The following is a 56,315-nucleotide window of genomic DNA, read 5'->3' as shown; positions in this document are numbered from 1 at the left end:
CCATTGAACAGGAGCAATCGTGGACTTCGGATTCTCGCCCCGGGCGAGTGAACTCCAAGACCGCATAAGGTCGTTCATGGAGCAGCACGTCCTCCCCGCGGAAGCGGTGTACGACCGGCAGCTGGCCGAAGCGGACGACCCGCACGCGCTGCCGCCGGTGATGGCCGGGCTGAAGGAGAAGGCCCGCGCCGAGGGCCTGTGGAACCTCTTCATGGCACACGGCGACTGGGGCGCGGGGCTCACCAACCTCGAATACGCGCCGCTCATGGAACTGGCCGGGCGCTCCATCATCGGCCCCGAGGTGTTCAACTGCTCGGCGCCCGACACCGGCAACATGGAACTCCTCGCGCTGTACGGATCCCCCGAGCAGCAGGAGCGCTGGCTGCGCCCCCTGCTTGACGCGGAGATCCGCTCGTGCTTCGCCATGACCGAGCCAGAGGTCGCCAGCTCCGACGCCCGCAACATCCGCACCCGCATCACCCGCGACGGCGGCCAATACGTCGTCAACGGCCGCAAGTGGTACACCTCCGGGATCCTCGACCCCGACTGCAAGCTGATCATCCTGATGGGCAAGACGGACCCGGACGCGCCCAGCTACCGGCAGCAGAGCATGCTGCTCATCCCCCGGGACACCCCGGGCGTCACCATCCTGCGCGATCTGCCCATGTTCGGCTACACCGACCGGCTCGGACACGGCGATGTGCTCTTCGAGGACGTCCGCGTACCGGTCGCGAACATCCTCGGCGGCGAGGGCGAGGGCTTCGCACTCGCCCAGGGACGGCTGGGACCCGGGCGAATGCACTACGCGATGCGCGCCGTGGGGTTCGCCGAGCGCGCCCTCCAGTTGATGTGCGAGCGCGTCACCACACGCACCGCCTTCGGCGGGCCCCTCGCCGACCGGGGCGTGGTCCGGGAGTGGATCGCCCGCAGCCGCATCGAGATCGAGCAGCTGCGTCTCCTCGTCTTCAAGTCGGCCTGGCTGATGGACACCGTCGGCAACGCCGCCGCCCGCATGGAGGTGGCCGCCATCAAGGTCGCGGCGCTGGAGGTGGCCCACAAGGTGGTCGACCGCGCGGTGCAGGCTCACGGCGCGGCGGGCGTCAGCGACGACACCGTACTGGCCCGGCTGTACGCCATCACCCGGGCGCTGCGCATCGCCGACGGCCCCGACGAAGTGCACTTGCGGACCGTGGCGCGCCAGGAACTCGCTCCATACAAGAAGAAGACCGACCGGACGACGGGGGCAGCGTGAGCGCCAACAGCCTCGACGGCAAAGTGGCCGTCATCACCGGCGGATCCCGCGGCATCGGCCTCGGCATCGCCACCGCCTACCGGGCGGCCGGAGCACACGTGGTGATCGCGGCCCGCAAAGCGGCCGGACTCGCCGGGGCGCGCGAGGAGCTGCTGCGTGTCAAGGGCGACGGCGAGATCCACACCGTGGTGGCCAACGCCGGTGAACCGGAGCAGGCCGAGCGTTGCGTCGAGGAGACCATGTCCCGCTTCGGCCGCCTCGACGTGCTCGTCAACAACGCGGCCACCAACCCGTACCACGGCGATCTGCTCGATCTGGACCTGCCGCGTGCGGAGAAGACGGTCCGCGTCAACCAGTACGGCATGATCGCCTGGACCCGGTACGCCTGGCGGGCATGGATGGCCGAGCACGGGGGAGCGGTGGTCAACATCTCCTCCGTCGGCGGGCTCGTCGTCGATCCGCACATCGGCTACTACAACGCGACCAAGGCCGCCATGCTGCACATGACCCGGCAGCTCGCCTACGAACTCGGGCCCCGCGCCCGCGTCAACGCCATCGCCCCCGGGCTGATCAAGACCGAGCTGGCGCGGGCGGTGTGGGAGGTCCGCGAGCCGATCCTCACCGCCAAACTGCCGCTGCGGCGCCTCGGCACAGTGGAGGACGTGGCCCAGGCCGCGCTGTTCCTGGCCTCCGACGCCTCCTCCTGGATGACCGGCCAGACCCTGGTGCTCGACGGCGGCGCGACCGCCCTGCCGATCGGGGTGGACGCATGAGCGCGCCGCGCCCCCCAGCCGGGCTGTTCTCGCTCCAGGGCAGGACGGCCCTGGTCACCGGCGCCTCCGCCGGGCTCGGCGCACGCTTTGCCGCCGTCCTCGCGCAGGCGGGCGCGACCGTGTTCGCCGCCGCCCGGCGCCTGGACCGGCTGAAGGAACTCGCCGATTCCGACGCACGCATCCACCCCGTCGCCTGCGACGTCTCACGGGACGCCGACCGTACGCGGCTCGTCGAGACCGCGCGCGCCGCCACCGGACGCGTCGACATCCTGGTCAACAACGCGGCCACGCCCGGCGAGACCCGCGCTGAGGACGAATCCCCGGACGCCTTCGCCGACGTCCTCGGCGTCAACCTCACCGCGCCCTTTCACCTGGCACGGCTCGTGGCGGAGTCACCCACGGGCGAGGGCGCTCCGGGCCGCAGCATCATCAACGTCTCCTCCATCCTCGGCCTGGTCACCGCCACGCCGCTCGGCGGCGCGAGCTACTCCGCGTCCAAGGCCGGGCTGATCGGGCTCACCCGGGAGCTGGCCGGACAGTGGGGCCCGCGCGGAACCCGCGTCAACGCGCTCGCCCCCGGCTGGTTCCGCACCGAGATGACGGCCGACCTCTTCGGCGACGAGCGCTCCGCCCGCTGGGTCGAACGCAACACCCTGCTGCGGCGCGGCGGCGACGGCCATGAACTCGACGGCGCGCTGCTGTTCCTCGCCTCGGACGCCTCCTCGTACTGCACCGGGCAGATCCTGACCGTCGACGGCGGATGGACCGCGCGATGAGGGTCGGCCTCGATATCGATGACGGTCTGGCCCAGCTCACCCTGCGCCGTGGCGAGGCGGGCAATGCCATCGACCTGGACATGGCGCGGGCACTGCTGGACGCGGCACGGACCTGCGCGGCGGAGGGCGTACGGGCCGTCCTGCTGACGGGGGAGGGGAAGTCCTTCTGCGTCGGCGGCGACCTCAGGGAGTTCTCCCGGCTCTCCGGCGCGGCGCTGGAGCAGCACCTCACCGCGGTGACCGACGCGCTCCACGACGCGCTGCGCACCCTCGCGGCGGGCGATGCGCCCGTGGTGGCCGCCGTACAGGGAGCCGTCGCGGGCGCGGGGCTCGGCCTGGCCGCGTCCGCCGATGTGACCCTCGCCGCCGACACCGCCTCCTTCACCGCCGCGTACACGGGCATCGGCTACTCACCGGACGCCGGGGTCAGCTGGTTCCTGCCCCGTCTCGTCGGCCCCAAGCGGGCCCTGGACCTGCTGCTGACCAATCGCCGCGTCCTGGCTGCGGAAGCCGCGGACATCGGGCTGGTGAGCCGGGTCGTCGCCCCCGACCGGCTGGCCGCGGAGGCCGTGCACACGGCCGGTGCGCTGCGCCGCGGACCGACCGCCGCCTTCGGCGCCACCCGCCGTCTCGTCGCCGCCGGACTCACCGACGGCCTCGGCCCGCACCTGGACCGGGAGGCCCGTGCGATCGCCGCCGCGGCCGCTTCCGAAACGGGCCGGGAGGGCGTCGCCGCCTTCCTGGGCAAACGGCCGCCCGACTTCCCGCCCCCCGCCCCCGGCGGCTGACCTTCTCCGGTGTCAATTGGCAACTGAGTTCAGCTTGGGGCTACTCTCGGGTACCGACGAGGTGGACGGCGGCCAGGAGAAGGGGTCATGGCGACTAGGGCTGAACCGGAAGCGGGACCGAGGTCCAAGCGCGCCGCCATTCTGGCGGCCGCCGTCGACTGCTTCGGGGAGACGGGTTTCGAGGCCACCAAGTGGTCGACAGTGGCGGAGCGGGTCGGCATCGGGCAGACGGCGCTGTACCACTACTTCGAGTCCAAGACCCACTGTCTGCTCACCATCATGCGGCTGGAGCTCCAGCGGTCCCACGACAAGTTCACGGAGGCGACCGCGGACGTCACGGACCCGGTCGAGGCGCTCCGGGCGGCCGTGCGGGCGGCGTACGACGTCTCCGACCACGAGATCCTCCAGATGCGCATCCTCCACAACCACATGGATCTGCTCTCCGGCCCGCGCAAGTCCAAGCGGGAGGAGGCCGAGCGCGTCGAGGCCCGTCAGCTGGTTCAGCTCGTCGAGCGGGACTGGATGAACCTGCTGGTCAAGGGCATGTCCCAGGGTGTGTTCCCGCTGCGGGACGCACAGCTGCTGGGCGCGGGTGTGCTCGGCCTGATCGTCAGCGTCTGGCGCTGGTACCGGCCGTCGGGCCCGACGCCGCTGGCGGAGATCAGTGACCTGATCGAGGGCGCCTGCGTACGGATGGTCGCCACCTGACGCGCTGAGCGGCCCGGTCGTTCCTGCCCCCGGCGGATCTTCCGCCGGGGGCTTCGCCGTGCCCGCGCCGACGCGGTGCCGAACCCGTGCCGAGGGCGCAGGATGGTCGCGTACGAGCTCTTGTCAGCCGTGTTTCGGCGGGCTTACGATTCAAACTGAATTGAACTTGGCTCAAGTTGATCAGGCTCAATGGATCAGGCTCAGGTTGATCAGATCTCTCGATGAGCGCCCGCTGACGGAAAGGGCCCCTCGTGGTGTTGCGCACATATCTGGCCGGTATGGACAGTCCGCATCCGGAACGGACGCTCGACCTGCTGGAACCCGATTTCCAGTTCCTCATCGCCCTGCCGGACAAGGAGATCACCGGCACCTCCAGGGAAGACTTCGCCGCGTACATCGCCGGCCGCAACCCCGTGGACCGGACCCATGAGGTCCTGCGCCACAGCCGGGACGGCGACCTGGAGACCGTATACGGAGTGGTGACCGAGGGCGGGCGGTACATCGGCTCCTTCCACTCGGGCGCGATGATCTCACCCGGCGGACTCATCGCCCGCTACCAGGCCTTCTTCACCACCTCCTTCCAGCTGGTCGACTGGGTCCCGGCATGACGGACACCCCGGACGCGGCCCCCTTCCTCACCGCGTGGTTCGCGATACTCGACGGGGACGAACCGTCCAGGATCCTCGACCTGATCAGCGACGACTTCTCGCTGTCGATCCTGTTCTCCACCGGCGAGGGCAACGCCACCGACTTCGCCGGAGGCCGCGCCGCCCTGGTCGGCTACCTCGAACAACGCGAGAAGGGCACCCGCACCCACCACCGGCTGGCGGCCACCACGCTCGGCCGGGACGAATTCTTCCTGGGCGAGGTGCGGCGTGCGGGCGTCCCCGAGGCGAGCTTCGTCGCCGCCGGGCGGGTGAACCGCGACGGGCGGCTTCAGCGCCTGCTGATCGGGCGCTCGTCCGAGATCCGTTTCACCTGACCACCCGTCCGACCCACCGACCCTGTGCGGAGGACCGTCATGTACAACCTCGTCCTGCTGGCCGCCCGGCCCCCGGAATGGACGCACGAGCAGTTCATCACCTGGTGGCGCGGCGACCACGCCGAGCTGACCCGCCGACTGCCCGGACTGCGCAGCTGGCGGCACACCGAGATCGACGCCGCCCTGGAGCGGCGCTCCGAGGGCTGGGACGGCATCTCCGTCCTCGGTTTCGATTCCCCCGAGGACCTGAAGAAGGCCCTCGCGAGCCCCGCGTGGGCCGATGCCGTCGCCCAGGTGGGCGACATGAAGGGCCGCCGCATCGCGGTCATGGGGCACGAGGCGGAGATGTTCACCGCCTGAAGACACGGCCTGGTCAGGCGGAGTTCGGCACGCGCAGTGAGGACACAATGCGACAGGTAGTGCGGGAGTTCCAACGGCAGGCGGCCGAGGCCGACTTCGTCGCCGTCGTCGACGACACGGGCAGCCATACGGCCCGCCAGCTCCTCGACGAGGCCGAGCGGCTGGCCGGAGCGCTGTCCGCGGGCACGGCCGACGGAGCCGTCGGCACCGTCCTGATCCAGGCGGACAACTCATGGCGCACGGTCGCCGCCACCCTCGCCGTAGGGCTGAGCGGTGGGGACGGCGGGGTCGTCGCGCTGGTCAACCGGCACACCACACGGGCCGAATTCGCCACGGCCTGGGAGGACATCCGCCCGGACGCCGTCGTGGCCGAGCCCTCGGCGATCGGCGAGTGGGAGGTGCCCGAGCGGCTGCCGGGCCCGGCGCGGACCGTGCTCGACGGCTGGACGTGCCGGTCCGCACCCGGCGAACGCGAGGTGTCCCGGTGGTCGGGCGGCGTCCTGATCGGGCTGACCTCCGGATCGACCGGGCGGCCCAAAGGCGTCGTACAGTCCGAGCGGGCCCTGCGCTACGCCGCCTCGACCACGATCGCCGTCAACCGCCTGTCGCCCGGCGACCCCGTCGCCGCGATCGTCCCGCTGTCGTCGACGGCCGCGTACTGCTTCGGCGTCTACCTCTCCCTCCTGCTGCGCGGGCCGCTCGTCATGACGGGGAAGTGGGACCGCGCTCTCGCGCTGCGGCGGATGGCCGACACCGGTGTCCGCTGGACGATGTGCGTACCGACCATGGCACTGCAGATGGGCGAAGAGGCGGCCGGATCCGGTGTTCTCCGGGGCGTCCGGTCGATCACCGTCGGCGGCGGGCCCATGGACCGAGGGGCCCTCGCCCGGGCCGAACAGTCCCTGGGCACAACGATCCTGCGGGTCTTCGGGATGTCCGAATGCCTCGGCCACACATCACCCGGCCCCGACGACCCCGAGGAGATCCGGCTCGGCAGGGACGGCCGCCCCTTCCCGGGTACGGACGTGCGCGCGCTCACCCCCGACGGCCGGGTGGCGGGCCCCGGTGTGACCGGCCGGGCGCAGGTACGCGGCCCCTCCCTCTTCCTCGGCTATGCCGGTGCCGGGAGGGCCGTCCCCCCGGCGCTCACGGAGGACGGCTATCTGCCCACTGGCGATCTGCTGGTCACCCACGAGGACGGCACCGTCACCATCATGGGGCGTGAGAAGGACATCATCATCCGGGGCGGCCGCAACATCGACATCGCCGAGATCGAGCGCGCTGTCGCCGGACACCCGCGCGTGGCCCGGGCGTGTGTGGCGCCGGTCCCCGACGACCTCCTCGGCGAACGCGTGGCGCTGCTCGTCGTCACCACGGACGGGCGGCCCGTCGACCTGGCCGAGATGACCGGCCATCTGGAGAGCATCGGACTGTCCAAGACCAAGTGGCCCGAATACGTGTACGGTACCGATGAGTTGCCCCGGACGAGGGTCGGCAAGCTCGACCGGCGCGGGGCCCGGGACCTGGCCGTCCGACTGCACGGACAAGGAGGAACATGACAGCGCGGTTCGACCAGGGCCCGTGGGCGGCGGCCGGAGTCCAGACCATACGGCCCGGGGTGCATCGCGTGCCCCTGCCGCTTCCCAACGACGGCCTGCATGCCGTGAACGTCTACCTCCTGGAGGACCTGGACGACGACGGCGGCATCGTCATGATCGACGGCGGCTGGGCGATCCCCGAGGCGCGCAAGACGCTCGAGGAGGCGCTGGCCGTCATCGGCCGCGATCCCGGGGACATCAGCCACATCCTGGTCACCCACATCCACCGTGACCACTACACCCACGCCGTGGAGCTGCGCCGACTGCTGGGCTCACGCGTCTACCTCGGTGCGGGGGAACGCCCGGGTCTTGAGATGCTCGACCGGCTGCGCAGCGACCGGCCCGCCGGATCGCTGCACACGCTGCGCGCGGCGGGAGCCGGGGAACTGGCCGACCGTATCGAGGCGATGGACCACGGCGGCTACGACCCGAGCGTGTGGGAAGCCCCCGACCGCTGGCTCGGCGCCGAAACCCTCCGCTTCGGCGACCGCGAACTGCGGGTCGTCCCCACTCCCGGACACACCAAGGGCCATGTGGTCTTCCTGGACGAGCAGCGCGGGCTGCTGTTCTCCGGGGACCACGTCCTGCCGCACATCACCCCCTCCATCGGCTTCGAACTGGCCGAACCGGGAGGCCGTCCGCTCGCCGACTACCTGGACTCGCTGCGGCTGATGACCCGCTACGCCGACGCCCGCCTGCTGCCCGCGCACGGTCCGGTCACCGACAGCGTCCACACCCGGGTCGCCGAACTGCTCACCCACCACGACGACCGGCTGGCCGCGAGTCTGGCCGCGCTGGGCGAGCACACCCTCGACGCCCACGCGGTGGCACGGGGGCTCACCTGGACGCGCCGGGCCGTGCCGTTCGGGAGTCTGAGCGCCTTCAACCAGATGCTCGCGGTCAACGAGACCGCCGCCCACCTGGACGTCCTCGCGCTGCGCGGTCAGGTGGCCGTGGCGTTCAGCGGCGGGGTGAACCAGTACACCCGCGTGCGATGATGAGCCCCGCTCAGTGGGTGCGCAGGCCCGCCTTCACCTTGTCGAAGACGGGACGGTAGCGGTCCCATCGCTCGTCGGGCGCCGAGAGGTAGACGTCGTACTCCTTGCCGCCCTCGTGCCCGAAGCCGAGGTCGATGGCGCGGTACGTGCGCACCCTGCCCGCGAACGTGCACTCCCAGATCGCCGCGGGCTGACCCCGGAAGGTGGTGCGGTCCAGCCGCAGCCGCCGGTACACCCCGTAGTTCTTCTTCGTGTTCGCCTCGATGTCCTTGAAGTGCGCCACCGGCGTCGGACCGGCGGGGTCCACCGTGCCGATCGTGATCTCGACCAGCTTGGAGGGGTCGATGTAGGTGACTCCCTCGCTGGTCCGTTTGTTCAGCTTCCACCCGTTCGGCACGGGGAAGGAGGCGCCGATGCCCTTCTCCTCGACCAAGTGGTAACCCTGGGGGACGGCCGGGAAGGTGGTGGCGGGAGGCTTGGGGTTCGCCGTGCCGCCGTTCGATCCACCGCCGTCCGGCCAGATGTAGGCGGCACCGGCGACGGCCGCGGTCGTGACCAGCGCCGCCACTGCGCTCCACACCACGCGGGGGCGACGCTTGCGCGGGGCGGCGCCGCCGCGCTCGGGCGCGGTCACGGTCCCGGACGGCGGTGGGGCGGTGGCCGGGGCGTGGCCCGCCGACGTGTCCGCGGTGTCGGTGGGCCGCGGCGCCGCCACCGCGGTGCCAGTGGGCCGCGGCGCCGTCAGCTCCTCCGCCGCGATGGCCTTCAGCTGCAGCTCCGTCTCCTCCGCCGACGGCCGCTCGTCGGGGTCCTTGGCCAGCAGCGCCTCGATCAGCGGCCCCAGTGGCCCGGCGTGCCGGAGGGGCGGCAGCGGGTCGGCGGCGTTGGCGTACGCCGTCTCGATCGCGGTGTCCCGCCGGAACGGGGGCTGTCCCTCCACCGCCTGGTAGAGCGTCGCGCCCAGCGCCCAGAGGTCCGAGAACGGGCCGGGTTTGCGGCCCCTGACGCGCTCCGGCGCCATGTACTCGATCGACCCGATCATCTCGCCGGTCCGGGTCAGCGTCGACGTTCCGGCGGTCACCGCGATGCCGAAGTCGGTGAGCACGATCCTGCCGTCGGCGCCGAGCAGCACATTGCCGGGCTTGACGTCCCGGTGCAGCACCCCGGCCGCGTGCGCGGCCCGGAGCGCGGTGACCATGCCCCGGCCGATCCGCGCCGCCTCGTGGGGCGGGAGTGTTCCGCGCTCCTTGAGCACCGCGCCGAGGGTGGTGGACGGCACGTACTCCATGACGATGCACGGCAGCCCCTCGTCGTCGTCCACGACGTCATGGACGACGACCACGTTCGGGTGGGTGATGCTGGCGGCGCTCCGCGCCTCGCGGCGGGTGCGCTCGTACAGCGTGGAGAGTTCGTCGACGGAGAGATGGTGCGGAGCATGAATCCGCTTGAGCGCCACCTGACGGCCCAGCACTCCGTCCTCGGCCCGCCACACCGTGCCCATTCCGCCGCTGCCGATCCGCTCGGTGAGCCGGTACCGGCCCGCGACCGGCCGCCCCTTGTCCGACACCAGCATCCCTCTTCGTTCCGCCCCGCCACGTGCTCGATGTGCCCCGACACGATAACCGGCCCGGGCACCTGTGGCCCCATGACCCTCCCGGCGTGCCGGGTACCGTCCCGCACATGACGATGATGACTTCCGCGGACGGCCAGTGGCTCGGCCGTGCGCTCCAGTTCGCCGGGCTGACCTGGACGTACCCGGCCTATCGGGAGCTTTTCGTGCGCAACGGCTGGCATCTGTCCGGGCGCGACGGCGAGCCCGTCGTCCTGGAGATGGAGATATGGCCACCGCCTGGCGACGGGCGGGACGAGGGCTGGCACCTGTGGGCCGGCAACCACCCCGGCTGCGAGGAGGAAGGCGCGCAGGTGGCGTGTGCCCACCCCGGCTGCCTGGAGGACCGGGGCGTGCTGATCCCCCTGGCGTACGGCGCGTTCGAGGTGACCGACGCGGACGGGGAACCGCTGCCCCCGGAGGAGGTCTGGGAGTTCGACGCCTTCACCGGTTGGCGATGGCAGCCGGAGGCCACCGAGGACGATTGGGACTCCGCCTTCCACGCGGCCGAGGAACTGCTGCGCACCCGGCTGGGCGAGCCGGTGCCGCGGCCGCCGGACGAGGGGCTGGGCGCCGAGCGGGGCGTGGTCTGGGAGCACGGCGACTCCCGGGTGACCCTCTTCGCGGGCACCGAGCTGCTGCACTACGGCGAGTACGACTGGATCTGCGTCGACGTGAGCCCCCGGGCCACACCGTGGTCTGGGTGAGCAGTCCCAGGCGCCAGGGCAGTTGGGAGTAGTCGCCGCTCGCCGAGGGTTCAGTGAGTTCGCCGTGGCCGATGTCGCGGGTCCAGGCGCCCGCGGGGAAAGCAACGTTGTTGCTACGGGCGAAGGGGCTGGACTCGGTTGCGGCGGTATTCGCCCCCTGGGAGAAGAGATAGCACATGGCGCTGTCGCACACGACCCAGTAGTCCAGGGTGCCCGAGCCCGCCGCGTACCGGCTGCCGGTGTTGGGGTTGGTGTCCAGATACGTCAGCGGCGCCGCGCCTTCCTGCGACCAGTCGGTGAAGCTGGTGTAGGCCATGGTCCAGCCGCCTCCCCGCGGAAGCGTCCTCCGCACAGCTGCCCGGCAGCTTCCAGTGGTCCTCCAGCGGGCCGTTGATCGTGCCCCAAAGGGGCATCGGGGCCCGTCCGCACGAACGCCAGGTACACCCCTGCGGATCGGGAACGGTGGCGCGTGGGGAGGGCCTTACCGGAACGGATGGTGCGTACACGTGTGCGACCCGGTCTGGTTCGGAGTGTCGAATATCGGCCGGGCTTTCGGATTCCAGGGATCATAAACGCCCCACGAAAGGCGTCAATACCCCGCGCACCCATGGGCACCCGGAACCGAGCGTCGGCGGAATGCGATCTGTCGGGGTGGGGCCGGGCGCGCCAGCCCGGCTCCGCCGGTCCTCCGCCTCGCCGCGCCGGGGACCGGCTCTGGGAGCGGACGGACGAAGGGGCGTTGAGGACATGAGAAGACGAGCCGCCGGGGGCGCGCGAAGAATCGGCACCGCCGAGGAGAACGACCGCTGATGGCGGGCGACGAGCGGACCGGTCTGTGGGGCCGCCTGGTGCGGGCGTTATCCGGGCGCGGGCCCGCGGGCTCCACGGAGGAGGGGGAGGTCTGGACGTACTTCCCGCCGGGCGTCCCGGCGGGAAACCGGCAACTACGCGTGTGTCAGGTGCCGGGCGGGGACGACTTCGCCCGGCTCACCTGGCAGGTGTGCGACGTATGCCGCAGGGGCCTGGTCCGGAAGATCCGGGTCACCGAGCGATGGCAGCGCCGGGGCTACGGGAGCCGCATGATGATGCGGGCCCTGCGCGACTGCGAGACGTACACCTGGACGACCACCAAGCAGTCGGAGTTCGGCGAGAGCTTCTTCGCGGCGCTCGCGGCCGCCACCGGCATCGAGTTCGGCTCCGAGGCCCGCGCCTGCGAGCACATGCGGGCCGCGCGGGGCGCCGCCCGCGGCGAGCCGCGGCGGGAGCCGCCGCAGCCGTACGACAGTCCCGGTGAGCCCCGTTGGTCCCACCGGGACGGGCTGGGCTGAGCCGCGGAGCCGTAACGGCTCACCTTCCGCTCGCACCCTCGACCAGTACCTCGCCCGCCGGGCGGCGCACGACGACGCGCCGGGCCTTCGGGGGCGCCCCCTCGGCCTCGGACGCGGAGGAGGGAGAGGACGGGCGGGACGGGTGGGAGGGCACCAGGCTTCTCAGCGCCTGGGACGGTTCAAGTCCCAGCTCGTCGAGCAGCACCCTGCGGCACTGTTCGAACTGCCGCAGGGCCGCGCCCCTGTTGCCCGCGGCGAGATGCGCGGTGATCAGTACGCGATGGGCGCTCTCCCGCAGGGGCTCCGCGCGGACGGCGGCCAGCCCGGAGGCGACGGCCTCGCCGTGGCGGCCGACCGCCGTAAGCCGCTCGGTCATCGCCTCCAGGGCGTACAGCCGGAGTTCGTGGTACTGCTCCTGCTCGACCAGCACCCACTCGTTCTCCGACCATTCGGGTAACAGGTCGGAGGAGAGGTCGGCGCGCGTGCGGGCGGTGAGGATGTCGTCGCACGGGTGGGACATGTCGAGCAGCCGGTGCGCGTGCGTGGCCGCTGCGTGGATGTCCACGGCGATGTGCTTGGCGATCGCCAGTTCCTGCGTGGACGCGTCGATGACCTGATGTCCCGTCCGGGTCGCGCGCCACAGGGACGATCTGAGGTTGGCGTGGGCGCGGGACGCCGTCACGTCGGGCCACAGCATTCCCGCCACATACGTTCGCGTTCGCGGCATGTCCTGGAGGGCGAGGAAGGCGAGGAGACGCTGGGCGCTGGAAGAAAGGGGAACGCGTTTCTGATCGACCGACAGCGCGAAGCTTTTGAGCAGCCTCAACGTTACGACGTGGCCTTCTGCGCTCATCGGCCCCCCGGGCGATATTGGCTTCGGCGAAAGATCCCATACCGGTAATCGGGATGCTGCCCAGTCATGTTACGAGCAATTCATGATCGTGTGTCCTGCCCTTCGGTACGGAACGTTATATGGCCGGGCATCACCGGGACGTCGCGGAAACGTCACCCGTCGGGTTCGAGTAATTGATCGAGCCACGCACGCACGGCCGCGAGCACGTCGTCGACCGCGCTCACCGCGGTCGGAGGCGCCTGGTGCCGCCCGCCGCCCGTCCGCACAATGCGTGCCCGGAAGCCGTCCGGCCTGCCCTCTTCCACCCACACTCGGAGGATCAGCACGCCGGCCTGCTCTGAGTGGATTTCCATGAAGAAAAATATGCCTTATCGGTGTCACCCCGGCGTTGTCGGCGCGTGACCGCCGACGTCATCGCCGATCTTCTCACCGTGCGGTGGAAACGAACCGGTGACGCTCGTGTGATGGGTGAATCGCGATTGGGCCACGCCGGGCCCGGCATCCTCGTCGAGGCACGCTTTGGGGCGCGGAGCACGGGGAGGATTCAACATGGGTGACTTCGGCGTCATCGCCGACGTCTCGACGGTCATCGTGGAGACCTTGACCCAGTCCCTGCGCGGGCTCAGCCAGGTGGAACCGCCGATCGCGGAACTCAACGACCTCTCCGAGGCGGTGCAGACACCGCCGCCGAAACTCACCGTGTTCCTTTACGAGATCGCCGAGGACCCGACGTCGCGCAACCGGCCACCGGTGCGCTCCCAGCCGCCCGGCCCGCCGGTCACCCGCAAGCCGCCGATGGCGCTGCTGCTGCGCTATCTGGTCACCCCCTGGGGCGGCGACCAGGAGACCCAGCACCGGATGCTCGGCCGGGCGATGCAGACGTTCTACGACGACGCGATCCTGGACGGCACCCAGCTGTCCGGCAGCCTCGCGGCGAGCACCGACTCGCTGCACCTCAGCCTGACCCCGCTCACCCTCGACCAGAAGTCCTGGGTCTGGTACGCGATCCAGAAGCCGTACCGGCTCTCGCTCAACTACGAGGTCCGCGTCGTCAATCTGGACTCCGCCGCCGAAACGGCGGTCCGCCCGGTGCACAGCCGGGTCATCAGCGGGGCGGTGACGCCATGAGCCGCTTCCGGCCGCTGGAGCGGTCCACCCTCCACAGCCCGGCCTGGTTCATCCCGTTCGACGACTACGCCCGGCGGGTGCGCGCGGCAGGGGTGACGGTCCACCTGGACCGGTTCGAGGACGGCGACTGGCTGCCGCTGGACGACCTGGCGGTGCGCACGCCCAGCGCCGCCTTCGCCTATCCGGGTCTCGGCCGCTGCGGCGAGCCGTGGGCGGCCGCGCCGCGGCTGCACCGGGCCCGTTTCGCGGCCGCCGGGTACCAGCCGCTGTACCCGGCCGACGGGCAGCCGTTCTCGGCCGGGCTGGTGGGCGTCGAGTTCTGGGTGCATCCGTACGGCGACACCCATCCACCGGCCGTGGCGGCCGAACCGCGGCTGGTGCGGCTGCTGCCGGGCGCCTCCTTCCGCTATCCGCCGGGCGTGCGCACCGTGCACGGCGCCGTGGTCGACACGGCCACCGCCGAGCCGGTGGCGGGCGCCCTGGTGGAGGCCGAGGGGCGGACCAGCCGGGACCTGACGCCCTGGCACGAGCGCACCCTGACCGACGCCATGGGCGCCTTCCGGCTGGCCCTGCGGTGGGAGGGCGAGAAAGCCGGTGAGCACGCCGTCGAGGAGACCTTCCACCTGCGGGCCACCGAGCGGCCGGGCAGGTCCGGATCGCTGGTCGTGCGGCTGCCGCAGGACATCGAGCGCCGGCACGTCATAGAGATCCGCGAGAGTTAAGGAGCCGTCCATGGCGGAGTATCTGAGCCCCGGGGTCTACATCGAGGAGGTCGATGCGGGCCCACGGCCGATCGCGGGGGTGAGCACCAGTACGGCCGGAATGGCCGGGGTCACCGTGCGCGGCCCGTACAGCGGCAAGCCCAAGCTGGTCACCAACTTCCTCGAATTCCAGAACACCTTCGGCGGCTTCGTCCCCGAGCCGGACCCCTCGATCCGGGACACCTGGGCGGGCGATCCGGCCGAGGGCGGCCGCTGGTGGCTGTTCCCGCTGGCGGTCAAGGGGTTCTTCGACAACGGAGGCCAGCGGCTGTACGTCAAGCGGGTAGCCGCCAAGCAGGCGACACCGGCCTCGCGCGCCCTGGGCCACGGGCTGGTGAGCCCGATCGCCGGAGACGCCGCCAAGGGTGCCACCCGTCTGGAGCTGGGCCATCTGATCGGATTCACCGGCGTCGGGCAGCAGATCCAGATCTTCCGCGGCGACGACCAGCAGTCGATCCACACCGCCGGTGTCGCCGCGTACGACGCGACCGCCCGCCGTATCGAACTGGACGCCGCGCTGCCCGCTGAGGTCAGGACGGCCCGCGGCGACTATGTGCAGATCGGGACGCGCAGCGCGGAGGAGACCCTGGAGTTCACCGCCGTCAGCCCCGGATCGTGGGGCGCGGGCGTCCAGGTGCGGATCCAGCCGATGGCCTCCGCCGCGCTGCCGGTGCTGCCGGATCCGCAGGAGGGCGCGCTGTTCGTCACGCAGCTGGCAGCGGACGCCGACGCGGACAGCGAGACGGTCGAGGTCGCCGCGCGGACCGGGCTCGACCCCGACGACCTGCCCGCCGACGTCTGGGTGCAGATCGGCTCCGCCCGGTTCAAGGTCCAGCTCGGTCAGCCCGCGGACGGAAAGGTCACGCTGACCCTGCCGTCCGGCGCCTCCCACGAGGCATGGCGCAAGGGGCTGCTGGTGCGCCGTGTGCGCCGCGGCAACACCTCGGCCGGGCCGTCGCTGCGGGTCGGCGGGGCGAGCAGGCTGTACCAGGGCGCCGTCGTCCAGCTCGACGACGGCACCAGCCTGACCATCCGCACCGTCCAGTCGGTCGCCGCGGACCTCGTCACCCTGGACGGGAACGTACCCGGCACGCTGTTCGAAACCGACCGGCTGCACCTGGTCGAGGCGCAGGTCGACGCCCGGTTCACCGACCCGTCCGGGGCCCAGGTGACCGAGTCGTACCCGGGCCTGCGGCTCACCGGCGACGCGCCGTCGAACCTGGTGACCACCCTGGCCGCCCGCTCACAGCTGGTGCGGGCGACGGCGCTGTCCGGCCTGTCCACCGACCCGGCGAAGTTCCCCGTGCCCGCGGTCGGCTCCTGGCTGACCCTGGAGGACGGCGACGACGCGTACGGAAGCCTCAGCGTCGCCGACTTCGTCGGCGAGGACGGCGGCAGCGGCAAGCGCACCGGGATCGCCTCCCTGGAGGACATCGACGAGGTGGCCGTCTGCGCGGTGCCGGGGATGTGGTCGGGGACCGTTGAATCGGCCCTGATCACCCACTGCGAGCTGCTGCGGGACCGGTTCGCGATCCTCGATCCGCAGGACGGCCTGGACACCGAGGGCATCCTTGCGTTCCGCGAGCCGTTCGACACCAAGTACGCGGCGCTCTATCACCCGTGGCTGGTCACCCGCGACCCGTCCACGGGCCGCGACACCGAGGTGCCGCCGTCGGGTCACATGGCCGGGATCTACGCGCGCACGGACGTGGAGCGCGGCGTGCACAAGGCCCCGGCGAACGCGGTCATCCGGGGCATCCGGCTGACCGACGGCATCGCCCAGGACGTCACCAAGCGCCATCAGGACCTGCTCAACCCCAAGGGCATCAACGCGCTGCGGTTCTTCCCCGGGATGGGCCACCGGGTGTGGGGCGCGCGCACGCTCTCCTCGGACAGCTCGTGGAAGTACGTCAGCGTCCGGCGGCTGTTCCTCTATCTGGAGGAGTCGATCGACGAGGGCACCCAGTGGGTGGTGTTCGAGCCGAACGACGAGGCGCTGTGGGCCCTGGTCCGCCAGACCGTCACCAACTTCCTCACCACCGTCTGGCGCAGCGGCGCGCTCGCCGGGACGACCGCCGACGAGGCGTTCTTCGTGGCCTGCGACCGCACCACGATGACCGAGGACGACCTGGCCAACGGCCGTCTCATCTGCGTCATCGGGGTCGCGCCGGTCTTCCCGGCGGAGTTCGTGATCTTCCGGATCCAGCAGAAGACCCGCGAGAGCCAGCTCGCCTGAGTGCCCGACCGAGGACCGAGGACTGAAGAGAGGCCACCATGCCGCCCGTTACCAGGGACGATCCGTACGCGTCCTACAACTTCCAGATCATCGTGACCAACGTCAGCGACGACGGGGTCGCGGTGAGCGGGTCCTTCACCGAGGTGAGCGGGCTGGAGCTGGAGGTTCCGCCGATCGAGTACCGCACCGGGAGCGAGGACATCACCGTCCGCAAGATCCCGGGGCTGAAGAAGTTCACCAACCTCACCTTCAAGCGCGGCATCACCGGCCACGTCGGCTTCTGGAACTGGGTGGTCGAAGCGCTCAACGGCAAGGTGCGGCGCACCTCCGGGTCGATCGTGCTGCTGGACGAGAACCGCCAGGAGGCCATGCGCTGGAACTTCGACCGCGGCTGGCCGACCAAGTACACCGGCCCCACCCTCAGCGCCACCAAGAACGAGATCGCCATGGAGACCCTCGTCCTGGCGGTCGAGAAGCTGGAGATCGACGCCTGACATGGCCGGCGAAGCGCTTCCCGGCGTATCCCTGACGTCCGCGGCCCGTGGACCCGGACCGGAGCCGCTGCGCACGGACGTGGCGGCGTTCCTGGGCCGGCTCCGCCGGGGCCCGGTCGGCACTCCGGTGCGCGTGGAGAGCTGGAACGACGTCGTGGCCGCCTTCGGACCGCCGGACGGCGCCTTCGCCACCCCGTACGCACTGCGCGGCTTCTTCGAGAACGGCGGCCGCACCGCCTGGGTGCTCCGCGTGTCCGGGCCCGCCGCCACGGCCCGGGCCCGGTGGGCGGCCGGGCCGCTGAGCGGACTGGCCGCCACCGGCTTCGAGGCGGTCGCCACCAGCCCCGGCGCATGGGCCAACGGCGCGCGCGTCGCCATCCGTTACCAGGCCAGTACGGTCGCCGGGCCGCCCACCGTGGGTGTACGGGTCATGCTGCCCGGCGAGCCGCCCGAGACCTTCCCCGGGCTGCCGCTCGCCGAGGTGGCCGACCGGCTGACCGCGTCCCGCTACATCCGGCTGGTCCCGGACGGGCCGCCGCCACCGCCGGACCGGCCAGGACCGATCACGGTGTCCTGGGACCTCACCCTCGCGGGCGGCACCGACGCGGCGCCCGACCGCGACGCCTACGAGGTCGCCGTGACCGTACAGTCCGAGCTGCCGGAACCGGCGCTGGTGGCGCTGCCGGACCTCGGCACGGACCTGTCCGGCACCGCCCACACCGACCTGGTGCTCGAACTGCTCCGCGCCATCGAGCCGTCGCACGACCGGCTGGCCGTGCTGGACGTGCCGCCCGGTCTGGCCTCCGTGGACGCGGCGGCCGATTGGGCGGAGTCCCTGACGGCCACCGGCGACGGCGGGCTGCTCGGCTGCGCCGCCGTGTACCACCCGCCGCTGCGCGTCCCCGACGGGCACGAGCTGCGGACCGTACCGGCGTCCGGACACGTCCTCGGCGTCATCGCCCGCCTCGACGGCGAGCGCGGCGCCCACCACACACCCGCGAACGCCGTGATCCTGGAGGCGGTCGACCTCGCCGCCGAATACCCCGAACCACAGCAGGTCCGGCTGTTCGACGCAGGGTTAGACCTGATCCGGTGCACCCGCGGACGGGGGCTGATGGTATGGGGCGGGCGCACCCTGTCCGCCGACCCGGGCACCCGCTACATCGCGCACCGCAGGCTGGTGCACCTGCTGGTGCGGGCCATCCGGCGGGCGGCGGGCCCGCTGGTGTTCGACGTCAACTCGCCCGAGCTGCGGCTGACCCTGGTGCGGGCGCTGACCTCAGTCCTCCTGTCGGCCTTCCGTGCCGGGGCGCTCGCCGGTGACCGCCCCGAGCAGGCGTTCCGGGTGGTGTGCGACGACACCAGCAACCCGCCCGAACAGGACCCGGGGCAGCTGGTCTGCGAGATCGAGGTCGCCCCCGCGGTCCCCATGGAGTTCATCCGGCTCCGTCTCGTACTCGGCCAGGACCGAGACCTGGAGGTAATCGAGGCATGACCCTGGACCCCCTGCCCAAATACCGCTTCCTGGTCACCCTCGACCCCGGCGACGCCTATCTGCCGCCCGCGCAGGCACTGCTGCTGCCGCTGGCCGCGTCCGGCGCGTTCCAGGAGGTCACCGGGCTCGGCGCGCAGCTGGAGGTGACGAGCTACCCGGAGGGCGGCCGCAACGACTCGGTGCACCAGCTGCCGCTGCGCCACTCCTGGAACCGCATCACCCTCAAGCGCGGGGTGGTGCGCGACCCGGGGCTGTGGTCCTGGTACCAGGCCGGGCTCGCAGACTCGCTCGGCGCCCGACGCGACGGCGCCGTGATCGTGCTCGGCCCGGACGGGGTGCCCGGCGCGGCGTGGGCCTTCCACGGCGGGCTCGCCGCCAAGTGGAGCGGCCCTGACCTGCACGCGGAGCAGAACGCGATCGCCGTCGAGTCGCTGGAGATCGCCCACGAGGGGCTGACGAAGGTCCTCCAGGACACCGCGGCGGACGCCCTGTCGCGCCTGGGCCGGGGGAGGTGACGGGCATGCCGAAGGTGACCATTCACCAGCTGGAGGTCCGGTTCCAGGTGGACGGCGACGACGGCGCGGTGTTCACGAAGCTGTTCAACCAGCACATCCAGGCCTGGGCGAAGCTGTACGAGGACCAGTGCGACCGCGCCCGACGCACACAGAGCGAACGCAGCTTCGGCGACGGGGAGGCACAGCCATGAGCGTGACTCCCGTGTCCTTCGCCCGGCAGGGCGCCGCCCGCGCCCGGCTGGAAATCGTCCGCCCGGTGATCGCCGACGAGCGGCAGCGCCGCATCCCGCTGCGGTTCAACCCCACCGACTACAAGCTGAGCAAGAGCAACACCTTCGCCGAGATCACCATCCCCGGCCTGGAGACCCCGCCCCTGCAATACGTCCGCGGCGGCACGGAAACCCTTACTGTCCAGGCGCTCGTGGACACCTCCGACACCCTGGAGAACGTACGGACCGCCTACGTCAACGCGCTGCGCAACCTGCTGCGGCCCGACAGCCGCGAACACGCGCCACCGGTCGTCCGCTTCGTCTGGGACGAGGAGGTCTTCACCGGTGTCGTGGAGAAGCTGGACGTCAACTACCAGCTGTTCCGGCCGGACGGGGTGCCGCTGCGCGCCATGCTGGACCTGACGCTCAAGGAGTTCCGTACCGCCGCCGTCCAGGTCGCCGAGACACCGCGCTCCTCGCCCACGGTGGAGAAGAGCTACGTGGTGCGCCGCGGCGACACCCTCAGCTCCATCTCCGCCGCGCTGTACCGGCGGCCCGACGCCTGGCGGGAGCTGGCCCGCGCCAACGGCATCAGCGACCCGCGCGACCTGCGGCCGGGGCGGGTCCTGACCGTGCCCCGGCTGCCATGAGGAGGCCGCGATGAGCACCCCCGCACCCGAGGTGGCGCCGCCCGACCGGTACGCGCCCGAGTTCGACGTGCGCATCGAGGGCCTGGAGATGGACCCGTCCACCAAGAACGACATCATCGACATCAAGGTGAACCGGGACATCGACGAGATGTCCGGCTTCGATCTCACCCTGAACAACTGGGACGACGCCAACCTGCGCTTCAAGCACAGCGATTCGCCGGACTTCCGGCTCGGCGGCCGGGTCTCGGTCCGGCTCGGCTACGCCGACAAGCTGCTCACCGTCGCCACCGGGACCATCTCCACGCTCAGCCCGAAGTTCACCGACGGCGCCTCGCCCACCGTGCAGGTCAGCGGCGTGGACGGGCTGCTGCGGCTGAAGGACCGCAAGCCCACCGAGAACGAGACCAAGATCTACCGCAATCTGCCCGACTGGCGCATCGCCGAGCAGATCGCCCAGCGCAACCACTTGCGCATCGAGGTCACCCGGGAGGGGCCCACCCACGACGTGGTGGTGCAGAAGAACCAGGACGACGCCACGTTCCTGCTGGAGCGCGCCAAGCGGCTGGACTTCGACTGCTACATCCTGCCGGACGCCAAGACCGGCGAGGACACGCTGTACTTCATCAAGCCGACCGACGGCCGCGACGGCCGCCCGATCCGGGTGTACCGGCTGGCGTACGCACCGGGGTTGAGCACCGGCCCCACCGGCCAGCCCGCGGGGCTGATCCCCAACCTGATCGAGTTCACCCCGACGCTGACGGTGTCCCAGCAGGTCAGCAAGGTCACCGTGCGCGGCTGGGACCCCCGTACGAAGCAGGCCATCGCGTTCACCGCGACCGCCGAGAACCTGCCCGCCGGGCAGAACACGGCCGACGGGCAGAGCGGGCCGCAGGCCGCCGAGTCCACCCTTCAGGGCCGCCAGGAGGTCATGGTCGACGCGCCGGTCGGCAGCGACCAGGAGGCCCGCGAACTGGCCATCAGCCTGCTGCGCGAGCGCGCGTACGAGTTCATCACCGCCACCGGCAAGCTGGCGGGCCTGCCCGAGCTGCGGCCCGGCGACAACCTGGAGATCTACGGCCTTGGCCGCCGCTTCTCCGGCACGTACTTCGTCAAACGGGTCGAGCACACCCTCAACACCAGTGGTTTCTTCACCCAGTTCACCGCACGGCGGATCCATCAGGGGGACCAGTGACCATGCGGGGCACGCCACGCGCACGCTCCACCGACAAGCGCTACTACGGCGTCGTCGAAGCGCTCGTCGTGGAGAACGAGGGCGACGACGAGGGCCAGGTCAAGCTGAAGTTCCCCTGGTTCGACGACACCACCGTCACCGACTGGATCCGGGTGAGCCAGCTGTACGCGGGCAACGGCTACGGCTCGGTGTTCGTGCCCGAGAAGGGCGACGAGGTGCTCGTCGCGTTCATCCACGGCGACATGCGCTACCCGATCGTCCTGGGCGGCCTCTACAACGGCGAGGACAAGCCGCCGACCGCCCGCACCGGCGGCCGCGACCAGAAGATGATCCGCACCAAGCACGGGCATGAAGTGGTGCTGGACGACACCGAGTCCAAGGCCGCGGTACGGATCACCTCCGCGGCCGGACACGTGGTGGAGCTGGACGACCAGGGCAAGGCGATCCGCATCACCGCGGCCGAGGGCGGCAGCGTCACCGTGACAGCCCAGGGCGACATCACCCTCAAGGCGCCCAAGGTGACGCTCGACTCGCCCTCCATCGATCTCGGCGGCGGCGCCACCGAACCCCTCGTCCTCGGCAACGCGCTGCTCCAGGCGTTCAACACCCACACCCACCCCTCAGGCGCCGGGCCGACCGGCCCGCCGACCCCGCCGCTCACCCCGGCCGTGCTGGCCACGAAGGCGAGGACGGCATGAGCGAGGAATTCCTCGGCACCGGCTGGCGGTTCCCGATCCTGCCCGACTCCTCCGGGCGGCTCGGCTACGCCGTCGGCGAGGACAGCATCGAGCACTGTCTGCGGGCGCTGCTGCTCACCGGCACCGGCGAGCGCGTCATGCGGCCCGACCTCGGCACCCGCGCCCATGAGCTGCTGTTCGCGCCCGGCAGCGTGCAGAACCTGCGCGACCTGGAGCAGTCGATCGCCGCCGCCGTCCGCGACCACGAGCCACGGGTGGAGCTGGAGGAGGTCCGCGCGGAGGCCGACCCGGCCGACGAGTCGCGGATCACCGTCTCCGTCGTCTACCGCGTCCGGCGCAGCAACACCAAGGCGAACCTGGTGTTCCCGTTCTACACCGGGCTCACGGGCCTCACCGGATCCACCGGGGGGACACCATGACGCTGCCCGCGCCCAAGCTGGACGACCTCACCTGGGCCGACATGATGGCGGCCATCCGCCGCCGCATCCCCGCCGAGTCCGACGGCACCTGGACGCTGCACGCGCCCGTCGACCCCGGCGTCACCCTCCTCGAACTCTTCGCCTACCTCCTCGAACAGCGGCTGTACTGGCTCGACCAGGTGCCGGACGCGCTCGTGGTCGCCATACTGCGGCTGCTCGGCCTCGAACCGCCGCACCCCGCACGCCCCGCCGCCACCGTGCTGCGCCTCGCCGCCCGGCAGGAGGGCACCGCCGTGCCCGTCGTCCCCGCCGGGACGGCGCTGACCCGGGACCCCACGGGACGGATCGCGTTCACCCTGGACGACGACGTGGCCGTCCTCCCGCTCGCCGAGGGCGGCGAGATCACCGTATGGACCGACCGCGACCGCACCGCGGACCTGCGGGCCCGCCGCGGCATCGCCCTGCTGGCGAGCGACGGCGCCCCGGCCGAGGTCCGATTCACCCTGCCGCTCACCGGGGCGGACCCGGTACCCGGCCCGATCTGCCTGCTCGTGGAACTGGACGCGCCCGCCGCGTGCGTACCGTCGTGGCTGCCCGGGGCGGTTGACGGTGTGCCGCCGCCCGCCGAGCTGGCCTGGTCCTGGTTCCGGCCGGGCACGGACATCACCGGCAGCTTCGAGACGGTCGAGGACGGCACGGCCGGGCTCCGCCGCTCCGGTGTCGTACGGCTCCGTCCCCCGGCCGACTGGACCACCCAGGACACCGGAATCCTGGTGTCGACCCCCGCCGCCACCTACGCGGCCCCGCCCCGCCTCCTCCAGCTCGCCGTCAATGTGTCCGCCGCACACCACCGCACGCACCGCACCGCGGACGGCACCGACCTCCAGGAACAGATCGACGCCTGGCTCAGGCTGCCCGGACAGCACCTCGTCCTGCCGGACGCCGCCGACCGCCTCCTGGAGGCCACCCTGCGCCTCGCGGGCCAGGAGTGGCAGCCGGTTCCGGACTTCACCTTCGGCGCACCGGCCGACCGCGTCTTCGTGCTCGACCGGGCCGAGGGCGCGCTGGTGTTCGGCGACGGCCTCACCGGACGAGTCCCCCGCCCCGACCCGGATGTACAGGTCGCGTACGTGACCGGCGGCGGCAGCGACGGCAACGGTGGCATGACCGCCAACTGGCTCCCCGCCCAGGACCTCGCCGAAGCGGTCTCCGCGGCCAACCTCGTACGGGCCGAAGGCGGCACGGACCCGGAGACGATTCCCGAGGCGCGGCAGCGCGCGGCCGCGTCGCTCGGCGAGGTGACCCGCGCGGTCACCGCCGACGACCACGTCACCCTGGCCCGTACCACCCCGGGCGTCGCCGTGGCCCGCGCCTACCCGGCCCTCGGCGCGCACCCCGGCTTCCCGTGCGCCACCGTGCCCGGCACGGTGACCGTCCACATCGTCCCTGCCGCACCCCGGGACGACCTCGCCCGCGAGGACTTCGTCGCCGCGCCGCTCCCCGACCCGGGCATGCTGTGCGCGGTCGCCGCCCGCCTCGAACAGGCGCGGCTGCTCACCTCCGAGGTCTTCGTCCGCGGGCCCCGCTACCGCGATGTCGCCCTGCGCGTCGACCTGTCAGGCGACCCGGCCGACCGCACCCGCGTGGCCACCGCGGTCACCGCGGCGCTGCGCCGCTTCCTCGACCCGCTGGTCGGCGGCGACGACCAGGACGGCTGGCCCTTCGGCCAGCCGCTGCGGCCCTCGGCCCTGCTGCGGGCCGCACAGCGGGCGCTGGGAGACCTCGCCGACGTCGCCGCCGTGGGCATCGGCCTCGACGGGGCCGACGCGGACGAGACCTGCGACGAAGTGCCGCTCGGCGCCGGGGAGCTTCCCGTCCTGCGCACGGTCCGCACCCGGATCGTGCCCGCCGTCGAACCGGGGGAGGGGCTGACATGACCGGCGACGTGTGGTGGGAGCGGGACGCCGGGGAACAGGACCGGGCGGACGGGCGGACCGTGCCGGGCCCCGGGCCCAGCGGCGTACAGCCCGAACTCGTCGACGCGACCCGCGAGGCGGTCCGTGCCGCCGTACGCGGCCGTATCGCGGGCTACACCCCGGACTGGACCGACCCCGACCGCCAGGACGCCGGTGTCGCGCTCGTCCGCCTCTTCGGCACCCTCGCCGAACCCGTACTCGGCCGCGTCAACCGGCTCCCGGAGAAGGCGCTCGCCGAACACCTGGCCACGGCGGGCGTGCGGCGGCGCCCGGCCGGAGCGGCGGCCGCGCTCCTCGAATTCACCGTCAACCCGCCCGACGGCTCCTCCGTGCTCGTCCCCGCCGGGTTCCAGAGCGCGGCGTCCACCCCGGCCGGGCAGGTCGTCTACGAGACGGACCAGGACCTGTACGCCACCCCGGCCACCCTCGGCGCCCTCGCCGTCCAGGAGGCCGGACGGCTGGAGACCCTGCCGCTGGGGCCGTCCGGGCCCAGCCGCCCCTTCGCGCCCTTCGGCCACGACCCGGAGCCCGGCAACGGGCTGTGGATCGGGCTCGCCGGACCGGCCGGACCCTATCCACGGCTGTCGCTGGGCTTCGTGGTCGTCGCCGCGCCTCCCGCGCCCGCGGCCTCCGGCGGGCTGACGCCCCTGCCGCTGCCGCCCGCGCCACTGCTGCGCTGGGACGTACTCGACGGCACCCGGCTCGTCCCCGCCGAGGTGATGGGGGACTCCACGGCCGGGTTCAGCGCGGGCGGCACCGTCGAGTTGCGCGTGCCGCGCTCATGGCAGCCGGGCACCCCGCCCGGCACCCGGCCCCGGCCCCTGCTGCGCTGGCTGCGCCTGCGGATCGCGCACGGCGCCTTCCCCGGACCGGCGCCGGTCCTGTCCGGGCTGCGGCTCAACGTGGTCACCGCCACCGCCGCCCGCACCATCCGCGACGAGCCGCTCCAGCCCTTCGGGGACGGCACGGTGACCGGGCGGCGGCGCATGAAGCTCAGCCAGGTGCCCATCCTCGCCGGGTCGGTGGTCATCGAGGTCGACGACGACACGGGCGGCGACGTGTTCGGCACCACCGCCGGAACCGCCACCCGCTGGCGCGAGGTGGAGAGCCTGGCCGGATACGGCGCCGACGACCGGGTGTTCACCGTGTACCACGACAGCGGCGAGGTGAACTTCGGCGACGGCGTCAACGGCATGGCCGTCCCGCCCGGCTTCCGCAACGTCCGCGCCGTGCGCTACCGCGTGGGCGGCGGCAGCGCGGGCGCCGTACGGGCGGGCGCCGTGAGCGGGGTGGTGACCGCGCTGCCGTACGTCACCGGCGTGGGCAACCCCTTCCCGGCATCCGGCGGTACGGACGCCGAACCCGACGCCGACGCCATGCGCCGCGGCGTCGGCGAACTCCGCGCCCGAGGGCGGGCCGTGGCCCCGGCCGACTACGGGCAGGTCGCCCTCCGTGCGCCCGGCGCCTCGGTGGCCCGCGCCCGCGGCGTACCCGGGCTGCACCCCGACTTCGCCGGGGCGCCGATCCCCGGCGTCGTGGGCGTCCTCGTCGTACCACCCGTGCCGCCGGACGACGACCCCGTCGAACCGCCCGTCCCCACCGCCGCAACCCTGCGTGCCGTCGCCGACTTCCTGTCCCGTCAGGCCGCGCCCGCCGGGGTCACCGTGGTCGCCGCCCCCGCACCGTACGTCCGCGTCGGGGTGGAGTCCTGGGTCACCCTCGACCCGGACCTCGACCGGGCCGCGGTCCTCGCCCGCGCGGGCGACGCGGTGCGCACGTACCTGGATCCGCTGCGCGGCGGGGAGGACGGCGCGGGCTGGCCGTTCGGCGGCGCGCTGCGGCACACCGCGCTGGTCCGCGCGCTCCTCGCGGTCGACGGGGTGCTGGCCGTCACCCGGCTCTCGCTCACCGTCGACGGCATGCGCCTGCCGCCCTGCACCGACCACGCCCTCCCGCCCCACACCCTGATCTGGCCGGAGCGCCCGCTGCTGATCCCGGTAGGAGACCAGCCATGACGTGCACACCGCACCCCGCAACCTTCCGGCTGCTCGACGCCTACGTCGGCTGGGACGAGCAGGAGGCGCAAGGCATCGTCGGCTTCGACGACCCGTCCGGCCTCCGCCTCGCCCACCCCGGCACCGCGCCGGAAGGCCCCACCAGGGCCCAGCTGCTGCCGTGGTTCCCCGACCCCCGCCTCGCGCCGGGCTGCGGGCCGTGCGCCTGGTATCTGCTGGTCCCCGGCGAGCGGCGGCTGCTGCGCCGCGACGCCTGCGGTGCCTTCACCCCCGTCTGGCCGCCCGGCTGCGACCCCGGCCTGCTGCGCGCGCCGGTGTCGGTCGCCGCGCGCGGACACCGGCTGGTGGTCGTGGACTCCGGCCGTGTCCTGGTGTGGCACCGCGAGGGCGCGCGACTCACCGGGGTGATCCGGGTCGGGCGGCCCCGCTGGGCCGCCCCCGCACCCGGCGACGAGATCCTGGTGGCCTGTCAGGGCAGCACGGACCTGAGGCGGTACGACCCGGCGGGCCGCTTCCGCGGCGTGCTCCGCACCGGTGCCCGCGGCGAGGTCATCGGCCTGCGCACCGGACCGGAGCGGACCGTGTGGCTGCTCACCGACGACGACGGACGGCTTACGATCCACCGGGGCGGCCACCGCGGCCCATTCCGCACCGCCACCGTGGACGAACTGGCCGCTGCCCTGCCGCCGTCCGCCCTCACCTCGGCCGACGACGACGGGTTCTGCCTGGGCGAGCAGAGTCCGGACGGCCCCACGACCACCTGTTACACCTGGCAGGGCCTGCCCCGGGACCCCGTGCCGCCCGCCACCGACGCGTACGAGGCGAGTGGTTCGTACGTCACCGCCCTGATCGACAGCGGCATCTCGCGGTGCCGCTGGCACCGCGTCCGGGTGGACGCCGACGTGCCCGACGGCACGGCCGTCGCCGTCCGGATCGTGGTCAGCGAGGACGGGCGCTACGACGACAGCGACTGGCAGGCGTCGGCCCCGGGCGTGACCGACTTCCTCGTGGACCAGCCGCCCGGCCGCTTCCTGCGGCTGGCGCTGCGGCTGTCCGGCGACGGCGCCGCGACCCCGGTCGTACGCCGCGTCCGGCTGGACTTCCCCCGGGTCACCAGCGCCGATCTGCTGCCGCCCGCCTTCCGTGAGGACCCCGCGGCCGACGACTTCACCGAGCGCTTCCTGTCGCTGTTCGACGCCACGCTCGCCCAGCTCGACCGGGTTGTCGAGCGCTATCCGGCACTCCTCGACCCGGCCGGGGTCCCGGACCGGGTGCTGCCGTGGCTGGCCGGGCTGCTGGGCCTGTCGTACGAGGCGGGCTGGGACGCCCGCATCCGGCGCGAGCTGCTGGCCGCCGCCCCGGAGCTGTACCGGCGCCGCGGCACACCGTGGGTGCTGCGGGAGGCGGTCCGCATCGTGTTCGGGGTGACCCCGGTCATCGACGAGCTGGCGACCGACCGCCGCTGGGCCCATCTGCGCGCGGCGGTCGGCGGCTCCGGGCCGGTACAGGACCAAGGGCTCGGCGCCATAAGGCTGTTCGGCCGGTCGGCGAGCCGCTTCCGGGTCGGCGGCTCGGCGCTCGGCGCGGCGCCGCTCCGCGCGTTCGGCGCCCCCGACAGCGACCCGTTCACCGCGCACGCCCACCGCTTCCGGCTGGCCCTGCCCGCCGGATCGGCCGACGGGACGGCGCTCGCGCGGCTGGTGGAGCGGCAGGCGCCCGCGCACACGGTGGGGTCGGTACGGACCGGGGGCGCGGGGTTCGTGGTCGGGGCGCGGTCCACGGTCGGCGTGGACACCGCGTTCGTCCCGCTGCCCGCGCCCGTACTGGGCGGAACGAACCCCGTGCGGCTGGGTCGCGACGGGGTGCTGAGGCCGGGGCCGAGAGGGTTGCGCCGAGGGGTGGGCGTGGGAGTCGTCTCCGCCGTCGGTGTGCATACACAGGTGTCGTGAGAGGACGGGGCGGATGACGGAGACAGAGACAACACGGTCGGGCGCCGAGGAGTTCGACGCGCCACCGCTGCGCAGGCTGCGGTACTTCCACGGCCAGATGCTGGGCGCGCGGGACTTCCAGCGCGAACAGGACTACCACCGCGAGAAGCTGAAGCTGCGCATGCGCGCTCTGCTCGGCTACGGCGTGGTGTGCGGCCTGTACGTGGAACCGGTACCCCGGGAGGAGGACGACTGCCCGCCGGACAGCGGAGAGGACACGCCACCGGCCGAACAGAGCGCTGAAGAACAGCGGCACACCCAGCGCAGGGCCAAGGTGACGATCAGCCCCGGCCTCGGCGTGGACTGCGACGGCAGCGAGGTCGTGGTGCACGGCGGCTGCGCGATCGACCTGTGGAAGGCGCTGCCGCCGCACGAACGGGACACCGACACCGTCTGGGTCGGCGTCGAGTACGCCGAGCGGCCCGTCGAACCCACCCGCGCCGTCTACAACGACGCCTGCGCGGACACTTCGGACTGCGAGTTCGGCTGGACGGAGGAGTGCTACACGGTACGGGTCACCGGATGCGAGCCACCGGAGGACGAGCGTTGCGACACCTGCTGCTCATCCTGCGAGCACAAGGTGCTGTGGCTGGCCCGGATCGACTGCGTCGACTGGTGCGAGCCGGTGCGCCGCGACCAGATCCACATGAACGTGCGCCGCCCCTTCGGCCGCCATGTGCCCACCGTGATCACCGGCATCAACTGGATCCACGGGCACACCTACACCATCGACGAGGCCAAGGCTCTCCTCGGCACCCAGGACGAGGACGGCGGCCTCGTGGTGCGGTTCTCCTCCGGCGTACGGACCGACACCCTGCGGCCCGGGGTGGTGGAGCTCCAGGTGATCGAGGGCGGCAGCGGACGCAACGCCTCCACCTGGTACATGGGCGGCAGGTTCGCCGAACCGGACACCGAAAACACTGAACCGGACACCGAAAGCACCGAACAGGGCGCCGCATGCGGCGAGTTCACCGAGCAGTTCCGCTACCGCCAGACCACCCGCGAGACGTTGCAGGACGGCGACCGCCTACTGATCACCGTCCGCGCCGCGTTCCTCCTCGACCGCTGTTGCCGCCCGGTCGACGGCACCCACGTCGGCGGACGCGTACCGACCATCGACCACCACAACACCCGGTCGGCCGCGCACGGCGGCTGCGACCTCCCGCCCTCGGGCATCGGTCCCTGGACCTCCGGCACCGGCGCGGGCGGGGACGTGTTCGAGAGCTGGTTCTTCGTGAAGGAGCGCTGATCATGCGAACAGACTGCGGATGCGGCTGCGGTGGCGACGCCACCCGGACCTCCGCCTTCGTACGTCCTCGCTTCTTCGCAGGGCAACTGCTGACCGAGGACGACCTCAGCCTGCTGGTCGAGTACACGACGGCGAAGCGCAGACTCCACAACCGGTCCCTGTACGGGCCCGGCGTCATCTGCGGCCTCGGTGTCACCTGCGACCCGTGCGGCGGCGGAACCGTGGCCGTCCACCCCGGGCACGCCCTCGACTGCGCCGGGAACGACATCGTCGTGTCCTGCACCGAACGCGTCGACGTCACCGCCCTGGTGCGGGAGCGGCGCGTCCAGGCCCTCGGCGTGGACTGCGGCGAGGAGTGCGACGACGACGACGGCGGCCGCGGCTACGGACTCTATGTGCGCTACCAGGAACTCCCCGTCGAGCCGGTGGCGCCGTACGCCACCGAGGAGCCCTGCCCCTCACCGGGCTGCGTGCCCTCCCGGGTCCAGGAGGGATTCCAATTCGTCGTCAGATGCGACGACTCCGAGGACCACCGCCACAACCCCGGCACCCGGCTCCTCGCCACCATCGGTGACCTCGCACGCGCCGACCAGGCCCGCACCCGCGACCGGCGGCTCGGCCACTACGCCGACGCCCTCACCCTCGCGTCCACCGGCACCGGCCGCACCTTCCGCTTCGACGCCGCCGACGCACAGCGGTACGCCACCGCCCTGGCATGGCTGCGCGAGAACGCGGGCGGCGAGGGCGCGCCGCCCCCGCCGACGGCCCGCGAGATGACCGAGCACCTGCGCGGGCTCGCCGCCGCCGTCGCCCGGTTCGACACCTACGACGCGGCCGGACAGGACCAGCTCCGGCAGACCTACCCGGACCTCGCCACCGTGCGGGAGGCCCGCGGCGCCCTGGGCACGGCGTGCGAACGGCTCCGCGGCGCCGACCTGGAAGCCGCGTGGCCCGACCCACTGCGCCGTACGATCGCCCGGGCCGTCGTCACCGAGACCGCCGCCCGGGTCGTACCCGAGCGGGGCGACCCGGACGCGCCGCTCGAAGTGCGCATGCTCGCCCAGGGCACCCCGCTCGGCCACGCGCTGCGAGTGGAGTTCCGCGCGGACCTCGGCGTGATCCGCGAATGGCTGCTGTGCCGCCTGGACCTGGCCGACGGCCTCGCCGACTGCGCGCTGCGCCAGGAGACCGCCGCCACCGACGTACCGCCGCCGCTTCCGGCCCCGCCTCCGGACAGCACCGAGACGGCCACCGTCGCCGAGGTGCAGCAGATCGCCGAAGCGGCCGCCACGCTGGCCACCGCGGTGCGCCGGTTCCTCACCGACGCGGCGTGCGCCACGCTGAACCCGCCCTGCGGCGACTGCACCGACACCGACGTCCTGCTCGCCCGCGTGGAGCTGGACGGCTGCGACGTCGTACGGGTCTGCTCCGCCACCCGGGAACAGGTCCTGCCGGGCGGCTCGGCCTACGGCGAATGGCTGCCCAAGCTCTACCGGCTGCGTGAACTCGCCGAGCGCGTGTGCTGCGAGCCCCTGCCGCAATACCAGAAGCCCACCCTCCCGACGGAGGGCCCGGTGCCGCGCCCGTACGCCGACGAGCTGCTCGGCGACTGGCCGCGCACCGGCGACCTGGAGGAGATGCTGTCCCTGCTGCTGACCCCCGCGCCCGGCGAGACCCCGCCCAAGGCGCTGCACGAACAGGTCTACACGACCCCCAGTGAAGTCACCGACAGCATGCAGGAACTCGCCCGCCTCAGGACCCAGGTCGCCGATCTCACCGCCGCCGTGGAGGGCCTGCGCTCCCACATGGGCAGCGCGGAGACACAGGTCGCGCACCTGGAGGAACGCCTCACGGAACGCGATGGCACACCGGACGCGGACTCGACCGGGGGAGGGGCAGCGGACCAGGCACCGGACGGTACGGACGAGCCGCCCAAGCCCCCGGTCAAACGCGCCCGGTCGCCCCGCACCCGTGGCCAGAAGCCCGGTGAGACGTCATGACGGGCCCGCTGCGCCCCGCCTTCCACGAGGGCCAGGTACTGGCCGCGGCCGACCTGTCGGCCACGGTGGAGTACGCCCGCGGACCGGACGTCCGGCACGCCCGGCACCTGCACGAATGGGGCATCGCCGAAGGGCTCGGCCTCGTCACCCAGCCCCGTACCGACCCGGCCACGGGCGACCGTTACGTCGAGGTGAGCGTGTCGCCGGGGATCGCCGTCGACGGGACCGGCCGCGAGGTGGTCGTCACCGAGCCGGTGGTGCTGCGCGAGAGCGACTTCGACGAGGTCAACGGCGCGGACCAGGTGACCGTCGAGCCCTACCCGGTCTTCCTCACCGCCGCCGACCGCGAACCGGACCGGTCCGCCGCTCCGGTCTCCTGCTCCGGCAGCGCCACGAAGACCCGGGTGGAGGAGTCGTACCAGCTCCTCTTCGGGCGCCTCGGTGACGAGCGGCTGGTCGCGGAGCAGCAGCCGCCCGCGATCGGCACTCCGCCGGCCGATCCGCCCGTCCGCTGGCTCATCCTGCTGGGCTACGTGCAGTGGACGGACGGCCACTTCAGCGGCGTCGTGACCGAGGCGCGCGGCGTCGCGGCGCGGTTCGTGGGCGTACGCGCGGACAGCGTCTCGGCCGCCTCCGGCGCGCTGACCCTGCGCACGGCCCCGGAGGCCCAGGAGGGCAAGCCGGCGCTCGTCCTGTCCGGCGGCGATACGCCGAACCTGGTCTTCGGCCTGTACCAGGGCGGCGGCACGGTCGCCCCGCTGATGACGGTGGCGGCCAACGGCAACCTCACGATCGAGGGCAGCTTCAGCGGCGGGCCGCAGACCGGCAGCACGCTGGTCGTGTCCGGGACCGCCACCGACGGGATGCTGCTGCCGCTGCCGTCCGGCGTCACCCCGGAACAGATCGCCGACGGACGGGTCGTGCTCCACTTCCATCTGGCCCCGCGCACACCACCCTTGGCCAAAACGGAGCTGTACAGCCCGGTGGAGACCGCCGTGGACGGCGACCGAAGGCTCCGGTGCCGGGTGCGCCGGTACGACCCCGTCGCCGCCCCGGGGGAGGTCGCCGAGCAGCCCGGGTCGGCCGACTTCCTGGTGGTGGCGACGGTCGCGGCGACGAACGGCGGTGGCTGACGATGGCACTTCACGTGGTGTACGCGATCGGCACCGGCCACGTCGTGGGCGCCCTGGCCCGGACCGGCGCCGACGCCCCGGCCGACGCGGCCGCACTCGTCGGACGCGCGCTGCCGTTGCGCGTCTCCCTGGGCGACGGCAGCATCGCGACCCTGCCGCTGAGCGCCGGAAAGCTCGGCGTGGCGGCCGTGGACGACGAACCCGGAGCCCTCGCCGATCCGTTGGCCTTCGGCGTCGAGCTGACGTCCGAGGACAAACCCAAACCCGAGCTGGTGCGCCTGGCGGGATGGGACGACGGCGTCGCGCTGGCCAAGGACGGGATCACCATCACCGTGCAGGTCCCGGCGAACCGCCCCACTCCCGTGGTCGCCATGATCTCCGACGAGCAGGACACTCATGTGCTCACCGGGGAGATCGCCGCCCAGCAGACCCAGGTGAAACTGCCGGTCACGCTGGTCGCGGGCAGTGTGCACGGGGTGCTGGTGATCGCGGCGGGCTGGGCGGGCCACCTGACGACGGAGAAGGTGACATGAGCGCCCCCACCGCGCCGACCACCGGCGGAACCGGCGAGACCGCCGACATCACGGTGCACCGGTGCACCGTGACGGTGGTCCGGCGCGGTGGGTGGAGCTGGGGTCCGGATCCGCGCGGCCTGGTCCGCCAGGTGGTGGACTCCCTCCCGGAGCTCCTGGCGGACCACTTCGCCGAGCGGCTGGGGACGGACGGGCCGGATGTGGAGATCACCGAACCGCTGACCGTCACCGTCCGGCCGGGCCGGAACGGAACCCTCGCCGGGGCGACGAGCGGCGGACCGCCCGTCGAGGTCCACTTCGCGCCCGTACCGATGGTGGAGATCCCAGCCGACGCTCCCGACGCCGACACCGGTGCCCTGTCGTTCGAGGAGTCCTTCGCGGCGGTGCCCGGCCCATGGACCGTCCCCAGCGCCACCGCCCTCTTCGCCGAACTCGCCGAGCGCGGCGAACTGGACGCGCTGCTCGCGCTGCTGCCGGATGCGTCCGTACGGGCCTATTTGCCCGCCCTCCTCCGCGCTGACGACACAACGGCGGCCACCCGGCTGCTCGCCGAACTCGTCCGGCGCGCCCTGGCCACCGGGCCCGCCGAGGCGCTGCCCGAACCGCTGCGCACAGCGGTCACGGGCACCGACGCCACCGACCTGCCCCGGGCACTCGCCGCGTACGCAGCGTCGGTGGGCCCCGAGGAGGCGCTACGGCTGGCCCGGACCCTGAACGGTCCGTCCGACGTGTCCGCACAGGAACCGCCCGCCACCACTCCGGGTGCCACCAGCGCGCCGCGACCCGAATCGGCGGGCGGCACCGCGATGGCGCCACGCACGACCGACGAGGTACGGGTGTGGTCCGCGCTGCCCTTCCTCCTCGCCGGGCCCCTGGCCCGCATCGGCTACCTCGACGCGATCGGCCCCGCCCTGGCAGGGCTCGAACTCGCCGAGGACGCACCGCTGTTCGCCACGGCCCTCGCGTACAAGGTGCTCGGCGCGACCGCGCGCGGCTGGCGCCGCTCCGAACGGGACGCCGAGGCCGCGGCCGCCTTCGCGGGCCTCCACCCGCCCGTCGCCGAGGAGCGGCTGACCGCCTTCGCCCGCCACGTGCGACCCGCGCTCCCGGTCCTCGACGGCGTCCTCGCGCTCTCGGTGTGCCGCGGCCACGACCCCGCCGACCCGCTTCTGATCAGGGGCGCCGACGACGCGCTCCTTCTGGTCGACGCCCAGGGCATGTTCCCCATCGCCTGGGCCACGGACGCCGCCGGGCTGCTGCCGTACTGGCAGGCGTGCGGGCGGCCGACCGTACTGCTCTGCGACGGGCCCCTGCCGCCCGGCACCCTGCGCGACCTGGTCTCGGGCGGCGTGCCGTACCTCACCGGCGTACGGCCGCTGCGTGGCGATCCGGCGGCGCGGCTGCCCTGGCGCACCCCGCTGTGGGCCGCCCCCGGCACGCCGCCCGACCCGCGCCTCGCCGCCGAACTGCCCGCCCACGCCGAGTGGTTCGACGGCCTGCTCACCGCCCTGGTCGCCGAGCGCCGGGCGGTACCGCTCGCGCCGGACGGCGGTCTGGAGCGCACCGTCACCCTGGCCGCCGCACTGGGCCTCGCCACGATCTCCTGGACGCTGTGGCGCGACCGGGAGACCCCCGACCCGCTGCTGGCTCTGAACCGCTTCGCCGACCTGGAGGCCACGGTGCGGTTCGAGCGCGCGGCCGTCCGAGTGCGCGTACCGATGGGACGGCGCCACGCGGACCTCCTGCGCGGCGGCCTGCTCGCCGACGTGCCCGACGTGGTCTGGCTCGGTGGCCGGACCCTGACCTTCTCGGCCGGGTGAGGCACATGGGCGAACCAGCGGTGGAACACCTGCGGCTCCGGCTGGCCGACGCACACCGGGCGCTGCGCGCAGCCGTCGAACGGCAGGCACGGCTCGCGGCCCGGCTCACCCGGCCCGACCTCACTCCGTACTGCGTGACCGACGAACAGGTCGACGTCCTCCTCGGCGAGGTGCACGCCTTCACCGACACCATGGCCGAGGCGTACGTCCCCCAGCAGCCGGAGCCGGACGCCGAACGCGACCTGCGGCGACGGGCGTCCGCCGGTGGAATGACTTTGCCCCTGGACGCCCTCGCCACCCGCTTCGGCCTGACCCGCGCGGAACAGGACGCGCTCCTGCTGGTCGCCGCGCCCGAACTGGACCGCGGCTACGAGCGGATCTACGCCTACATCGTGGACAATCTGAACCGCCGACTCCCCAGCGTCGAGCTGCTGGTGACCGTGGGCGCGGACAGCGCGGCGGCGCGCCTCGCCCTGCGCCGCTCCCTCGGTCCGGCCGGGCCCCTGCGCCGGTACGGTCTGCTGCGCGCCTACGGCGAGGCCCCGGTAGAGCTGGCCCGGGAACTGGTCCTCGGCCCCGGGGTGCTGGACTTCCTGCTGGGCTGGGGCGGCGACGTAGGACTCCTCGGCCACGACCCCGGCGAGGTCGCGCCACCCGAACCCCGCGTCCTTTCCCCGTACCTCTCGTCGGACGAACTCACCCGCCTGGGCCGAGCCCTCGCCTCCGGCCACATCGACCTGGCCGGGCTGTGGGGCTGCCCGCCCGACGGCCAGCTCGACGCCGTCCAGGCACTGACCCAGGCCGCGGGAACCCCGTTGCGGACCCTGACCGCCGACCCCGAGGCCGATCTGCGGACGGCCGCCGCCCTGGGCGCCGTCCTGTGGATCCCCACCGACGACCTGCACGGCGAGCAGCGACGGCCCCACGCCGACGCGCTCTCCGCCGCACTGCTGCGCTCGCGCGTGCCGGTGTGCCTGACCGGACTGAAGCCGTGGCGCCCCGCGGGCCTGCTCGCCGCCCGCGCGTACGCCGAACTCACCGTGCCTGTTCCCGGATTCACCGACCGCCGCGCCATGTGGTCGGCGGCCCTCCCGGACCTGAACGGACCCCTCCTGGAAGACCTAGCCGTCCGCTACCGCATGAGCGGCGGCGAACTGCGCGCCGTGGCTTCCGTCGCCGACGCCGGAGCCCGTCTGGCTGGCAACGGCCGCCCGGCGCCGGTCGCCGACCACGTCGAGCCCGCCATCGCCACCGTCACCCGGGGGCGCAGCGGCAGCGCCGTCCACTCCATCGTGCCCCGCCGCACCGTCGACGACCTGGTCCTGCCCGACGTCCAGTTCCGCCAGATCCTGGAGATCGCCTCGGCCTTCCGCGCCTGGCCCCGGATCGCCGAGAGCTGGGGCTTCGCCCGCCGTACGGGACACGGCGGAGTCAAGGCGCTCTTCACCGGGGAACCGGGGACCGGCAAGACCATGTCCGCCGAGATCGTCACCGGCATGCTGGGCCTGGAACTGCTCAAGGTGGACCTCGCCCAGGTCGTCTCCAAGTGGGTGGGGGAGACGGAGAAGAACATGGAGACCGCGTTCCGGCAGGCCGAGGAGAGCCACGCGGTGCTGCTCTTCGACGAGGCCGACGCCCTGTTCGGCAAGCGCGGCGAGGTGAAGCACGGCACCGACCGGTACGCCAACCTGGAGGTCGGCTACCTCCTCCAACGCCTTGAGGCCAGCGATGGCCTGGTGATCCTCACCAGCAACCTCAAGGACAACATCGACCCGGCCTTCACCCGCCGCTTCCACTTCGTCGTCCACTTCCCGCGCCCGTCCGCCCCCGAACGCCGCAGACTGTGGCGCATCGCCTTCCCCGAAGAGGCCCCCCTCGCCCCCGATGTGGACCTCGACGCCCTGGCCCGCCTCGACATGACCGGCGCGGGCATCACCGCGGCGGCCCGCACCGCCGCCCTCTCCGCCGCCGACGCCGACAGCGCTACCATCGGAATGCGCCACATCGTCCGCGGCGTGGCCCGCCAGTTCCAGCGCGAGGCCCGCCTGCTCCGCCCGGCCGAACTGGGCCCCCACGCCCACCTGCTCGACGACGCGACCCAGGGGTGAAGCCGATGCTGCCCACCGAACCCCCGCTCTCCCTCCACCGCCTGGTGGCCCCGGTCCCACCGGCCCGAACCCCGGAGGCCGCGACGGCCACCCACCAGACTCCGGCTCCCGCCCCGGCACCGGCTTCCGCCGTGCCGCGGTCGCCGACCCCGCTCGAACGGCTTCTGACGGTGGGCCAGAACCAGGTGGGCAACGCGGCCGTGGCGGGCGCGGCGGCCCAGTCGGGCGCCGTTCCACCCCCGCCGGTCGTGGTGGCGGTCGTGGAACCGAAGCCGAAGGCCGCTCAGCCCTCCTGACGCCCGGCCGCCCGCCGTCGCAGCTCCTCGACGAGGTCGAGGGTGGCGCGCGCCTGCTCCACCTCCCCGGGGTCCACCGACCCGGCGCCCCGGTTCCACGGCTGGTGCAGCTCCTCCTCCAGACGGCGGAGCCCGTCGGCGTGCACCTCGTACAACACCTCCAGCAGGGAATCCCCGCAGCGCACCGCCTCGGTGTCCCGCAGCTCGCTGTACGGATAGGGCGCCGCGCGGAGGCAGTGCACCGTCGTCCGGCCCGCCCGCAGTTCCTCGATCCGGTAGCACACGATGCGGTCGTCCCCGGCGGACGTGGCCGCGGGAATCTGCGCCAGCGGCAGCAGATCGGGGTCCAGGGCCAGCACCAGCAGCTCGGTCTCGGCCAGCGGGCCGGGGTCCTCCTCGGACCCGCCTTCCTCGGGGCCGTCCTGCCCGGGCGGGACGGCCAGCTGCCAGGGCTGATGGGTGAAGTAGGCCAGCAGGTCGAGGGAGGACAGCCCGGCACCGACGAGGACGAACACCTCGTCGGGGAAGTCGGTGCCGTAAGCCTCGCGCAGCACCTCGCGCGGCCCAAGACCGCTCGCGTACAGCGCCCGCGCCAGCCGCGCCATCGAGGCGTAGTCCTCGCGCGACGCCTCGTCCCGCAGTCGGCCGATGTCGGTCCCCTGGGTCACTGCTGCTCTCCTCCGCTCTCCGGCGCGTCCCTCATCGCCTCGTCGAGGGCCGTGCGCACACTCTCCCAGTAGGTGTGCAGCTCGGGGGCGGTCATCGCCTTGATGATGTCGGACGTCAGATCGCGGGCCCGCTGGACGGCCTGCTTGCGCCGCTGGTCGCCGCCCGAGCCGCGGACGAGCCGGTCGACGGCGTCCGACAGCCGTTGCAGCTCCGCCTTGATGCTGGGGCTCCGGACGGTCAGCCTGGGGTTGTCGGCCATGAGCATCGCGACGTTCTCGACGTGGACGAAGACGGTGTCCCGCAGTGTGCGCTGCAGGTTATTGGACATCCGGGGATTCGCGTAGAAGTACTCGCGGGCGAGGGTGTTGGCGCTGGCGTAGGACTGCGACTGGATGATGAGCGCGTACATCCGGTGCGCGACGCGGATCGCCTTCTCCGCGCCGCCCTTGGTCCGCATCTTCCCCCGGGCGGCCAGCTGGATGTCCGACGGCACCCTGATCAGTCCGCGGTCCCGGTCCTCCGGCTCCGGGCTCGTGGTGGTGGAGGCCTCGGGCACATAGGCGACGGGCAGTTCCTCGCCGAAGACCTCCATGTACCGGATCCGCAGTTTGCGGCCTTCCGCGCTGCCGATCCCATAGAGGCCGCCTTGGATCCGGCGCAGGGCCGCCAGACGGCTGTCCTGGAAGAGGCCGTCCGGCCGGTTCCGGTCCCACGCCTTGATCAGCATGTTCGGCTCGGTCGGGTAGAGCATCTGCGGGAACTTCTTGCCGATGGCCACCCGGATCGCCCGGTCCAGCTCGTTGGCCAGCAGGGTGAGCTGCTTGGGGCGCTGGTCGCCCTCCGGGCTCCAGTTGAAGCCCTTGAAGTGGTAGCCGCCGATCGTGATCTGCGGATGGCTCTCCATCGCGTCCAGGATCTTCTTGTACGCGGCGAGGACCCCCGTCGTCCCGGACACCGCGGCCCCGGTGTCGGCGTCCTGGCCCAGGATGTGGACCTGGTCGTTCGCATGCGACAGGATGGCCGTCGCCTCGCGGGTGTACGAGGAGTTCGTGACCTCCTCGCGGAAGAGGCCGTAGGGGAGCGCGCCCTTGTCGCGCAGCCCCTTCTCGTGCTTCTCGGCGGCGGGCTTCTCGTCCTTCGCCAGCTTCCGGTACGCCTTGCGGACCTCCGCCATGGGGACCTCATGGCCGTCCCGGTGGAGCCACTTGGGCGTCCAGATGAAGCCGAAGACGGCCATGATGAGCTTCAGCGGCCGCTTGACGGCGTCGATGGCCTGGTTGAGGACCTTGCTGTCGTCCTTCTGGTCGAGGTGCTCGAAGGTGTTGACGCCGATCACGACGGCGGTGCTCACCGGCCCGAAGTGCTTGGTGTCGGGGCTCTTCCAGGCGTCGTGGAGATAGCGGGCGGCCATGCCCGGGTTCTTCTTCACCTCGCCCGGGACTGCCGCGATGTTGACGACGAAGCCGGTCCGCTGGTCGCGCCCCGCCATGGGCAGCTTCTTGATCGGGTTGAGCTGGTCGGCCACCTTCCCATGCTTCCTGATCTTGAAGTTCCCCTGGGCCGGGCCGATCTTGTACGGGAACTTGTCCCCCAGATCCTCGACCGGGGTCTCCGCCTCCGGGTTGATGGCCACCTTGATGCGGTACTTGTCGCCGGTCACCTTCTTGAGCCGGATCCGCGTGAGGCGGTGCCGCCGCTTGATGGCGGGGAGCCCGCGCCGTACGGACTTGACCGTCGCCGACTCCTCGTTGAGCAGGTTCGTGGCGTCCCGCACGGCGGCGTCGAGGGCGCGCTTCTTGTCGGCCTCGGTCCGCTTGTCAGGCCGTTTCTTGTCCGGCCGCTTCTTCTTCGGGTCGCGCCTGCGCTTCGGCCGTCTCCGGTCGTCCTTGCGGGGCCTGCGCCGCTGGTCCGGGCGCTTTCGCCGACGCGGTCCGCCCGGCCGCTTCCGGTCCGGTCGCCGCTTCGGTTCCGGCTTGGGCTTCTTCTTCTCGAACTTCGGCTTGATCTTGGCCCAGAGCTTCTTCACCAGGCCGACGATCTTGTCGATGACCCAGTCCACCGCCCGGTTCACCGGCTTGGACATCGCCTGCACGATCTGCTTCACGCGGGAGGCGATACCGCCCACGCCCAGAACCGCCGCCAGCACGCCCAGCAGCACCGGAATGGACCGCGCCAGGGCGCGTTCGATCAGGCCCGGTACGCCGCCGCTGCCGCCCCTCGCGATCGCGATGATCGCGTCGAGTACGGAGTTGACGAACTCGAAGATCTGGCGCGCCTGGGTGACGATGAAGCGCACGAAGTCGATGATCAGCTTCACTGCCCGGACGAACGCGGAGGCGGGGTTGAGCAGCGAGAGCACCCACATGATCCCGGCCTCGATGATCGTGGGCGTCACATAGGCGATGACCTTGTCGAGCAGGTCCTTCTTCAGGTCGCCCACGCGCGTCTTGAGGTCGTCCCACATCCCCGCGACGCCCCGCTTGCGGACCTCCGAGACCAGCGGCACCGATGTCTCGGCCGCCGTGACCGCCGGTTCCATCTTCGGCACCTTGCGGACGATCCGGGAGCGGATGTTCTGCCAGGTCAGCCCGAGCACCGAGGCGAGCATCCGCAGCACGCCCTGGGCGTCGAACTTCGACGGCACCTCGATGCCCGCCTCGGCCGTCTTGCCCAGCAGCCACGACAGGATGCCCTGTTGCAGATGGCGGCCGATGTTCGCCAGGAACTGCCGCAGCCCGGCACCGACGGCGGAGACCAGGTTGCGCAGGAAGCCGATCGGGTCCTTGAGGATCAGCATGACCGCCTGCGCGGCCTTGGCCAGGACCGACAGCAGCAGCCGCTTCAGCTCCAGGATGGTGTTGATCACGGCCTTGACCGCGTCCACCGCCTTGGCCACGAGGCCCTTGTTCTTCTCCTTCTCCGCGGCGATCTCGTCGTCGACCGACTTCAGCGCGTCGGTGTACTTGGTGGCCAGCGTGTCGACGAGCTGGGTGCCCTTGTCGTCCACGGACTGCGTGAGTTCGTCGAACTTGTCGGTGAACTCGGCGGCCGCCTGCTGCCCGATGGACCGCAGATCGGCCGGGAGCTTGCGCACCGCGTCCTGCATCTCGGTACGGCCCTGGGCGATGCGCCGCTTCGCCCGGTTCAGCTCGCCGCCGATGGTGTCCGCGACATCGGAGATCACCTGCCGCATCCGGCGGACGTAGTTGGCGCGGGCCTCGTCGAAGATCTTGTCGGCCTCCGCGGGCAGCCCCGCGAACAGGTCCCGCAGCCAGCGCAGTTTGCCCGTCGCGCCCGAGTACCGCCGGTCCTTGTACTCCTCCATCTTCCGCTTGTGCTCGGCGGTGAAGTCGTCCCGGGCCGCCTTCTCCCCCCTGCCGAACTGGTCGTCGACCAGCTTGTCGAGGCCGCCCAGGATGTCCTCGACGTCCTTCTTCATCGTGTCGAAGACGCCTTGCAGGACCGCCGTGACCTGGGCCCGCTTGTCCTCGTCCCGCCCCTTGGCGCCGGACTTGCCCGCCCCGACCTGCTGCCCGGTACGCACCCGCTGGGCGCCCATCGCGCCCATCGCGGCGGCGCCGAGCCGCTTCGCCCGCGCGGTGGCGGCACCCAGTTCCTTCTTCTCGTGCCCGCGCATCCGGCCGGGCGCCGTCTCGGAGTGCCGCTCGGCGGCCTTCTTCTCGCCCAGGGCGTTGTTGAACGTGGGCTCGTTGGACTTCTTCAACTGCGTCTCGGTGACCTGCGCGTCCGCCATCTGCCGGTCGACCCGTTCGGGACCGGCGGACAAGTCGGTGGCCGGCGGCGGCAGCTTGTCCGGTACGGCGTTCGCCGGATCCGGCGTCCCCGGGGTGCCGGGCGGCCGGTCGGCGGACAGCGGTACGACCTTCTTGGGCACCGCCGCCGAGGTATCCGGGGGAGCGGCGGTCGTCGTGGAGATCTGCTCGGCCGAGTCCGACTTGCCCTGGCCGACCTGGCCCTGCACCTCCGCCCGCACCTCTTCGGCCTTGCCGGAGTCGGCGAACTTGTCTGCCTCGTCCAGGTTCTTCGGCGCCTTCTCGGCGATGGCCTTCTCGACCGCCCTGATGAACGCGTCCTTGTCGAACTCCTTCGGCTGGGCCTCGTTCATCTTCTCGGCGTTGGCGGTCTTGCCCTGCGCCTCTTCGTCGTCCTTGGGCGGCCGGGCCGCCTCCTGCGCCGCCCCGGCCTCGGCCCTCGGCGGCGGATGCGAGCCCGCCACCGAGCGCTTCTTGTGCCGTACGTCCTTCTTCAGCGACGCGAACTTCGGGTCCGCGTCCGGGCCCGGACGCGCCGTCACCTCCGGCGCGCCCCCGGACGCTGCGGCGGCCTCCGCCGGTGCTGGTTCGGAGGCGGGCGGCTGCCGGTCGGCGGGCTCGGCGCGGCGGGCCGCCGCGACCGCGCCGTTGCCGACCGTGTCCTGCCCGGCGGCCGGCACCCTGGCCGGCGGCGGAAGCGGAGCCCGTCCGCGCCCACCGGCCAGGGCGGCCGACACCGCGGCGTTGGACGGAGCGAGCGGGGGCCGCGCGGGACCGCGTACGTCCGGCCGGTCCGGTGCCGGGGCGGGAACCTTCTTCGACGCCCGCGGCCGCAGCGCGAGGGCCTTTGGCGGTGGCATGAGACGGTACCCCTCCCACGGCACATTCTTCCCGGTGAAGGGTGCCAGCACGGGCGTGACGAGCCCGTCACCGCCCTGTTGGTGAAGCGTCTCCGGAAGCCGGGACCGCGTACGAACGGGAGTGCGGGGAACGCGAAGAACCGAGGAAAGGAGTCATCGTGCCCGTCACCTTCCGCAAGAGCTTCCGCATCCTTCCCGGCGTCCGGCTCAACATCAACCGCAAGTCCGTCTCCGTCACGGTCGGCAACGGCGACGCCAAGCGCACCTACTCCACCACCGGCCGCCGGACGACCTCGATGGACCTCCCCGGCCCCTTCGGCTACCGCAAGACCACCACGAAGAGCACATCACGCCGCTGACGGTTGGGCGGTCTCCTGGACGCGCTCGTGCCGGGCGAGCGGGCCGGTGAGCCCGATCAGGACGGCAGCCGCCGCGAACGCGCCGTCCATGCCCGCCACTTGGGAGAACACGCCCACGGCCACCGAGCCGACGCCGGTGCCCGCGTCGTAGGCCATGTTCCACGCCGTGCTGGCCATGCCGAGCTCCCGCGGGCCCGCCCGGCGGAACATCACCACCAGGGTGTCGTTCTGGAGGGCGCCGAAGCCCAGCCCGTACAGCCCCGCCGCCGCTGAGGCCAGCACGGCGGGGGCGGGCATACCGGCGGCCGCTCCCGCCACCCCCGCGGTGCCGAGCGCGCACGCCAGCACCCCGGGCACCAGCAGACGCCCCGACCCGGCGCGGTCGCTGAACGCCCCGGCCGCCCAGCGGCCCACGATCACCGCCGCGGACAGCACGAACAGCGCCGTCGGCGCGGCCACATCCCCCTTCAGGGCCAGCGGGAGGAAGGAGGCCATCCCTCCCAGAGCACCCGCGGAGACGATGAGCATCGCCCACGGCCCGGCCAGCGGGCGCAGACGCGCCGCGGGACGGTTCGGCCCGACCTGCCCCGAGAGCTCTCGCCCGGATGACCCCGCCTCGTGTTCTTCCACCCGCCGGCCCGACATCAGCCCCGCCAGGGGAGCCGCCAGCACGCTCACGGCCCCGGTCACGACGAAGACCGCCGTGAACCCGAACCGCTGGGCACACCACACCCCCGCGGGCAGGCAGACGACCTGCGGCAGCCCCACCGCGATGCCGTACCTGCCCACCGCCCTGCCCCGCTGACCCGCCGGCACCAGCTCGGCCACCAGGGCGCTGCCCGCCACCGCGACCATGCCGAAGCCCACGCCCCGCACCGCCGAGACGGCAAGCACCCACTCCAGACCGGAAGAGACCGGATACAGGAACGTGGGCAGGCCCAGCAGCAGGGCACCCGCGGCCAGAATCCGGCGCAGCCCGTACCGGCGCAGCAACCGGCTCATCACCAGTTGAACGCCCACCGTGGTGGCCATGGTCACTCCGGTGGCCGCGCCCACCCCGCCGTGCCCGGAGCCCCCCTCGGCCGACCACAGGGACACCACCGACAGCAGGGGCGCGTAGTTGGAGAAGGTCCCCAGGGTGGCGACGAGCAACAGGAGGAAGTCCCGCCCCGCCAGCCCGGTGGGGGAGCGCCGATCCGCCGGTCCGGTCCGGCGCGGAAAGGTGAAGAGGGCCATGCCCTCAGTTGTAGGCCGCCCGGACCCATCGGGTCCAACGAACATCTCCGATCCAAACCATCACTGATTACGATGAGTGAATGGAGCTGAAGCACCTCGCGACGTTCCTCGCCGTCGCCCGTCAGATGAGCTTCACCCGCGCCGCCCACGACCTGGGCTACGTCCAGTCAAGCGTCACCGCACACATCAAAGCCCTCGAGCAGGACCTGGGCGCCGCGCTCTTCGAGCGCCTGGGGCGGCGCATCACCCTCACCCATGCGGGCCGCGAACTGCTGCCCCACGCCCGGCAACTCGCCCACCAGGCGGAACAGGCCCGCCAGGCCGTCCAGGGCGCCACCGGCGACCCCCGCACCATCCGCGGCACCCTCCGCATCGCCGCTCCCGAAAGCCTGTGCGCCCACCTTCTGCCGCCGGTGCTCCGCGCCCTGATGGACCATTTCCCCCGCCTCCGCGTGGTCTTCGGACCCGCGGGCCGCAACACCCTGCTCACCTCCCTGATCGACGGGACCCTCGACGCGGGATTCCTCCTCGAGGAACACATCACCGCCCCCATGGCCACCACCGAACTCCTCGCCCAGCAGCCCCTGCGGCTGATCGCCCATCCCGGCCACCCGCTCCTCCACCGCCGCCACGTCGACACCGCCGACCTCGCCGACGAAACCCTGCTCCTCATCGAGCCCGGCTGCGCCCAACGCGACGTCATGGAACGTGAACTGCGCCACGCGGCCATCCACCCCACCACCATGGAGTTCGTCAGCGTGGAAGCCCTCAAACGCTGCGCCGCAGCAGGGCTGGGCGTCGCCCTGCTCCCCGCGGCCGCCGTCGCCGACGAACTCGCCCGCGGCGAGGTGGCGCCCCTGCCCTGGACAAGCGAACCCGTCCTGGGCATCCACTACCTGCGCCACAAGGACCGCCTGCCCAGCACCGTCCTCACCACCCTGGCCGACCTGGCCCGTCACCACTGGGCAGCGCACAGCTGAGACCGCGATCAGAGCCGCAGGTACCTCTCACGGGCCGATGCCGTCGGCCCGCTGCCAGGTGAGTCTGACCGTGAAGTTCCCCTCGGCCGCCGTCTTGGCGATAACCGCTCCGGCCTCGGCGTTGATCTTCACGCCGAGTTCCACCTCGACCGTGCTCGGTGGGCTGGGAAGCAGCGTCAGCCGGTCCAGAAGTGCCGTGGCCGCCGCACGTACCTGGTCGAAGCTCTCGCTCAGCGTCCGCGCGGCGGTTCCCGCGATCTCGCCCGGCCGGGCGGCGCGCACGATGCCGGAGGTGACTCGCTCGACCTCCATCATCACCCGATCGTCTCCGCTGGAGGCCTTGGAGTCGTTCAGCGGCACCCAGATGAGCTGCGTCTCGGCCATGTGCTTCTACCTCTTCTCCGGGCACAACGCACCCCGGTACGCACCGGGGGGCAGTTTCTCGTCGGCGGCCTGGGGCAACGTCTCGTCGCCGAGGATGCCGCACAGGTGCGCCATCCACCGCTTGGCCTTCTCGGCGGAGGGGGTTTTGGCGGGTGTGCCGACGGGGCCGGGTAGCCGGTGCAGCGGGCCGCCGTTGCCGCGGCCGACGACGGCGACCAGGCCGTTCACGGACAGGATCGCGGACGGGGCGCCGTCCGGGCCGAGCAGGTCGATCTTCCATGGGCTGTCGACCCTGGTGACGAAGCCATCGTTGGCAGAGCCGGCCGCAGAGCCGGGAGAGGGCGAGACGGACCCGGTGGAGGTCCCGCCGTAGACAAGGATGTTCGAGCCGCCGGCGGAGACGGTGACCCCGTTCACCGTGTCCTGCTGGGAGGACCGCTCCTGCCGGAGGAGTTTTCCGCTGGGCAGTCCGTAGACGGACAGCCGGTGGTCGACTTTCAGTCCCCTGACACGGGTCTCCGCGACGACCGCCCGGGTGAGGTCCGGACTCACGTCCGCCACTGCCATGTGCTTGTCCGAGTTCTTGAAGGCGAACAGTTCCTCCCCGCGCGGTGACGCGCCGCTCAGATCCCACCTCTTCACCGAGGTGGTCGACTCCAGAAACGACCCCTTCACCGCCGCCTCGGACAGCGTGATCAGGCGCTTCCCGCCGCTGTCCAGCCACAGCGCGCTGACCGACTCCGGCAGGCCGGGCATGATCTTCGCGATCCGGCCGGTGGTGGTGTCCCAGAGCACGAGCCGGCCGACTTGGCCGTAGAGACCGGTCTGACCCAATAGCGTCGAGCCGTCGGGGGAGAAGGCGAGCCGCGCGTACGTCGTCGGTATCGTCAGGCCGGGGATATCGGGAAGTTCGAGCTCAGGCATGTCCAGGCCGGGAATTTCCGGTAGGTTCTGCGACTCGTCCGAAAGCGAATCTCCCTTCTCGGGGCGCTCCAGCGTGCGGGTCTTCCCGGCCCGCATCTCGTACAGGCGCACCGGAAGCCCGCGGCGGTCCTGCGACGGAGGCGACGGCACACCGCTGGGGTTGAAGGAGGACGGCGTCTTGGCCATGGCCACCAGGGAGCCGTCCGGACTGACCGCCGTGGTGTCCACGTCGCGTCCGACCGGCAGCGGGCGCGGTTTCTTTCCGTCGGTGCGTTTCAGCACGACCGCCTTGCCGACCGCGTCCCGTGAGACGACCACTCGCCCCACGGCGTCGGTGAGGGAGGAATTCGGTAAGGGGCCCATCACCGAGGACTCCGTGAGGAGCGCGTTCGCCGATGTGTACCGCGGGAGGAGCAGGTCGGCGAACCCGTACCGTTCGTACATCTCACCGAGGCGTGCCCGGCTCTGCGGGGTGTCCTGGGTGCGGTAGGCGCGCAGGGCCAGCAGCAGTGCCGTGTACGCGGTCCCGGTGTCGCCGGTGGCGTTCTCGGCGTCGCGCGACTGCTGTAGCAGGACCCGGGATGCCTGGGTGGCCGACTTCCTGCCGACGTCGTGCTGCCGGGCTCGGACCGTCAGCCCCACGGCCCCTCCGACGAGGCCGAGTACGACGACGAGGGCGATGACCGTCATGAGCCGGCGGCGCGCGCCGCGGACGCTCGTGTCGATGTACTCCGTTTCCGCCAGGAGCAGTTCGTCCCGTCGGCGCGCGCGCCACTGTCGGGCGTCCCGCAGATCCGCCCCGCGCAACAGCCGGCTCCGGGGGCGCCGGTCGGTGGTCCACTGGGCGATCCGCCGCCGCAGGTCCTCCTGCCATACGCGGAAGTCGCGGTCGGACTCGAAGAAGGCGCGCAGCCGGCCCCAGTGCGTCAGCAGCGTCTCATGGGCCAGCTCCACCGTCTCCTCAGGCGCCCCGTCGCCGGAGCGGTACTCTTCGCCGGGTACGACCAGGCGGGTGGTCATCAGCCGCTGGGCGATCCGCCACTGCTGAGGGGGCAGTTCGGAGCGGGTCAGAGTGCGGCGGCTGGGCGCGACCCGGCCGTCGCCTGGGTGGACGAGCTGAACGAGAAGCGCGCGGGCGGCCCGGTGCTCCTCCTCGGTCAGGGCTCCGGTCCAGATCTGTTCCGCGTGGGTGACCAGTGCGTCGTTGACGCGGCCCAGGGACTCGTACGCGGCGTGCCCGATGACGCCCGTGCCGCCTTGTTGCTGGAGTTCCCACAGCTTGGTGAGGGTGAATTCCAGCAGTGGCAGCCTGCCCGGGTCGCTGCCGAGGTCACCCAGGATCCGGTCCACCAGTCCCGGTTCATAACGGACGCCGGTGTGGTGCAGCGGCCGCTCGATGGCCGCGCGCAGCTCCTCGTCGGACATCGCGCCCACCGTGAACAGCCGGTCGCCGGCGAACAGCGGCGCGAGCCCGGGGTGGTTGAGGGCAGGGGTGAGGAAGTCGGCGCGTAAGGTCGTCGCGACCTGAAGCCGCGACCCGGGGTGCAGAGCGTGTCCGAGCGCACCCGCCAGAGCGTCCAGTTCCGTCTGCTCCGTGCCGATGAGCGCTTCTTCGAACTGGTCGGCGACCACCAGCATCCTGTTCCTGCCCTGCCGGGCGAGCAGCCGGTCGACGATCGGGGGCAGGTGGCCCGCGCGCAGCAGGTCCGTCAGTCCGGGCAGCTCGGCCAGGCGCGCGGTCTCGGTCAGGTCTGGTTCGAGGCGCGGGAGCAGGGCCAGGGCCAGGGCGGCGAGCGGGCTGTGGCCGAGGTGTCCGGGGCGGAAGACCACGATCTCCAGATCCCGGCGGTCACGCAGCCGGGGCAGCGCTCCGGCGTGCAGCAAGGAGGACTTGCCGCAGCCGGACGGGCCGACCAGGCTGACCGCCGGTGCGTAACCGAGCAGGTCGACGATGCGCCGGGCCGGCTCCTCGCGACCGTGGAACAGCCGGGCGTCACGCTCCTCGAAGGGGTCCAGGGCTCGGAACGGGCAGGCCGGAAGTGCCCTTGCGCCCAGAGCCGACGAGCTCTCGCGCAGCGTCTGCGTCGGGATGAGGTACGCCGTGCGGGCGCCCTTGGCGTCGTAGGCGGCGACGACCATTCCGACCACGCCGCCTTCGGCCACATCCCAGACCGGAGCGCCGGAGAAGCCCCTCTGGACGCGGTGTTCGCTGGACGGGTCGGTCTCGTATTGCAGCCAGCCGGCGCCGGTTCGCCCGCGTAACCAGCCGACGCTCCACACGCCGTCGTCGTGGGCCTCAGGGAAGCCGAAGGTGCGTACCCGGCGTTCCGGTTCGGCCACGTCTTCCACGAGCCGGGCGACCGTTGCCTTGGCTGGCGGATCGGCGAGCAGACGGAGGACGGCGACATCGCCGGATCTGTCAGCCCGGGCCGGGCTCCAGGACTCGATCCGCACCTCCATGTGCCGACCGGGCTCAGCGAGAGGGAAGTCGACCCATAAGCGCCCGTGCGGTGGCTCCGTGAGCTCGTCGGACGGGGCGCCCATGGCTCTGGCCACTACATGGGCGCAGGTGATCATTTCACGGTGTCCGGTGAGGAACCCGGCTCCCTGCGGCCACCCGTCGGCGTCGAGGATCCTCACCACCGAGGCGTCAGTCGGCGCGGCTCTGTCCTGTGTCATGAGGCCCCCGAACCTCCCCGCACACTGCCTTATAAGGCGATTGGGCAGGACAAGTGTGACTGTCGCCACCCTGATACGGCAATCGCATTGACTGACTGTGATGGGTGAAGAAGGGGGGCGACGAACGCAACAGGCAGCGGGCTGAGAAGGGCCGAGCGGCCCTTCTCAGCCCGCATGCGGTCAGACGCGGTCGGCCGCGATCAGGAGGTACTGGAAGGAGCCGTCCTTGTAGGAGTTGATGAACGCCTCCTCGATGCCGGTCACCAGCGAGGACGTGGCCCGCAGCTCCCAGTAGGGCAGGGTCGCGGCGGTGAGGTCGACGACGGCCTGCGGTACGAGGCGATTGTCGGCCATCGCGCGCAGGTACTCCCGGCGGGAATGGATGTTGCACTCGAAGTGCGCGTTGATCTGGGAGACCCACTTCGACGGCTGGCCGTACCGCGGGTTCCAGCAGCCGGTGATGGTCACGTAGCGGCCGCCGACCGCGAGGACGCGGGAGTGCTCGGCGAACAGGTCGTGCAGATCGACGTACATGGTCGACTCGTTGTTCCACGAGCCCGCCGCCTGGCCGGTCTCGAAGGGCGTGCCGAGCATGTTGCAGACGCGGGCGCGGACATGGTCCTCGATGCCGAGTTCACGCGCCCGCCCATTGGCGAAGTCGGCCTGCTTGGCCGACAGCGTGACGCCCTCCACCGCGCACCCGAAGCGCTGGTGGGCCATGACCATCGAGCCGCCGCGGCCGCATCCGGCGTCCACGAGCGTGTCGTCGCGCCCGATGGGGCCGAGGTGGTCCAGGAGGAGTTCGGCCTGCGCCGACTCCAGCCGGTGCAGCTCGGCGATCAGCTTCTTCTCGTACGCGCTGTCCTCGGGGTCGCCGAGGGCCGCGTGGTCGACGTCGCCGATGCCGTAGTGGTGGTGGTACAGGCCGTCCACATCGCCCAGGCGCAGGTTCACGGGCCTGGCCTCGCGATCCCAGTAGCGGGCGATGTCCCCCTGGTAGGGCGTCGCCGGGGCGGGGACGAACATGGAGGAGGCCACGTCGGCGGAGAAATCGGTGCTGGTCATCGATAAGTCCATTTCTTGTTGCCAGTGCTTGTTACCAGAAGTCGGGCAGGCTGTAGCGGTAGGTATTGGTCTGGTGCCAGTAGTGGTTGCCGTCGACCCACGCGGCCACGCCGCGCAGAAAGCGCTGCACGGGCGGTACGGGGCAGGCCGCTGCCAGGGCCGCGGCCTCGGTCTCGAAGCCGTGCATGAGGTCGTTGTGGACCTCGACCGCCTTCAGATAGGCATCGCGCTCGGAGACGCCCTCCCGCTCGGCGATCACCACGGGCAGGTTCAGATGCCGTCCGGGGCTGGCGAGTTCCTTGGTGTACGAGTACAGGTCGTTCACGATGGTGGTGGCGTTCCCGGCGAGCGCGATGACCCGCTGCATCTCGGGCCGGGCGTGCAGGTCCGCCGGGAGTTCGTAACCGCCGACGGCGTCGGTGATGGTGGGGCAGGGGCGGAAGTTGTTGAACTGGCGCATCGCCAGGTACTCCCACACCTCGGGGACGTGGTCCGTCTCGGCCCAGGCGGCCTCGGCGAGGTACCCCATGTGCAGACGCGCCATGTCGTGCCGGAACCGGTCGGCCTGGGAGGGGCTGGTCGCCCGGACGAAGTACTCCATGGCCGAGCGGTACGCGCGCCGCGGGGCGTCCGCGTGAAGCGACTCCGCCCACTGCGGCTCGTACTCCTTCGCCGTGTGCAGCGGGTCGAGGGCGGTGTGCGCCAGCAGCAGGCGCCCCCCGAGGCCGATGGGCGAGCCGCCGTGGTCCTCGCAGTAGCAGTCGTCAACCGCGTTCTCGGCGACCATCAGGCGCGTGGCGAGCATCAGATGGTCCACGGTGGGGGCGTCCGGATGGCAGGCGACCATGTAACGCCCCACCGAGAAGCCGTCGAACTGGTCCTCCCAGTCCTCCGGGTACAGATCGACCTCGTCCAGCGCCCAGGACTTGATCCGGCGACTGACCTCCTCCACCCGCCCCGCGTCGGGCTCCGGTACGGGGTGGTAGTAGAGGCCCGGGACCGGATCGCCCTCGGCCGGTGCTTCCGCCGGGTTCGACGACGTCGGCGGCGTACGGGGCTCCTCGCGCCGGGCCGGGTGCAGACCCGCCGTGCCCAGCCCGCTGGGGCCGCGCAGGATGCGCTCCAACACGCCGCTCGTGGGTGGCGGGCCGGGCAAGGACGGCGGAGAGGTTGGCTCTGGCGCAGGGGGAGGCTCAGGCACGGACATCCATGGCTCCTCGGTGGGGTGGGTGGTTCTCCCGGCAGGGCAGGGGAGCTCTAGTCGCGGCTGCGGGCGATCTGCACGTTCTCCAGCACGCCGAGGGCGTCCGGCACGAGGATGGCGGCGGAGTAGTAGGTGCTGACCAGGTAGGAGATGATCGCCTTGTCGTCGATGCCCATGAAGCGCACCGACAGGCCCGGTTCGTACTCCTCCGGCAGACCGGTCTGACGCAGACCGATGACGCCCTGGTTGTCCTCGCCGGTGCGCATGACGAGGACCGAGCTGGTGTTCTCCTTGCTGATGGGGATCTTGTTGCACGGCAGGATCGGGACACCGCGCCAGGCCGGGACCTGCTGCCCGCCGAGGTCGACATGGGTCGGGTAGAGCCCACGGGAGTTGAACTCCCGCCCGATCGCCGCGATCGTCCGGGGGTGGGCGAGGAAGACCTTGGAGCCACGGCGGCGGCAGAGCAGCTCGTCGAGGTCGTCCGGGGTGGGCGGGCCGGAGTGGGTCTGGATGCGCTGCTTGAAGTCGGCGTTGTGGAGCAGGCCGAACTCCCGGTTGTTGACCAGCTCGTGCTCCTGGCGCTCCCGCAGCGCCTCGATGACGAGCCGGAGTTGCTCCTGCGTCTGGTCCATCGGGTCGTTGTAGAGGTCGGCGACCCTCGTGTGGATCCGCAACACCGTCTGGGCGACGGAGAGTTCGTACTCGCGCGGCTTCAGCTCGTAGTCGACGAACGTGCCGGGCAGCGCGGGTTCGCCGGTGTGACCGGCCGACAGGGCGATCTCGGCCTCGCCACGGTGGTTCTGGCGCTGGCCGAGCAGCGAACGGAACTCCCGGATGTGGGCCTGGAGGCCCGGCGCCGCGGACACCACGGCGTCGAAGTCGGCGCGGGACAGGGTCAGCAGGGTGCCGGAGGTCTCGGCGGTGGCGGTGGAGTCCCACCGGGCGTCCGCGTCCAGCAGGACGTCGTCGCCGAACCGGTCGCCGTCGGCGAGGATGCCGACGGCGACGTCGTCCCCGTACTTGCCGACCGTGGTCCGGGCGACGCGGCCGTGGGCGATCATGTGCAACTGCTCGGCGGGCGCACCGCGTTCGGCCAGCGTCTCACCGGGACGGAAGTCGCGCTGGACGCACCGGTGGGCGAGCGCGGTCAGCACCTCGACGTCCTCGAAGCCACGCAGCAGGGCCAGTTCGCCCAGCTCGCGGGGAATCACCCGGACGGAGGCACCGTCCTGGACGAAGTCCACGCGCCCGTCACCCACGGTGTAGGTCAGCCGCCGGTTCACCCGGTACGTGCCGCCCTTGACCTCGACCCAGGGGAGGGCGCGCAGCAGCCAGCGCGAGGTGATCCCCTGCATCTGCGGCGCGGACTTGGTCGTGGTGGCGAGGTTGCGGGCAGCCGCCGTGCCCAGGCTCGACTGCCGGGGCGGGTCCAGCGGTGCTTCCGGGCCGGTACCAACGGTCATCGGGCGAACTCTCCTTCGTAACGGCGGTGGCCTCGCGCGCATGCGCGTCACCGGGAGAAGAGGCAAGGAGGGGGCAAGGGTCCGGGTATCCGCCCGGACCCGGGGAACAGTAGTGGCCGGTGCGCCCCATCGGCCGGGGGAGCCGTCGGTATTAACTCGATAAGATGATCGTGGCCCGCGCGGGGTTTGGGCCGCGGTCGCGGATGCGGGGCCGTACGGATGGATCCCGCCCCGCGGCGGTGCGTGACGCGGTCTACGCGTCCCCGTCGATGCCCTTGATCAGCAGCTGGATGGCCTTGCTCCCGTGAGCCCGCCGTCCGCGCCCTTGTCCCTGTGTCCTCATGCCGCAGTCGCCGTCCGTTGACGAAACGGAACGTCGCTCCGTATATTAATCGGAACGACGTTCCGTTTTCGGTGCGGCCGAAGCCGGACACTTCCGCATTCGATAGGAAAACCCAGCTCATGAGTGAACTGACGTACCCCGCCGACAGGTTCGGCTCGCCCGCTCCCGTCCTCTCGGTCAGCCCGGTCGTGCTGTCCGTCCCCGGGCGGGCCGTGGATCTGGAGATGCGCGTCTCGGCGCCCCTGGTCGGCAGCGACCTGCCGGTCATCCTCCTCTCACACGGCCAGGGCTACTCCAACCACCTCTCCTCGCTGAACGGCTACGCCCCGCTCGCCAACTTCTGGGCGGCGCACGGCTTCGTCGTCATCCAGCCCACCCATCTCAGTTCCAGGACGCTGAACCTGGCCCCCGGCACCCCCGGCGCGCCGCTGTTCTGGCGATCCCGCGCCGAGGACATGACGCACATCCTCGACCACCTCGATGCCATCGAGTCCGCCGTCCCGCAGCTTCTCGGGCGCCTCGACCACAGCAGGGTCGCCGTGGCCGGACACTCGATGGGCGGGCACACCGCGAGCCTGCTGCTCGGCGCCCGGCTCACCGACCCGGACGACGGTACGGAGGTGAACCTGGCCGACCCCCGCATCAAGGCCGGTGTCCTGCTCGCCGCCCCCGGCCGAGGCGGCGACGCCCTCGCCCCGTCCGTGGCAGAGAGCCTCTCCTTCCTCCTGACCACGGACTTCTCCACGATGACGACACCCGCGCTCGTGGTCGCCGGCGACAAGGACACCTCCACCCAGCTGACGGTCCTGGGCCCGGACTGGCATGCCGACCCCTACACCCTCGCCCCGGGCCCCAAGTCCCTGCTCACCCTGCACGACGCGGAGCACGGACTCGGCGGAGTCGCCGGTTACGACGTCGCCGAGACCACTGACGAGAATCCCGCCCGCGTGTCCGCCGTCCAGCGACTCACCTGGTCCTATCTCCGCTCTGCGCTGTACCCCGCGGACCCCGCGTGGCAGACGGCCCGCGAGGCGCTGACGGCCGGCCCCGATCCGCTCGGGCGAGTGGAATCCAAGTGAGGGCTGACCACGGGTAACCAGCGCGACCCGCCGACGTGACGGTCGGCGGGTCGGCGGGTTCGTCGCGAGGCGTCGTCGGGTCAGGCCTGCGCGAGCGCGCCATCCGTGGAGGCGCCCGAGGCGATTCCGTGGTCGGGCTCGGGCACCGAATCCGGTGCGAGCAGCACCGAGCGGCGGCCGTCGACGCCGACCGGCACGTCGCCGTCGATGGTGACGCGGCGCAGGGTGCGCTCGTGGGCGTCGGAGTCGTCGACGCCGTAGTGCTGGGTGGCGCGGTTGTCCCAGATGGCCACGTCGCCGGCGCGCCACTGCCAGCGGATCGTGTTCTCCGGGCGTTCGATGTGCGACTGGAGGATCTCGATGAGGGCGCGCGAGTCGCGGCTGTTGAAGCCCGTGAGCTTCTGCGCGAAGTTGCCGAGGATCAGGGTGCGTTCGCCGGTCTCGGGGTGGACGCGCACCACCGGGTGCTCGGTCTGGAACTTGATGGCGGTGAACACCGTGCGGTGCCGTTCCAGCGCCGCGGCCGGTGCGTCGGGACGGGTGGCGGCGTAGTCGTAGTCGTTGGTGTGCACGCCGCGCAGGCTGTCGGCCAGCACTCGCAGCGGCTCGGGGAGCGCGGCGTAGGCGGCGGCGGTGTTGGACCAGAGGGTGTTGCCCCCATAGGGCGGGATGACCTCGGCGCGCAGGATGGAGAACGCCGGGTACGCGGGCACGAAGGTGACGTCGGTGTGCCACTGGTTGGCGCGCCCGCCGTGCTCGTTGTCGATGGGGAACGCGTAGCGGCCGTCGGCGGAGGGCACGGTGGGGTGCGCGACGGGCTCGCCGAGGAGCCTGCCGAACGCCTCGTGGCTCTCGGCGTCGAGGTGGTGCTGGTCGCGGAAGAAGACGACCTTGTGCTCGAGCGCGGCGGCGCGGATCGCGGCCACGGTGGCCTCGTCCAGGTCGCCGCCGAGCCGCACTCCGGAGATCACGGCCCCGATGCGTCCGCCGATCTTCTCGACGGTGAGGGCGGTGGCGGCCGGGGCGAGTGCGGTGAACGTCATGGTGGAGGGTCCCTTCGCCGGGGTGGCGGGTCGGCTTCATTTCATTGCTGTCGGAGCGGAAGGAAATCCGCGCAGGTCAAACGGGACGTGGAAAGCGGGTGGGCCCGCTGGAGGAGAGAGAAGGGGGCGTACGGTCAGCGACACGCACAGCTGGCGTGGGCGGGGCGCCCCGGGCCCGCACAAGGCCGCGGAACGCGGAGAGTCATCGCGGTCACGTCCACGAGCTTGGGCACCGTGCCGACGCCCGGTCAAGGTTTCCCTCACCGGCTTCATGACCCTGCAATACGCCCGACACCGTGGCCGCCACGGGTCGCCAGATGGCCACCGCACACGGCATGTTGGTGCCTCAGCCCACCCACCGGGAGGACCCGCCATGCCCGCAAGCCCGCCCCCGGGCGCCCGTACCTCCGGCGACGGACGCCGGGAGGCCAACGCCGCGTCGGTGCTGCGCGCCGTGCTCGACCACGGCCCGGTGGCCCGCAGTGGCATCGCCCGGCTGGCCGGGCTGAGCCCGGCGGCCGTGTCCCGGCAGTGCACCGATCTGACCCGGCTCGGCCTGGTGCGCGAGGTGCCCGAGCTGGTGGCCGCGAGCGGGGTGGGCCGA

Annotated in this window: 49 protein-coding genes (1 of these 49 running past the window's edge); 37 read left to right on the top strand and 12 right to left on the bottom strand. The window is 72.1% G+C overall.

The window, feature by feature from the left end:
• Positions 1–19: 19 nt before the first annotated feature.
• The 10 genes from ACH4TL_RS35785 to ACH4TL_RS35740 all read left to right on the top strand — a co-directional run bounded on the left by ACH4TL_RS35785 (position 20) and on the right by ACH4TL_RS35740 (position 8,235).
• The gene (locus ACH4TL_RS35785; protein WP_398324902.1) at positions 20–1,252 is read left to right on the top strand and encodes an acyl-CoA dehydrogenase family protein; all 1,233 of its coding nucleotides are present in this window, start codon (positions 20–22) and stop codon (positions 1,250–1,252) included.
• Complete coding sequence (locus tag ACH4TL_RS35780; RefSeq protein ID WP_398324899.1) at positions 1,249–2,025, top strand: SDR family oxidoreductase; 777 nt, start codon at positions 1,249–1,251, stop codon at positions 2,023–2,025. The genes ACH4TL_RS35785 and ACH4TL_RS35780 overlap by 4 nt, the downstream gene beginning before the upstream one ends.
• Positions 2,022–2,801 (top strand): SDR family NAD(P)-dependent oxidoreductase, encoded by a 780-nt coding sequence (locus ACH4TL_RS35775; protein ID WP_398324896.1) that lies wholly within the window; start codon positions 2,022–2,024, stop codon positions 2,799–2,801. The genes ACH4TL_RS35780 and ACH4TL_RS35775 overlap by 4 nt, the downstream gene beginning before the upstream one ends.
• Positions 2,798–3,589, top strand: coding sequence for an enoyl-CoA hydratase/isomerase family protein (locus ACH4TL_RS35770; RefSeq protein WP_398324891.1), 792 nt, complete (start codon positions 2,798–2,800; stop codon positions 3,587–3,589). The genes ACH4TL_RS35775 and ACH4TL_RS35770 overlap by 4 nt, the downstream gene beginning before the upstream one ends.
• An 87-nt stretch (positions 3,590–3,676) precedes the next feature.
• Positions 3,677–4,297 (top strand): TetR/AcrR family transcriptional regulator, encoded by a 621-nt coding sequence (locus tag ACH4TL_RS35765; RefSeq protein ID WP_398324888.1) that lies wholly within the window; start codon positions 3,677–3,679, stop codon positions 4,295–4,297.
• A 251-nt stretch (positions 4,298–4,548) separates the two neighbouring features.
• The gene (locus ACH4TL_RS35760) at positions 4,549–4,905 is read left to right on the top strand and encodes a nuclear transport factor 2 family protein (RefSeq protein WP_398324884.1); all 357 of its coding nucleotides are present in this window, start codon (positions 4,549–4,551) and stop codon (positions 4,903–4,905) included.
• The gene (locus ACH4TL_RS35755; RefSeq protein ID WP_398324878.1) at positions 4,902–5,279 is read left to right on the top strand and encodes a hypothetical protein; all 378 of its coding nucleotides are present in this window, start codon (positions 4,902–4,904) and stop codon (positions 5,277–5,279) included. Before ACH4TL_RS35760 ends, ACH4TL_RS35755 begins: the two co-directional genes overlap by 4 nt.
• Positions 5,280–5,318: 39 nt before the next feature.
• Entirely contained in the window at positions 5,319–5,639 is a 321-nt protein-coding gene (locus tag ACH4TL_RS35750; protein WP_398324873.1) for an EthD domain-containing protein, read from the top strand.
• Positions 5,640–5,686: 47 nt separating this feature from the next.
• The gene (locus ACH4TL_RS35745; protein ID WP_398324869.1) at positions 5,687–7,198 is read left to right on the top strand and encodes a class I adenylate-forming enzyme family protein; all 1,512 of its coding nucleotides are present in this window, start codon (positions 5,687–5,689) and stop codon (positions 7,196–7,198) included.
• On the top strand, positions 7,195–8,235 hold the full coding sequence (locus ACH4TL_RS35740) for an MBL fold metallo-hydrolase (protein WP_398324866.1): 1,041 nt from the start codon (positions 7,195–7,197) through the stop codon (positions 8,233–8,235). The genes ACH4TL_RS35745 and ACH4TL_RS35740 overlap by 4 nt, the downstream gene beginning before the upstream one ends.
• A gap of 10 nt (positions 8,236–8,245) precedes the next feature.
• On the opposite strand, the gene ACH4TL_RS35735 is transcribed toward ACH4TL_RS35740, so the two are convergent.
• Positions 8,246–9,808: a protein kinase gene (locus tag ACH4TL_RS35735; protein ID WP_398324863.1), complete on the bottom strand. Its 1,563-nt coding sequence runs from the start codon at positions 9,806–9,808 to the stop codon at positions 8,246–8,248.
• A gap of 107 nt (positions 9,809–9,915) precedes the next feature.
• On the opposite strand from ACH4TL_RS35735, the gene ACH4TL_RS35730 reads away from it, so the two are divergent.
• Together ACH4TL_RS35730 and ACH4TL_RS35725 are read left to right on the top strand one after the other, a co-directional pair.
• Entirely contained in the window at positions 9,916–10,551 is a 636-nt protein-coding gene (locus ACH4TL_RS35730; RefSeq protein ID WP_398324860.1) for a hypothetical protein, read from the top strand.
• Positions 10,552–11,360: 809 nt separating this feature from the next.
• The gene (locus tag ACH4TL_RS35725) at positions 11,361–11,879 is read left to right on the top strand and encodes a hypothetical protein (protein WP_398324855.1); all 519 of its coding nucleotides are present in this window, start codon (positions 11,361–11,363) and stop codon (positions 11,877–11,879) included.
• A 19-nt stretch (positions 11,880–11,898) separates the two neighbouring features.
• Here ACH4TL_RS35725 and ACH4TL_RS35720 read toward each other — a convergent pair whose 3' ends face one another.
• Together ACH4TL_RS35720 and ACH4TL_RS35715 are read right to left on the bottom strand one after the other, a co-directional pair.
• On the bottom strand, positions 11,899–12,606 hold the full coding sequence (locus ACH4TL_RS35720) for a BTAD domain-containing putative transcriptional regulator (protein ID WP_398324852.1): 708 nt from the start codon (positions 12,604–12,606) through the stop codon (positions 11,899–11,901).
• A gap of 278 nt (positions 12,607–12,884) precedes the next feature.
• A complete protein-coding gene (locus ACH4TL_RS35715; RefSeq protein ID WP_398324847.1) occupies positions 12,885–13,085 on the bottom strand; it encodes a hypothetical protein in 201 nt (66 codons plus the stop codon).
• A gap of 196 nt (positions 13,086–13,281) precedes the next feature.
• Here ACH4TL_RS35715 and ACH4TL_RS35710 point away from each other — a divergent pair, with 196 nt between their 5' ends.
• The 21 genes from ACH4TL_RS35710 to ACH4TL_RS35610 are packed head-to-tail and all read left to right on the top strand — an operon-like array spanning position 13,282 to position 37,647.
• Entirely contained in the window at positions 13,282–13,860 is a 579-nt protein-coding gene (locus tag ACH4TL_RS35710; protein ID WP_398324844.1) for a DUF4255 domain-containing protein, read from the top strand.
• On the top strand, positions 13,857–14,582 hold the full coding sequence (locus tag ACH4TL_RS35705) for a carboxypeptidase regulatory-like domain-containing protein (RefSeq protein WP_398324839.1): 726 nt from the start codon (positions 13,857–13,859) through the stop codon (positions 14,580–14,582). Before ACH4TL_RS35710 ends, ACH4TL_RS35705 begins: the two co-directional genes overlap by 4 nt.
• Before the next feature lie 10 nt (positions 14,583–14,592).
• The gene (locus tag ACH4TL_RS35700) at positions 14,593–16,857 is read left to right on the top strand and encodes a phage tail sheath family protein (protein ID WP_398324836.1); all 2,265 of its coding nucleotides are present in this window, start codon (positions 14,593–14,595) and stop codon (positions 16,855–16,857) included.
• Between the two features lie 38 nt (positions 16,858–16,895).
• Positions 16,896–17,351, top strand: coding sequence for a phage tail protein (locus ACH4TL_RS35695; protein WP_009720918.1), 456 nt, complete (start codon positions 16,896–16,898; stop codon positions 17,349–17,351).
• 1 nt (position 17,352) lies between these two features.
• The gene (locus tag ACH4TL_RS35690) at positions 17,353–18,846 is read left to right on the top strand and encodes a phage tail sheath family protein (protein WP_398324833.1); all 1,494 of its coding nucleotides are present in this window, start codon (positions 17,353–17,355) and stop codon (positions 18,844–18,846) included.
• Positions 18,843–19,361 carry a phage tail protein gene (locus ACH4TL_RS35685; RefSeq protein ID WP_398324829.1) on the top strand — a complete coding sequence of 173 codons (519 nt, stop codon included), beginning with the start codon at positions 18,843–18,845 and terminating at the stop codon, positions 19,359–19,361. The genes ACH4TL_RS35690 and ACH4TL_RS35685 overlap by 4 nt, the downstream gene beginning before the upstream one ends.
• 5 nt (positions 19,362–19,366) lie before the next feature.
• A complete protein-coding gene (locus ACH4TL_RS35680) occupies positions 19,367–19,552 on the top strand; it encodes a putative phage tail protein (protein WP_398324826.1) in 186 nt (61 codons plus the stop codon).
• A complete protein-coding gene (locus ACH4TL_RS35675; protein WP_398324824.1) occupies positions 19,549–20,220 on the top strand; it encodes a LysM peptidoglycan-binding domain-containing protein in 672 nt (223 codons plus the stop codon). Before ACH4TL_RS35680 ends, ACH4TL_RS35675 begins: the two co-directional genes overlap by 4 nt.
• A 10-nt stretch (positions 20,221–20,230) precedes the next feature.
• Entirely contained in the window at positions 20,231–21,412 is a 1,182-nt protein-coding gene (locus ACH4TL_RS35670) for a phage late control D family protein (protein ID WP_398324821.1), read from the top strand.
• Positions 21,413–21,414: 2 nt separating this feature from the next.
• Positions 21,415–22,110, top strand: a complete 696-nt coding sequence (locus ACH4TL_RS35665; RefSeq protein WP_398324818.1) for a phage baseplate assembly protein V — start codon at positions 21,415–21,417, stop codon at positions 22,108–22,110.
• A complete protein-coding gene (locus tag ACH4TL_RS35660; protein ID WP_398324814.1) occupies positions 22,107–22,529 on the top strand; it encodes a GPW/gp25 family protein in 423 nt (140 codons plus the stop codon). Before ACH4TL_RS35665 ends, ACH4TL_RS35660 begins: the two co-directional genes overlap by 4 nt.
• Positions 22,526–24,466 carry a putative baseplate assembly protein gene (locus tag ACH4TL_RS35655; protein WP_398324811.1) on the top strand — a complete coding sequence of 647 codons (1,941 nt, stop codon included), beginning with the start codon at positions 22,526–22,528 and terminating at the stop codon, positions 24,464–24,466. The genes ACH4TL_RS35660 and ACH4TL_RS35655 overlap by 4 nt, the downstream gene beginning before the upstream one ends.
• Positions 24,463–26,520, top strand: coding sequence for a putative baseplate assembly protein (locus tag ACH4TL_RS35650; RefSeq protein ID WP_398324808.1), 2,058 nt, complete (start codon positions 24,463–24,465; stop codon positions 26,518–26,520). Before ACH4TL_RS35655 ends, ACH4TL_RS35650 begins: the two co-directional genes overlap by 4 nt.
• On the top strand, positions 26,517–28,469 hold the full coding sequence (locus ACH4TL_RS35645) for a phage tail protein I (protein WP_398324805.1): 1,953 nt from the start codon (positions 26,517–26,519) through the stop codon (positions 28,467–28,469). The genes ACH4TL_RS35650 and ACH4TL_RS35645 overlap by 4 nt, the downstream gene beginning before the upstream one ends.
• Before the next feature lie 13 nt (positions 28,470–28,482).
• On the top strand, positions 28,483–29,757 hold the full coding sequence (locus ACH4TL_RS35640) for a hypothetical protein (protein WP_398324802.1): 1,275 nt from the start codon (positions 28,483–28,485) through the stop codon (positions 29,755–29,757).
• Between the two features lie 2 nt (positions 29,758–29,759).
• The gene (locus ACH4TL_RS35635) at positions 29,760–31,757 is read left to right on the top strand and encodes a hypothetical protein (RefSeq protein WP_398324799.1); all 1,998 of its coding nucleotides are present in this window, start codon (positions 29,760–29,762) and stop codon (positions 31,755–31,757) included.
• Positions 31,754–32,890, top strand: a complete 1,137-nt coding sequence (locus tag ACH4TL_RS35630) for a hypothetical protein (RefSeq protein ID WP_398324796.1) — start codon at positions 31,754–31,756, stop codon at positions 32,888–32,890. Before ACH4TL_RS35635 ends, ACH4TL_RS35630 begins: the two co-directional genes overlap by 4 nt.
• Positions 32,891–32,892: 2 nt before the next feature.
• Positions 32,893–33,423 carry a hypothetical protein gene (locus tag ACH4TL_RS35625; protein WP_398324793.1) on the top strand — a complete coding sequence of 177 codons (531 nt, stop codon included), beginning with the start codon at positions 32,893–32,895 and terminating at the stop codon, positions 33,421–33,423.
• Entirely contained in the window at positions 33,420–35,243 is a 1,824-nt protein-coding gene (locus ACH4TL_RS35620) for a hypothetical protein (protein WP_398324790.1), read from the top strand. Before ACH4TL_RS35625 ends, ACH4TL_RS35620 begins: the two co-directional genes overlap by 4 nt.
• A 5-nt stretch (positions 35,244–35,248) precedes the next feature.
• Positions 35,249–37,351, top strand: coding sequence for an ATP-binding protein (locus ACH4TL_RS35615; RefSeq protein WP_398324787.1), 2,103 nt, complete (start codon positions 35,249–35,251; stop codon positions 37,349–37,351).
• Positions 37,352–37,356: 5 nt separating this feature from the next.
• On the top strand, positions 37,357–37,647 hold the full coding sequence (locus ACH4TL_RS35610) for a hypothetical protein (protein WP_398324784.1): 291 nt from the start codon (positions 37,357–37,359) through the stop codon (positions 37,645–37,647).
• Here ACH4TL_RS35610 and ACH4TL_RS35605 read toward each other — a convergent pair.
• Together ACH4TL_RS35605 and ACH4TL_RS35600 are read right to left on the bottom strand one after the other, a co-directional pair.
• Positions 37,635–38,315 (bottom strand): hypothetical protein, encoded by a 681-nt coding sequence (locus ACH4TL_RS35605; RefSeq protein WP_398324781.1) that lies wholly within the window; start codon positions 38,313–38,315, stop codon positions 37,635–37,637. The two genes, ACH4TL_RS35610 and ACH4TL_RS35605, sit on opposite strands and share 13 nt — an antisense overlap.
• Entirely contained in the window at positions 38,312–42,949 is a 4,638-nt protein-coding gene (locus ACH4TL_RS35600; protein ID WP_398324778.1) for a hypothetical protein, read from the bottom strand. Before ACH4TL_RS35600 ends, ACH4TL_RS35605 begins: the two co-directional genes overlap by 4 nt.
• A gap of 158 nt (positions 42,950–43,107) precedes the next feature.
• On the opposite strand from ACH4TL_RS35600, the gene ACH4TL_RS35595 reads away from it, so the two are divergent.
• Positions 43,108–43,308 (top strand): DUF4236 domain-containing protein, encoded by a 201-nt coding sequence (locus ACH4TL_RS35595; RefSeq protein WP_398324775.1) that lies wholly within the window; start codon positions 43,108–43,110, stop codon positions 43,306–43,308.
• Here the strand turns inward: ACH4TL_RS35595 and ACH4TL_RS35590 are convergent.
• Positions 43,297–44,544 (bottom strand): MFS transporter, encoded by a 1,248-nt coding sequence (locus ACH4TL_RS35590; RefSeq protein WP_398324772.1) that lies wholly within the window; start codon positions 44,542–44,544, stop codon positions 43,297–43,299. The two genes, ACH4TL_RS35595 and ACH4TL_RS35590, sit on opposite strands and share 12 nt — an antisense overlap.
• 80 nt (positions 44,545–44,624) lie before the next feature.
• Between ACH4TL_RS35590 and ACH4TL_RS35585 the strand changes: the two genes are divergently transcribed.
• Positions 44,625–45,524, top strand: a complete 900-nt coding sequence (locus tag ACH4TL_RS35585) for a LysR family transcriptional regulator (protein WP_398324769.1) — start codon at positions 44,625–44,627, stop codon at positions 45,522–45,524.
• A gap of 27 nt (positions 45,525–45,551) precedes the next feature.
• Here the strand turns inward: ACH4TL_RS35585 and ACH4TL_RS35580 are convergent, their stop codons facing one another.
• The 5 genes from ACH4TL_RS35580 to ACH4TL_RS35560 all read right to left on the bottom strand — a co-directional run bounded on the left by ACH4TL_RS35580 (position 45,552) and on the right by ACH4TL_RS35560 (position 53,246).
• On the bottom strand, positions 45,552–45,908 hold the full coding sequence (locus tag ACH4TL_RS35580; RefSeq protein ID WP_398324766.1) for a CU044_2847 family protein: 357 nt from the start codon (positions 45,906–45,908) through the stop codon (positions 45,552–45,554).
• 6 nt (positions 45,909–45,914) lie between these two features.
• Complete coding sequence (locus tag ACH4TL_RS35575) at positions 45,915–49,511, bottom strand: trypsin-like peptidase domain-containing protein (protein ID WP_398324763.1); 3,597 nt, start codon at positions 49,509–49,511, stop codon at positions 45,915–45,917.
• Between the two features lie 180 nt (positions 49,512–49,691).
• The gene (locus ACH4TL_RS35570; protein WP_398324760.1) at positions 49,692–50,576 is read right to left on the bottom strand and encodes a geranyl diphosphate 2-C-methyltransferase; all 885 of its coding nucleotides are present in this window, start codon (positions 50,574–50,576) and stop codon (positions 49,692–49,694) included.
• A gap of 31 nt (positions 50,577–50,607) precedes the next feature.
• Entirely contained in the window at positions 50,608–51,783 is a 1,176-nt protein-coding gene (locus ACH4TL_RS35565) for a family 2 encapsulin nanocompartment cargo protein terpene cyclase (protein WP_398324757.1), read from the bottom strand.
• 50 nt (positions 51,784–51,833) lie between these two features.
• Positions 51,834–53,246, bottom strand: a complete 1,413-nt coding sequence (locus ACH4TL_RS35560) for a family 2B encapsulin nanocompartment shell protein (RefSeq protein ID WP_398324754.1) — start codon at positions 53,244–53,246, stop codon at positions 51,834–51,836.
• 462 nt (positions 53,247–53,708) lie between these two features.
• Between ACH4TL_RS35560 and ACH4TL_RS35555 the strand changes: the two genes are divergently transcribed.
• Entirely contained in the window at positions 53,709–54,668 is a 960-nt protein-coding gene (locus ACH4TL_RS35555) for an alpha/beta hydrolase family protein (protein WP_398324752.1), read from the top strand.
• Positions 54,669–54,748: 80 nt separating this feature from the next.
• Here the strand turns inward: ACH4TL_RS35555 and ACH4TL_RS35550 are convergent, their stop codons facing one another.
• On the bottom strand, positions 54,749–55,711 hold the full coding sequence (locus ACH4TL_RS35550; protein ID WP_398324749.1) for a TauD/TfdA dioxygenase family protein: 963 nt from the start codon (positions 55,709–55,711) through the stop codon (positions 54,749–54,751).
• 373 nt (positions 55,712–56,084) lie between these two features.
• On the opposite strand from ACH4TL_RS35550, the gene ACH4TL_RS35545 reads away from it, so the two are divergent.
• Positions 56,085–56,315, top strand: partial view of an ROK family protein gene (locus tag ACH4TL_RS35545; protein ID WP_398324746.1) — the 5' portion only. It continues 996 nt past the right edge of the window; only the first 231 of its 1,227 coding nucleotides appear in the window; its start codon is at positions 56,085–56,087; its stop codon lies off the right edge, out of view.

Source organism: Streptomyces sp. NPDC021115, from assembly GCF_044333065.1.
Lineage (GTDB): Bacteria > Actinomycetota > Actinomycetes > Streptomycetales > Streptomycetaceae > Streptomyces.
This window is presented reverse-complemented; position numbering and strand designations above follow the sequence as displayed.

What these genes read in the sequence shown, in the direction of transcription:
- ACH4TL_RS35635 (WP_398324799.1), top strand. Translation starts at nt 29,760, where the DNA reads ATGCGAACAGACTGCGGATGCGGCTGCGGTGGCGACGCCACCCGGACC.
- ACH4TL_RS35585 (WP_398324769.1), top strand. Translation starts at nt 44,625, where the DNA reads ATGGAGCTGAAGCACCTCGCGACGTTCCTCGCCGTCGCCCGTCAGATG.
- ACH4TL_RS35690 (WP_398324833.1), top strand. Translation starts at nt 17,353, where the DNA reads ATGGCCGGCGAAGCGCTTCCCGGCGTATCCCTGACGTCCGCGGCCCGT.
- ACH4TL_RS35725 (WP_398324855.1), top strand. Translation starts at nt 11,361, where the DNA reads ATGGCGGGCGACGAGCGGACCGGTCTGTGGGGCCGCCTGGTGCGGGCG.
- ACH4TL_RS35550 (WP_398324749.1), bottom strand. Translation starts at nt 55,711, where the DNA reads ATGACGTTCACCGCACTCGCCCCGGCCGCCACCGCCCTCACCGTCGAG.
- ACH4TL_RS35730 (WP_398324860.1), top strand. Translation starts at nt 9,916, where the DNA reads ATGACGATGATGACTTCCGCGGACGGCCAGTGGCTCGGCCGTGCGCTC.
- ACH4TL_RS35680 (WP_398324826.1), top strand. Translation starts at nt 19,367, where the DNA reads ATGCCGAAGGTGACCATTCACCAGCTGGAGGTCCGGTTCCAGGTGGAC.
- ACH4TL_RS35720 (WP_398324852.1), bottom strand. Translation starts at nt 12,606, where the DNA reads ATGCCGCGAACGCGAACGTATGTGGCGGGAATGCTGTGGCCCGACGTG.
- ACH4TL_RS35750 (WP_398324873.1), top strand. Translation starts at nt 5,319, where the DNA reads ATGTACAACCTCGTCCTGCTGGCCGCCCGGCCCCCGGAATGGACGCAC.
- ACH4TL_RS35770 (WP_398324891.1), top strand. Translation starts at nt 2,798, where the DNA reads ATGAGGGTCGGCCTCGATATCGATGACGGTCTGGCCCAGCTCACCCTG.
- ACH4TL_RS35590 (WP_398324772.1), bottom strand. Translation starts at nt 44,544, where the DNA reads ATGGCCCTCTTCACCTTTCCGCGCCGGACCGGACCGGCGGATCGGCGC.
- ACH4TL_RS35685 (WP_398324829.1), top strand. Translation starts at nt 18,843, where the DNA reads ATGACCCTGGACCCCCTGCCCAAATACCGCTTCCTGGTCACCCTCGAC.
- ACH4TL_RS35580 (WP_398324766.1), bottom strand. Translation starts at nt 45,908, where the DNA reads ATGGCCGAGACGCAGCTCATCTGGGTGCCGCTGAACGACTCCAAGGCC.
- ACH4TL_RS35630 (WP_398324796.1), top strand. Translation starts at nt 31,754, where the DNA reads ATGACGGGCCCGCTGCGCCCCGCCTTCCACGAGGGCCAGGTACTGGCC.
- ACH4TL_RS35745 (WP_398324869.1), top strand. Translation starts at nt 5,687, where the DNA reads ATGCGACAGGTAGTGCGGGAGTTCCAACGGCAGGCGGCCGAGGCCGAC.
- ACH4TL_RS35735 (WP_398324863.1), bottom strand. Translation starts at nt 9,808, where the DNA reads ATGCTGGTGTCGGACAAGGGGCGGCCGGTCGCGGGCCGGTACCGGCTC.
- ACH4TL_RS35615 (WP_398324787.1), top strand. Translation starts at nt 35,249, where the DNA reads ATGGGCGAACCAGCGGTGGAACACCTGCGGCTCCGGCTGGCCGACGCA.
- ACH4TL_RS35710 (WP_398324844.1), top strand. Translation starts at nt 13,282, where the DNA reads ATGGGTGACTTCGGCGTCATCGCCGACGTCTCGACGGTCATCGTGGAG.
- ACH4TL_RS35655 (WP_398324811.1), top strand. Translation starts at nt 22,526, where the DNA reads ATGACGCTGCCCGCGCCCAAGCTGGACGACCTCACCTGGGCCGACATG.
- ACH4TL_RS35715 (WP_398324847.1), bottom strand. Translation starts at nt 13,085, where the DNA reads ATGGAAATCCACTCAGAGCAGGCCGGCGTGCTGATCCTCCGAGTGTGG.
- ACH4TL_RS35620 (WP_398324790.1), top strand. Translation starts at nt 33,420, where the DNA reads ATGAGCGCCCCCACCGCGCCGACCACCGGCGGAACCGGCGAGACCGCC.
- ACH4TL_RS35775 (WP_398324896.1), top strand. Translation starts at nt 2,022, where the DNA reads ATGAGCGCGCCGCGCCCCCCAGCCGGGCTGTTCTCGCTCCAGGGCAGG.
- ACH4TL_RS35565 (WP_398324757.1), bottom strand. Translation starts at nt 51,783, where the DNA reads ATGTCCGTGCCTGAGCCTCCCCCTGCGCCAGAGCCAACCTCTCCGCCG.
- ACH4TL_RS35700 (WP_398324836.1), top strand. Translation starts at nt 14,593, where the DNA reads ATGGCGGAGTATCTGAGCCCCGGGGTCTACATCGAGGAGGTCGATGCG.
- ACH4TL_RS35650 (WP_398324808.1), top strand. Translation starts at nt 24,463, where the DNA reads ATGACCGGCGACGTGTGGTGGGAGCGGGACGCCGGGGAACAGGACCGG.
- ACH4TL_RS35740 (WP_398324866.1), top strand. Translation starts at nt 7,195, where the DNA reads ATGACAGCGCGGTTCGACCAGGGCCCGTGGGCGGCGGCCGGAGTCCAG.
- ACH4TL_RS35665 (WP_398324818.1), top strand. Translation starts at nt 21,415, where the DNA reads ATGCGGGGCACGCCACGCGCACGCTCCACCGACAAGCGCTACTACGGC.
- ACH4TL_RS35645 (WP_398324805.1), top strand. Translation starts at nt 26,517, where the DNA reads ATGACGTGCACACCGCACCCCGCAACCTTCCGGCTGCTCGACGCCTAC.
- ACH4TL_RS35670 (WP_398324821.1), top strand. Translation starts at nt 20,231, where the DNA reads ATGAGCACCCCCGCACCCGAGGTGGCGCCGCCCGACCGGTACGCGCCC.
- ACH4TL_RS35660 (WP_398324814.1), top strand. Translation starts at nt 22,107, where the DNA reads ATGAGCGAGGAATTCCTCGGCACCGGCTGGCGGTTCCCGATCCTGCCC.
- ACH4TL_RS35695 (WP_009720918.1), top strand. Translation starts at nt 16,896, where the DNA reads ATGCCGCCCGTTACCAGGGACGATCCGTACGCGTCCTACAACTTCCAG.
- ACH4TL_RS35705 (WP_398324839.1), top strand. Translation starts at nt 13,857, where the DNA reads ATGAGCCGCTTCCGGCCGCTGGAGCGGTCCACCCTCCACAGCCCGGCC.
- ACH4TL_RS35555 (WP_398324752.1), top strand. Translation starts at nt 53,709, where the DNA reads ATGAGTGAACTGACGTACCCCGCCGACAGGTTCGGCTCGCCCGCTCCC.
- ACH4TL_RS35560 (WP_398324754.1), bottom strand. Translation starts at nt 53,246, where the DNA reads ATGACCGTTGGTACCGGCCCGGAAGCACCGCTGGACCCGCCCCGGCAG.
- ACH4TL_RS35640 (WP_398324802.1), top strand. Translation starts at nt 28,483, where the DNA reads ATGACGGAGACAGAGACAACACGGTCGGGCGCCGAGGAGTTCGACGCG.
- ACH4TL_RS35570 (WP_398324760.1), bottom strand. Translation starts at nt 50,576, where the DNA reads ATGACCAGCACCGATTTCTCCGCCGACGTGGCCTCCTCCATGTTCGTC.
- ACH4TL_RS35610 (WP_398324784.1), top strand. Translation starts at nt 37,357, where the DNA reads ATGCTGCCCACCGAACCCCCGCTCTCCCTCCACCGCCTGGTGGCCCCG.
- ACH4TL_RS35675 (WP_398324824.1), top strand. Translation starts at nt 19,549, where the DNA reads ATGAGCGTGACTCCCGTGTCCTTCGCCCGGCAGGGCGCCGCCCGCGCC.
- ACH4TL_RS35575 (WP_398324763.1), bottom strand. Translation starts at nt 49,511, where the DNA reads ATGACACAGGACAGAGCCGCGCCGACTGACGCCTCGGTGGTGAGGATC.
- ACH4TL_RS35625 (WP_398324793.1), top strand. Translation starts at nt 32,893, where the DNA reads ATGGCACTTCACGTGGTGTACGCGATCGGCACCGGCCACGTCGTGGGC.
- ACH4TL_RS35600 (WP_398324778.1), bottom strand. Translation starts at nt 42,949, where the DNA reads ATGCCACCGCCAAAGGCCCTCGCGCTGCGGCCGCGGGCGTCGAAGAAG.
- ACH4TL_RS35765 (WP_398324888.1), top strand. Translation starts at nt 3,677, where the DNA reads ATGGCGACTAGGGCTGAACCGGAAGCGGGACCGAGGTCCAAGCGCGCC.
- ACH4TL_RS35755 (WP_398324878.1), top strand. Translation starts at nt 4,902, where the DNA reads ATGACGGACACCCCGGACGCGGCCCCCTTCCTCACCGCGTGGTTCGCG.